Source organism: Streptomyces sp. SM10 (assembly GCF_002910915.1).
Lineage (GTDB): Bacteria > Actinomycetota > Actinomycetes > Streptomycetales > Streptomycetaceae > Streptomyces.
Genome location: NZ_NEUF01000100.1, coordinates 53305 through 109402 on the forward strand (window position 1 = coordinate 53305; position 56098 = coordinate 109402).

The window sequence follows — 56098 nt, forward strand, 5'->3', positions numbered from 1 at the left end:
CCGACGACCAGGCCATCGGTGTGCTGCGGGCCGCGCGTGAGCTGCGGATCGACGTGCCCGGCGAGCTCGCGGTGGCCGGTTTCGACGACGTCAAGGAAGCGGGGCTGACCGACCCGCCGCTGACGACGGTCTTCTCGGACCGTCCGGCGATGGCCCGGGCGGCCGTGGACCTCGTACTCGACGACTCGCTGCGGGTCTCGGGGTCCCGGCGCGAGCGGCTCAAGCAGTTCCCGTCCGCGCTGGTGGTACGCCGGTCGTGCGGCTGCGGGGAACCGACGGTCACCGCGCGGTAGCGGGGCGCTTCCTTATATCGGGCATACGCGGTTCTGCCGGGCTTCTCAGCGTGCGCTCAGGCTGCTCTCATGTTCGCTGTCCACTCTCGGGGACATGACCGACAGCCACCGCCCGAGCGGCGAGTACCCGATGCCCCCCTCGCACGACAACGGTTCGTACGGCGAATCAGCCTCGTACGGCGAAGGCGCCTACGGCAGCACGCCGCAGGGCGGCTCCCCGTACGGCAGCGCGCCGCAGGGGAGCGCTTCGTACGGTGGTGGCGAGGCGGCCTACCCGCCGCCGCCGGCGTACGAGCCCCAGCAGCCGGCCTCCGGGACGCCTGCCGCCGCGTACGCCTGGCCGGCTCCGGCGCCCGAGCCCCTCCCGTCAGCAGACGCCCCGAAGCCCGAGCGCCGGGTCAAGCGGCCCCTCGCCCTCCTGGTGGCCGTGGCGATCGCCGCCGCGGCGATCGGCGGCGGCACCGCGACCCTCATCGGCGAACTCGCCGGCGGTGACTCCGCCACCTCCGGCTCCGGCGGCTCCGTCAGCGGTACCACCGTCTCGCAGAGCAGCGCCGGCACCGTCTCCGGTGTGGCGGCGGCGGCGTCACCGGCCATCGTCGAGATCGGTGCGACGTCGTCGGCGGGCGACGCCACCGGCTCCGGAGTCGTCATCACGGCGGACGGCGAGATCGTCACCAACAACCACGTCGTCTCCGGCGCCTCCCAGATCAAGGTCACCCTCAGCACCGGCAAGACCTACACCGCCGACGTCGTCGGCACGGACCCCGACAAGGACCTGGCGCTCATCAAGCTCCAGGGTGCGAGCGGCCTGAAGACGGCCTCGCTCGGCGACTCGTCCTCGGTGAAGGTCGGCGAGGAGGTCGTGGCGATCGGCTCTCCCGAGGGCCTCACCGGCACCGTCACCAGCGGCATCATCTCGGCGCTGGACCGCGACGTCACGGTCGCCAAGGAGGACCAGCAGGAACAACAGCAGCAGCAGCAGCGACAGGGCGACCAGAACTGGCCGTTCGAGTTCGGCGGCCGGCAGTTCAACGGCGACACCGGCTCCTCCAAGACGACGTACAAGGCACTGCAGACCGACGCCTCGCTCAACCCCGGCAACTCCGGCGGCGCCCTCATCAACATGAACGGCGAGATCATCGGCATCAACTCCGCGATGTACTCCCCCAGTTCAGCCAGCTCCTCGGGCAGCTCGGAGGCGGCGGGCAGCGTGGGCCTCGGCTTCGCCATCCCGATCGACACCGTCAAGGCCGACCTGGACACCCTGCGCGCCGGCAACGGCTCCTGACGAGGAGGGCCCCATGAACCCTGACACCACCACGGACACCGGCCCCTCCGGACCGGCCCTGCCCCTCGCCCTGGTCACCGAGCCGGCCGCCTCGGCCCCCGCCACGCCCCGTCCGGCCGAGATCCGCAGCGGCGACAGCCGCAAGCGCCGTGGAGCGCGACGCCGTACGGCGGCCGTGCGAGGCTGAGAACCCAGCACGCAGCACCCGGTACGAAGGAAGAGGACGAGAAGCGATGAGCCCCGCCGAAGACGATCCGCAGCGTGTCCTGATCGTCGACGACGAGCCCGCCGTGCGCGAGGCCCTGCAGCGCAGCCTCGCCTTCGAGGGGTACGGGACCGAGGTGGCGGTGGACGGCTACGACGCCCTCGCGAAGACCGAGGCGTACGCCCCCGACCTGATCGTCCTGGACATCCAGATGCCCCGCATGGACGGCCTCACGGCCGCCCGGCGCATCCGGTCCACCGGGGCGACCACGCCGATCCTGATGCTCACCGCCCGCGACACCGTCGGCGACCGGGTCACCGGCCTCGACGCCGGAGCCGACGACTACCTCGTCAAGCCCTTCGAGCTGGACGAGCTCTTCGCCCGTATCCGCGCCCTGCTGCGCCGCAGCTCCTACGCGGTCGCGGCGGGCGCCGACGTCCCCGACGACGACGTGCTGTCCTTCGCCGACCTGCGCATGGACCTCAGCACCCGCGAGGTCACCCGGGGCACCCGCCGGGTGGAGCTCACCCGCACCGAGTTCACCCTCCTGGAGATGTTCCTGGCCCACCCGAGGCAGGTGCTGACCCGGGAGCAGATCCTCAAGGCCGTCTGGGGCTTCGACTTCGAACCCAGCTCCAACTCCCTGGACGTGTACGTGATGTACCTGCGCCGCAAGACCGAGGCGGGCGGCGAGCCGCGCCTCGTCCACACGGTGCGGGGCGTCGGCTACGCCCTGCGCTCCGGCGGCGGTGACGGGTGACCGGCCTCCCCCGCCGACTCCGCGCCCTGCCGCTCCGCTCCCGCCTCGCCCTGCTGGTCGCGACGGCGGTCGCGGTGGCGGTGGCGGCGGTGGCGGCGGCTTGCTGGCTGACCACGAAGGACCGGCTCACCGAGCAACTCGACACGACACTCAGCCAGGTCAAGCCCAACGGAGACACGATCCGGCTGCTCCAGCTGGGCTGCTCCGGCCAGCTGCCGGACGACCTTCGCCTGCTGCCGACGCCGTACACGATCCAACTGGTGTCGGCGACGGGCACGGACCCCTGCACCCAGCCGGAGAAGACGGCCATCCCTGTACAAACTCAGGACCGCGCCGTCGCCGCCGGACTGCGTGAGAGCGCTGTGCACACCACCGAGGCCGAGGACGGTACCGAGATGCGCGTCTACACCTCGGCCGCCCGGACACCTGGAGGACAGGCCGGAGTCGCCGTCTCCGTGGCGATGCCGATGGACCAGGTCACCGATCCGCTCAACGAACTCGCGCTGGTCCTCCTCCTGGTCTCGGGCATCGGCGTCCTCGGCGCGGGTGCGGCGGGTCTGTGGATCGCCCGTACCGGTCTGCGCCCCGTCGACGACCTCGCGCACGCCGTCGCCCACGTGGCCGAGACCGAGGACCTCACCATCCGCATCCCCGCCGAGGGCGAGGACGAGATCGCCCGGCTCTCCCGCTCCTTCAACTCCATGACCAGCTCCCTGGCCATCTCCCGCGACCGTCAGTCGCAGCTCATCGCGGACGCCGGGCACGAACTGCGCACCCCGCTCACCTCGCTCCGCACGAACATCGAACTGCTCGCCCGCAGCGACGACACGGGCCGGGCGATCCCGCCCGACGACCGCAAGGCACTGATGTCGTCGGTCAAGGCGCAGATGACGGAGCTGGCCGCCCTGATCGGCGACCTCCAGGAGCTGTCGCGCCCCGACGCCACCCAGCCGGGCCCCCTCCAGGTGGTCGCGCTGCACGACGTCGCCCGTGCCGCCCTCCAGCGCGCCAGGTTGCGCGGCCCCGAGCTGACCATCAACGCCGAGCTGGCCCCCTGGTACGTACGCGCGGAACCGGCTGCCCTGGAGCGGGCGATCGTCAACGTCCTGGACAACGCCGTGAAGTTCAGCCCGGCCCGCGGGACGATCGACGTCTCCCTGCACCGCGGCGAGCTGACCGTACGGGACCACGGTCCCGGCATCCCCGCCGAGGACCTCCCGCACGTCTTCGACCGCTTCTGGCGCTCCCCCTCGGCCCGCCAGCTCCCCGGCTCGGGCCTCGGCCTCTCCATCGTGGCCCGCACGGTCCAGCAGGCCGGCGGCGACATCGCTCTGACCCCGGCGGACGGCGGCGGCACGGTCGCCTCGATCCGGCTCCCGGGGGCCCCGACACCGCCACCGGGGGTGTGAGCAGGGCCAGAAGCGACGGAGCTCCACAGAAGATGCCTGTCACCGCCGGACACACCAACATCGCGACCGAACTCAAGGGCGGCTTTCTGGGTACCGCTTGGATTCGGGAAGGCTGTGGAAACGCACCCACCGATCGGGGTGAGCGTGCCGCAGCTGAAGATCCCCCGGCGGGGCGGGCCATCGCTGTTCCCACAGCGCCGCCAGCGCATCCAGATCCGGAGCCGGCCGAGAAGACGATTCGCTCATCGGTCCACGGTCGGCCGTCCGTACGACTCCGACAACTGCTTTTACCTCGCACGTCCGACCCGGCAGCCTCCTGAGTGGCGCCCGCTCAGGCCAGGTCGTCGAACTCGCCCTCCTTGGCCCCGCCGAGGAAGGCCCGCAGCTTGGCGCGGGTGGTACGTACGACCACGTCCGGGTGGTCGCTCTCGCGCAGCAGTATCTCGCCTTCGTGTTCGGCGAGTTCGAGGCAGTCCGAACCCTCGGCGTTCGAGGACTTCGAGGACTTGTGCCACTGAATTTCCATGATCCTCATGCCTTCATGCTTGTTGTGCGATCTTCAGGATGAAGTCCCTCGACCCCGCTGGGTCGAGGGACCGCTCCTCGGTCCGGTCCAGAGCGACGCGCCAGTTCGTCAGGCTCGTTTCGGCGTCCAGGAAGGACGAGCCGGTCGCGGTGTCCACCTGCACGGTGTCGAGCTGCGGAACGGCTCCGCACACGTAGTGCGCCGAACTGCTGGCGAACGGGAAGCCGCCGGCAGCAAAGGGAATCACCCTGATGGTGACGTTGCCACGGTCGGATTCGGCCAGGAGGTGGGCAAGTTGGCCTCGCGCGACGTCCACGCTTCCGTAGGTCATCCGCAACGCCGCCTCGTGGATCAGGAACGTGCAGTCGGGCGGGTCCGCCCGGTCGAGGACATCGCGACGTTGCAACCGATGTGACAGGAGACGCCGCTGGCGCGCCGGACTCGGTGGCGGGACGCTTTCGGAGAAGACGCTGCGCGCATAGTCCTCGGTCTGCAACAGCCCCGGCATATACATGACCTGCACGGACCGGATGGCAGCAGCGTGATGCTCCAGCTCGGCGAGATCGAGGGCGTCGTTCGCCAGGTCCCCCCGGTAGTGCTCCCACCATCCGCTCACACGCTCTCCGGCCATTGCGGCGAGCGCGTCGACGTACGCCACGTCGGGGCACTCGTAGTGGTCGGCCCACGCGCGCACCCGCTGAGGACTCACACCGAACCGCCCGGACTCCGTGTTGCTGACGGTGGTGCGGTCCGCCCCCAGCCGCTCGGCAGCCTGGGCGAGCGTCATACCCGCGTGCTCCCTCAGCCTGCGCAGTTCGGAGCCGAGTCGGCGCTGCCGCACCGTGAGCACCTTCCTTGGCGGCACAGGATCTCCCTTCCGTCGAATCCCAGTCTGGCCGTACCTCAACCACTGGGCGCTCGTTACCCAGAACATCGAGGCGTATCACTAGTTATGCGATGCAGGTACCTGAATTAGGGATCTCCCTCGCTTCGCACCGGCCCTCGACGTACGGCCACAGGTGCGCCCCCGTACGGGCGCACCACCACGGTCAACGAGCAACGCGCCCGTTCGGATCGCACCACGTGGGGAGAACGACATGACCAGCGCCAGCACCACCGCACCCTCCGCATCACCGCACTGTCAGGACGGCGAGGACTACCGGCTCTCCCTGCCCAACACCGCGCGTTCCGCCGGGATCGCACGGCACTTCGTCACCTCGCTGCTCACCGGCACCGCGCACAGCGCAATCGTCGACGACGCCCGGCTCTGCGTCACCGAGGTCGTCGCCAACGCCCACCGCCACACCCGTACGTCACTGATCCGCGTCCATGTGGCGGTCGGCCCGGAACAGGTGACCGTCTCCGTCGCCGACGACACCCCCTGGACCGTGCCCGCGCCCGGCGGGCTCCGCACCGGCCCCGCGCAGGAGTGCGGGCGCGGGCTGATCCTCCTCGAAGCGCTCGCCTCGGCGTGGGGGTCGGACGTCTGCGGGTGCTGTACCCCCAGCCACAAGGCCGTGTGGTTCACGCTCGCCGCTGACGCGCGGGGCGCCGCGTAGCGCGCGGCCCGCGCGCCCGTACGGCGGTGCAGGCCTGACCGCCCGCCGTGATCTCCCAGGCAGGCCGGACAGCCGGCCCGCCCCACCCCTACGGACCCTCATGCGCCGCACCACCGGCGCGGCTTCGCGCTGCGCTCCTCCGCCATGCCCTGATCCGGCATGGGCCCCCGTTTCCCGTACCTCGCAGGAGGTCGGCTCGACCTCGGCCCGCCGCGCCCGCCCCCGCACGTGGCTGCGCGCCGTGACCTGGCTGGTGGGGGCGGGCCTTCATCCGCGCGCGGGCGGAACCACACTCGCCGTGGCCCGGGACCTCGCGGCGCGCATGGACCACCGACTGGGATTCGTCCTCTACGACCTCGAAGGCACCGCCTCCCGGTGCGGAGTGTCGACGGCGACGGTGAAGCGCCATGTCCGGGTCCTGCGGGAGCTGGGCGCGCTGGCGTGGCAGCGGCACGGCTCGAAGAGGAACCTCCGGCTCCCGGGGCGCGCGTACACGGCTACCGCGACGATCTACGCGGCGACGATCCCGGCCGCGTACGACGCCGCGATGGGGCACCGGCTCGACGGCACCGGCTACGGCGCACGGCTGCTCGGGGTGACGGACGAGGGCCGGATGCTCGCGGTCCGCGCCTCCCCACACCCTGTGGGCAACCGGCGTCCGGGCGCGGTCCGGCCCGCACCGCGTGCACCCCATTCTCTCGGGTCCCACCACGATGTGCCTCCTGCTGACCTTGACGGTGGGATCAACTACACCCCGCGGGCGAACCGCAGCACCAGGAGGGTCAGGAAGGGCACGGGCCCGTCCCTCCGGAGCCCGTGGCAGGTGGCCCGCGACATCGGGATCGCGCGGCAGGTCCGGCCGCTCGTCAGCTGGACCCAGCGGGAGGGACTGCGCCGACTGGGCTTCGCCCTGCGCCCGTTGATCGACCGGGGCCTGGCGGCCCACGACATCGCCGCCGAACTCGTCGGCATGGCCCTCGACCGGCGTCCCGCACGACCGGCGGCGTACATCACCGCCGCCCTCGCCCGGGACCGGAGGGCACAGGCGGCCCCCCGGCCGGACGAGGAACTCACGGCCGACCCCGCCGCCCACCGGGAGTGGCAGCGGTGGCTGCACAGCCGGCCGGCAGAAACCTCCGGGCGTACGGACGACGACCGCCGCCACGCCCGGCTCTACGCGTGGGACCGGTGGCCCGAGGTGGCCGCCCACTACGGCGACGACCCCGACGACGCCCTGGACCTCTACGGCACCCGACTGTGCGCCTACGCCGTCAAGCAGGCCGCACGCGCCGCCTGACGCCCCCGGGGAGTCCAGGACCGGCGCGCCTCAGCCCGCCGGATTGTGCCGGATCAGCGACTCGACCAGGCCGGAACGGGTCGCCGGATAGTCCAGCGGGACGATGCCGAGGCCGGTCCAGCCGGACGCCTCCGACCCGTCGATGAACGCGTGCACCTGCGGGTTGAGCCGGTCGGAGTTCCAGCGGGGCGGCAGCAGGGCGGCCGTGCTCACGTAGTTCATGAACAGCTTGCCGGGCTGCTGCGCGGCCTTGCGGAACTGCGCTTCGATCTTGGGATACTTGGCGAACGGCTCCGCCATGTAGTCGTCCTGGATGTCGAAGAGCGCGGAGTCGGCGTACCGGACGCCCGGCAGGCCCCCGTTGTCGGCGAGGAGTACGACCCTGCCCCGCGCGCCGCCCAGGTCCGGGAGCGTGGGATCGAGGCGGAGGAGGGAACGCCAGCCCTTGCCGTCGAGGTAGAGGTCGAAGATCCGCCGGAACGCGGCGTCGCTCTCCTCGGAGTACTCCTGCTTGAGCCGCATCAGCACCGTCTCCGAGGGGTGCCGGGCCAGGAAGTCCCGGCAGGCGCCCAGGACATCGTCGAAGTTCAGGTGCTGGTACGAGGCCCCGTGATGGATGGCGTACGCGTCGCCGCTGATCCGGCAGCGGATGTCGAGGAAGCGGATGCCGCTGTCGAGCTGCGCGGCGATCGTGGTGTTCTGGCACTCCGTCCAGGGGCCGCCGAAGCGCGCCCCCGAGTTGTGCGTGCCCGGGATCGTGAGGCGCCGCAGCGGGGTGGCGTCGGCGATGGCGCCCATCCAGTCCTGGGTGCCTGCCGCTCTCGGTGCGGCGGCGCGGGCGGGCGTCGCACCGAGGGCGACTCCGGCGGCGGCGGCGAGTGCGCCGGTGAGGAAGGTGCGGCGTGTGGCGGTGTAGGGACTCATGCGTATGCGTCTCCGTCAGCCGTGGGGGGCGGGCCTGAATTATGACGGGTTCACATCAACGCCGGGAAGGGCGGAAGCCCACCCCAATCTTCCGAAAGTGCGAATTTCGCAAAGTTTGAGTTTTCGATATTGCATGCTAGGTTGATACGGATGGCGACAGAGGTAGGAGGTCATCACATGACTACGGCCACAGCCACACTGCGCACAAACGGGCAGGTCACACTGCCCAAGGCCATCCGGGCCGCCCTCGGGGTGGACCAGGGTGACGAGCTCGAGTTCGAGATCACCGGCGCCGGCGAAGTCACGGTGCACGGGCTTACCAAGATCCGCTCCGACCAGGCCTGGTTCTGGACACCGGAGTGGCAGGAGGGCGAGCGCAGGGCGAGCGAGGACATCGCCGCCGGGCGCACCGCCGTCCACGAGGACGCGGACGGCATGTTCGCGCACCTCGACGAAGACTGACCCCTGACACCGGGAGGCCCGATTGCCGACTTTTGAGACGACTGCCCACTTCAAGCGCGACTTCAAGGCTTTGAAGCCCGAAGAACGCAAGCGCTTCGAAGACGTCATCCGAAAGAAGTTCGTACCGGATGTGGAGCGAGGGCAGTTCCGACCCGGGCTCCGGGTCAAGCCGGTTCAGGGCATCCCCACGGCCCAGGGCGCACGCCCCGTCATGGAGATGACCTGGGCGCCCGACGGGCGCGCCACCTGGCAGTACGGAGACGAGGTCCGTGCCGGGGAGACGCACATCCTGTGGCGCCGGGTGGGGGGACACGAGATCTTCGTCCCCGGACCGGCCTGAACAAGCCGGCGGCCCGCCATTTCCCGTGGCGGGCCGCCGGTGTTGCGCGTCCTGTCCGAGCAGAGGGGCGTCCCCCTGCCGTCAGCTGTTACTGCACGACCGTTACTGCACGACCGTGATCCGGTCTGTGGCCGGCGGCGCCAGCGGCGCGGAGGCCGTGGAGTGCGCCGCGAGGTAGGCGTTGAACAGGTCCAGGTCGGACGCGCCGACCAGCTTGTTCGTGCCCTGGCCGAGGGCCGGGAAGCCGTCGCCGCCGCCCGCGAGGAACTCGTTCATCGCGACGCGGTACGTCTTCGCCGGGTCGATCGCCTCGCCGTTGAGCAGGATCGAGGAGGTGACCACACGGTCGGCGCCCGTCTTCGTCATGTCCAGCGTGTAGGTGAGGCCCTCCGAGACCTGGAGGATCTTCGGGGACGCCTCGTTGGAGCCGCTGACCTGCTGCTGGAGCGCGGCGACCAGCTGGGCGCCGGTCAGGTCGACGACGTTCATCATGTTGGTGAACGGCTGGACCGTGAAGGCCTCGCCGTACGTCACCACCCCGTCGCCCTCACTGCCGGAGGCCGCGTACACGAGGTCGGAGCGGATGCCGCCCGGGTTCATGAACGCGACGACCGCGCCGCCCTTGTCCGCGGGGGCCAGGCCCTCCAGCTGGGCGTCGGCGATCAGGTTGCCCAGCGGCTTCTCGGGTGCCGTGGAGCCGCGGCCGTTGATGTCGGCGGAGATGAAGCCCTGCGGCCGGTTCGAGATCGGCGCGGCGAGCGTGTTCCAGCGGTCGATCAGCTTCGTCATGTCGGTGGCCTTGGCCTGGTCACGGCTGACGATGTGGTTCGCCGACTCCACCGACGTACGCACGATGTCCTTGGTGCGGCGGTCGTAGGTGAGGGTCGTGTCCGTGTAGAGCTTGCCGAACGAGGACGCCGAGGTGACCATGCGCGGCTTGCCGGACGGGTCCGGGATCGTGCAGACGTACGCCTGGTGGGTGTGGCCCGTGACCAGGGCGTCGACCTTCGGCGTGATGCCCTTGGCGATGTCGGTGATCGGCCCGGAGATGCCGTCACCGGCGCCCGGGCTGTCGCAGTCGTAGTTGTACGAGGAGGACGCCGGGGCGCCGCCCTCGTGGATCAGCGCGACGATGGACTTGACGCCCTGGCGGTCCAGCTCCTTGGCGTACTTGTTGACCGTCTCGATCTCGTCGTGGAACTTCAGCCCCTTGACGCCGTTGGCCGTGACGATGTTCGGCGTGCCCTCCAGGGTCACCCCGATGAAGCCGATCTTGACGCCGTTCTTCTTCCACACCGTGTACGGCTTGAGGATCGGCTTGCCGGTCTTCTCGCTCGTCACGTTGGCAGCGAGGTAGGGAAAGTCCGCGCCCTTGAACTTCTTGCCCTTCTCGTAGCAGCCCTCGACCGGGTGGCAGCCACCGTTCTGCAGACGGGCCAGCTCCGTGGCGCCCTCGTCGAACTCGTGGTTGCCCACGGCCGTCACGTCGAGGTCGAGCCCGTTGAGCGCCTCGATGGTGGGCTCGTCGTGGAAGAGCCCCGACAGCAGCGGGCTCGCGCCCACCATGTCGCCGCCGGCGGCCGTGACGGAGTACGGGTTCCCCTTGCGCGCGGTGCGCAGCGAAGTCGCCAGGTACTCGACGCCACCGGCCGGGACCGACTTCACCGTGCCGTCGGCCTGCGTCTCGCTGACCGAACCGGCGGAACCGGCCGGCGGCTCCAGGTTGCCGTGCAGGTCGTTGAAGGAGAGCAGCTGCACGTCGACGGTGCGGGACGGGTGGCCGTGCCCGTGGCCGTGGCCGTGCCCCCGGTCATGGGCGTCGGCCGGCATCGCTGCGACGAGCGCGCCTGCGGTGGCCAGCCCGGCAGCGGCGGCGAGCACCCGCCGGGACGCACGGTTCTTCTGCGGAGTCGCTGACATCGGTCCCCTTGTGAGTGTCTGGATCCTGCGTGCGGCAGCCTAGAGTCAACGCGCGTAGCGCGACAGGGTTCCGCGGTTACGAGCTGGTTGCATCCAGGTCCGAAGCACCATGCAGCCGACAAAGCCCCCATCCCTCCCCATGCGGGCATCTGACGTCATGTCACTGTCAGCTCCGCACCACGGGAGCGCCACAGGTGATCCACTCCACGCACGAAGCACACCCGCCCGAGGGCCCGCCCGGTGGGGTGTTCACGCGAACGCCGGGCCCCGCCGCCGTACGCTCGTACCCATGACGACTGACGCACCCCTCCCCTCCCCCGGGCGCGAGATCGAGACCCTCGACGCGCTCACCCCCGAGCAGGCCGACGCGGTCCTCACCCTCCTCGCCGAGGCCGCCGGGACCGACGGCCGCCAGGCCGTCTCCGAGCAGGGGCGGCTGCAGTTGAGGGGCGGACACCGTGAGGGCGTCCGGCACTTCCTTCTCGTCGTCGACGGCGTGCTGGCCGGATACGCGCAGCTGGAGGACGCCGACCCCGTCGAGGCCCCCGCCGCCGAGCTGGTCGTGGCCCCCGCCCACCGGGGCCGCGGGCACGGCCGGGCCCTCGGCGCCGCGCTCCTCGCCGCGACCGGCAAGCGGCTGCGGGTCTGGGCGCACGGCGGCAAGTCGGCCGCCCGGCACCTGGCACAGGTCCTCGGCCTCTCCCTCTTCCGCGAACTGCGTCAGCTGAGGCGCCCGTTGGACTCCCTCGACATCCCCGAGCCGGCCCTCCCGCCGGGCGTCACCGTCCGCACCTTCGTGCCGGGCCAGGACGACGCGGCCTGGCTCGCCGTGAACAGCGCCGCGTTCGCCCACCACCCCGAGCAGGGCTCACTCACCCAGCGGGACCTGGACGACCGCAAGGCCGAGCCGTGGTTCGACCCGAAGGGCTTCTTCCTGGCCGAGCGCGACGGCGGGATCATCGGCTTCCACTGGACGAAGGTGCACGCCGAGGAGCGGCTCGGCGAGGTCTACGTAGTCGGCATCCTGCCCGACGCCCAGGGCGGCGGCCTCGGCAAGGCGCTCACCGCGATCGGGCTGCGCCACCTGGCCTCCCTGGGGCTGCCCACGGCGATGCTCTACGTGGACGCCGACAACCCCGCGGCCCTGTCGGTGTACGAGCGGATGGGCTTCGCCACCCACGAGGTGGACCTGATGTACCGCACGGAGTCCTGACCAGTCACCAAAGGTGCTTGGGGCGGCGTCACTTGACGCCGCCCCCGCTTTACGTCACCCTTTCACTACTCAATTAGTGAAAGGGTGGTGAACCATGGCAGAGCCTGCAGCGGTCGAGTTCCGCATCGACCGGCGCAGCGGCGTCGCCACCTACCTCCAGATCGTGCAGCAGACCAAGCAGGCGCTCCGCCTGGGTGTGCTGGAGCCGGGCGACCGGTTGCCCACGGCCCGCGAGGTCGTCGAGGCCACCGCGATCAATCCGAACACCGTGCTCAAGGCGTACCGCGAGCTGGAGCGCGAAGGGCTCGTCGAGGCCCGCCGCGGCCTCGGCACCTTCGTCCGCCGCACCCTCGGCAGCGCGGCGGTCACCACCGACCCACCGCTGCGCGCCGAACTGACCGAATGGACCCGCAGGGCACGCGCCGCCGGACTCGACCGGGACGACATGAGCGCGCTCTTCAACGACGTACTGGACAGCACATCCAAGGGGGAACCGCACTCATGACAGGTGCCGCGATCGAGGCGTACGGCCTTGGTCTGACCTACGGACGACGACGGCGACGGACCGCTCTGCGCGACTGCTCCTTCCGGCTGCCCGCCGGGCGGATCTGCGCCCTCGTCGGGCCCAACGGCGCGGGGAAGTCCACCCTGCTCTCGCTGGCGGCGGGGCTGCTCCGCCCCACGGAGGGGACGGTGCGGGTGCTCGGCACCACGCCGGCCGGGGCTCGCACCCGCATCGCGTACGTATCGCAGGACAAGCCGCTGTACCAGCAGCTGACCGTGGCGGACACCCTGTGGGCCGGCGCCCAGCTGAATCCGGCGGCCTGGGACAGCGACACCGCCGAGCGGATCGCCGATCCGCTCCCCTCGGAGGCCAGGGTCAAGTCCCTCTCCGGTGGCCAGCGCACCCGCCTCGCCCTGGCGCTCGCGCTGGGCAAGCGGCCCGAACTGATGCTGCTGGACGAGCCGATGTCCGACCTCGACCCGCTCGCCCGCCATCAGTTGATGGGTGTCCTGATGGCCGAGGCGGTGGAACACGGGACCACGATCGTCATGTCCTCGCACATCCTCACCGAGCTGGAGGGCGCCTGCGACTACCTCCTCCTCGTGGACGGCGGCCGGATACGGCTGGGCGGCGAGAGCGACGACATCGTCTCCGCGCATGCCCTGCTCACCGGCCAGGCGGGGGACCTCGCCCCGCACACGGTGGTCGAGTCGCGCACGACGGGACGTCAGCTGACGGCACTCGTCCGCCCCGAGGGGCCGGTGGACCGCACCGCCTGGGACGTCACGGAACCTTCGCTGGAGGAACTGCTGCTCGCCCACCTCCGCTGCCCGGACGCCCCGCCGCTGCTGACCCCCAGTGCCGATGCCCGTGAGGAGGTGACGGCGGCATGAGCACCACCCTCACAACGGCCCCGCTGCGCGCACCGGTCCGTGTCCTCGTACGCCAGCACCGGTGGGCGATGTGGATCGTGGGCGGAGCCGCCGTCGCCGTTGCCCTCGGTGTGATCGCCGTCGCGATGCGGTCGTCCCAGGTCACCGATGCATTCCAGGCGACCGGATGCCGGTTCTACGCTGAGGGCGAGACCCAGGCCTGCATGCAGACGAGCCGCAACTACGCGGACAGCATGAACCTGTACTCAGGCCTGTTCAACAACGTCGCCCTCGGCCTCACCGTGCTACCCGTCCTCCTCGGCGCCTTCGTCGCAGGCCCGCTGGTCGCCAGGGAACTGGAGAGCGGCACCTTCAGGATGGCCTGGACCCAGTCCGTGGCGCCCAGCCGCTGGCTCATCGCCAGGCTCGCCGTACCCACCATCGGGCTGATGGCCGCATCAGCCGTCCTGGCGCTCCTCCACTGGGCGCGCACCAGGGAGGCAACGGATCCGTACCCGGTCCAATGGTTCGAAGTCCAGGTCTTCCCCACCATGGGCGTGATCCTGCCCGCGTACATTCTGTTCGCCGTGTGCACCGGGGCGCTCATCGGCCTGCTGATTCGCCGGGCCTTCATCGCCCTGACCGTGTCCGCGCTCACTACCGGTACGGTGACCATCGCCTTCGGCGCCTACCTGCGCGCCTACCTCTGGCCCCGCACCACGGTGGACGGCCAGGGGCCTGGGGAGGAGAACGCCTGGATGGTGGAGAGCGGATACCTCACCAGCGGCGGCGAGAGGGTGTCGCCACCCGATTCCTGCTTCCCCACCGCCCCCGGTGAAAGCTGGACGCAGTGCCTCACCGACCACGACATCACCGGCAGCTATGTCGACTACCACCCCGCCTCCCACTTCTGGCCCCTCCAGCTCGTCGAGACCGGCATCCTGCTCGCCCTCGCGGCCCTGGCCCTCGCGCTCGCCTTCCGCGTCCTGCGCCGGCTCCACGGCTGACCGAGGCGCCCCTGTCCGGGCCCCGGGGGGAGTCCGGGCAGGGGGTTCACCTACGGTGACGACGGGACAGCACCGCAGTCACACCGCTTCCTGTACGTCATGTCATCGTTACCGGCCATTCAGACGGCCTTGCGACCCTCACGGGATGCAGCCAGCTGTGCCCACCCCCCGCAACGGGAGCGGCCCCGGTCCGGGGACCACTCCTGCTTCCTCCGCGATCTTTCTCGGCTCCGACGCGCCCGTGGAGCCGAACGCGCGGAAGAATAGGCCCATGAGCCAGCAGCCCAGCTCCGAGGTCCCGGTCCAGCCCGCCCAGCCGTCGGTCGGCTCCCTCGCCGCGCACCGGCCGCACGCCGTCGCGGGCTCGATGCCCGCAGGTCTGTCCACCGCCGCCGACCTGAACCCCGACCTGGACAACGATCCGGACGCCTACGAGCCCGAGGCGGAGGGCGACGAACTGCCGCAGGGCCGGTTCCTGGACCGGGAGCGCAGTTGGCTCGCGTTCAACGAACGCGTTCTGGAGCTCGCCGAGGATCCGGCCACGCCGCTACTCGAACGGGCTAACTTCCTCGCCATCTTCGCCTCGAACCTGGACGAGTTCTTCATGGTCCGGGTCGCCGGCCTCAAGCGCCGTATCGCGACCGGTGTCGCCACCCGGTCCGCGTCCGGGCTCCAGCCCCGCGAAGTGCTCGACCTGATCTGGACCCGCTCCCGCGAGCTCATGGCACGGCACGCCGCCTGCTACCAGCAGGACATCGCGCCCGCCCTGTCCGACGAGGGCATCCAGCTCGTCCGCTGGCCGGAGCTGACCGAGAAGGAGCAGGCCCGCCTCTTCACCTTCTTCCGGCAGCGGGTCTTCCCCGTGCTGACCCCGCTGGCCGTCGACCCCGCGCACCCGTTCCCGTACATCTCCGGGCTGTCGCTGAACCTCGCGGTCGTCGTGCGCAACCCCGTCAGCGGCCACCGGCACTTCGCCCGGGTCAAGGTGCCGCCGCTGCTCACCCGCTTCCTGGAGGCGTCCCCGCAGCGCTACGTCCCGATAGAGGACATCATCGCGGCGCACCTGGAGGAGCTCTTCCCGGGCATGGAGGTCCTCGCCCACCACATGTTCCGGGTCACCAGGAACGAGGACCTCGAAGTCGAGGAGGACGACGCCGAGAACCTCCTCCAGGCCCTGGAGAAGGAGCTCATGCGGCGCCGCTTCGGGCCGCCGGTCCGCCTGGAGGTCGAGGAGTCCATCGACCCGTACGTCCTGGACCTGCTCGTGCGCGAGCTGAAGATCTCCGAGACCGAGCTCTACCCGCTGCCGGGCCCGCTCGACCTCACCGGGCTGTTCGGCATCGCCTCGCTGGACCGGCCCGAGCTGAAGTACCCCAAGTTCATCGCCGGCACCCACCGCGACCTCGCCGAGGTCGAATCCGCCTCCGCACCGGACATCTTCGCCGCCCTGCGCGAGCGGGACGTCCTGCTCCACCACCCGTACGACTCCTTCTCCACCTCCGTCCAGGCCTTCCTGGAGCAGGCGGCGGGGGACCCGGACGTCCTCGCGATCAAGCAGACCCTCTACCGCACCTCCGGGGACTCTCCGATAGTCGACGCCCTCATCGACGCCGCCGAGTCCGGCAAGCAGGTCCTCGTCCTCGTCGAGATCAAGGCACGCTTCGACGAGCAGGCCAACATCAAGTGGGCCCGCAAGCTGGAGGAGTCCGGCTGCCACGTCGTCTACGGCCTCGTCGGCCTCAAGACCCACTGCAAGCTGTCGCTGGTCGTGCGGCAGGAGGGCGACACCCTGCGCCGCTACTCCCACGTCGGCACCGGCAACTACCACCCGAAGACGGCCCGGCTCTACGAGGACCTCGGCCTGCTGACCGCCGACCCGCAGGTCGGCGCCGACCTCTCCGACCTCTTCAACCGGCTCTCCGGCTACTCCCGTCGCGAGACCTACCGCAGGCTGCTGGTCGCCCCGAAATCCCTGCGCGACGGGCTGATCGCCCGGATCAACAAGGAGATCACCCACCAGCGCGCGGGCCGCCCCGCCTACGTACGCATCAAGGTCAACTCGATGGTCGACGAAGCGGTCATCGACGCCTGCTACCGGGCCGGGCAGGCCGGTGTGCCCGTCGACATCTGGGTACGCGGCATCTGCGCGATCCGCCCCGGCGTCAGCGGGCTCTCCGAGAACATCCGGGTCCGCTCGATACTGGGCCGCTTCCTCGAACACTCCCGGCTCTTCGCCTTCGGCAACGGCGGTGAGCCCGAAGTGTGGTTCGGCAGCGCCGACATGATGCACCGCAACCTCGACCGACGGATCGAAGCACTGGTCCGCGTCACCGACCCCGCGCATCGCGCCGCCCTCAGCAGGCTCCTGGAAACAGGAATGTCCGACACCACCACCTCCTGGCACCTGGGCCCCGACGGAAACTGGACCCGGCACTCCACGGACGCGGACGGACAGCCGCTGCGGCACGTACAAGAGATGCTCATTGACGCCCGGAGGCGCCGGCGTGCGACGCCCTGACCACCAGACGACGGCCCTCTCCGCCTCCGCGGAAGAGGTCCTCGCGCCCTACCTGCGCGACCAGGCCGCCGGCTTCCTGCGGGGCCTGCGGATGCACCGCGAGCACAGCGCCCCCGCGGACACCGGCACGCAGAGCGCCGACGAGGCCGCCCGCGCGCTCCGCCACGCGGCGCGCCGGATCAGCGGCACGCTGCACACCTTCCGCGGAGCGCTCGAACCCGCCTGGGCCGACCAGCTCCGCGGGGAACTGGCCTGGCTCTCCGGCACCCTGGCCCGCGAGCACGCGTACGCCACCCGGCTCGGCCGGCTCCTGGAAGCGCTGCACCAGCTCTCCGGTGCCTCCCTCCCGGCGGCCCGGCCCGCTCCGGGGAGCACCCCCTCCGGGAGCGACAAGGAGCGGGCGGCGCTCGGCGTCGGCGCCGCCCGGGCCGGAGCGCTCCTGGAGCGCCGGCTGACCCTCGCCCGCACCCGCGCCCACTCGGCGGCGCTCCAGGCGCTGGGCTCCTCCCGCTTCCACGCCGTCGCCGACGCCATCGCCCTGCTCGCCTCGGAGGTGCCGCTGGCGCCCTCGGCCGCCGAACCGGCGGAACGGGTCCTGCACGCTCCGGCGGAGCTGGCCGAGCAGTGCCTGCTGGACGCGGTGGCCGCCCTCCCGCCCGACGAGGCGGCGGAGCCGTACAACGAGGCCCACGACGCCCTCTGGCACCAGGCCCGCCTCCTGCTCCGGCTGCACCGGTACGCCCGCGAGATGCTGCGGGGCGCCCCCGATCCGGCCCTGGCCGGTCCGGGCCACGCGCTGGACCTGCACCGGGACGCGGCCGAGGCCGCCGCCGCGGCGGCGGCTGCCGCCCGCACCCCGCGCATCGCCCCGGCGACGGCGTACGCCCTCGGTGTCCTCCACGCCGACCAGCGCCACGAGGTGGAGGCGGCCCGCAGCGTGTTCCGGGAGACCTGGCCGTACGCGGCGGCCGTGAGCGCGCCATGAGCGATCTCGTCCTGGCGGCCGGCTGCGTGCTGTGGCGCCGGGCCCAGGTCGGCGGCGGCCTGGAGATCTGCCTGGTCCACAGACCCCGCTACGACGACTGGTCCTTCCCCAAGGGCAAGCTCAAGCGCGGCGAGAGCGCGAGGGAGGCCGCTCTGCGCGAGGTCCTGGAGGAGACCGGCCACCACTGCCTGCCGGGCACCTCCCTGCCGACGGCCCTGTACACCGCGAACGGGCGCCCCAAAGAGGTCAGCTACTGGGCGGCTGAGGCCACCGGCGGCGCCTTCGAGCCCAACGACGAGGTCGACCGGCTGGCCTGGCTCTCCCCCGAGGCCGCCCGGTCCCGCCTGAGCCGCCCGGGCGACCGTGTGCAGCTTGACGCCTTCCTGCAGACGGCCCCGCAGGCCTGACACCCGGACGCCCCGGCAGGACGGGCATTCGTCCGGGCGGGTCAGGCGCGTGGCCGAAAAGTGCCCCGGGTGTGCCCCGGCGCGCACCCCGCCGGGCCTGCGGAACCAGCCCGCCCGACACGGTTCACCTGCCGTTCACTCTCCCCCGTAGGCCGCGTCACCTGTTCTGCCTAATTTCGGACGTACCAGGTGCACGGCGCCACGCCGCCGCACCACCGCCCATCGCACGCCGCCTCGTCCCCACCAGCCGCGGCGGCTTCTGGAAGGAACTCCCCGAAAGTGAAGCTTCAGCGCAAGAACCGGCTTCGTGCCACCGCGCTCGGTGCCCTCGCCGTCTCCAGCGCCCTGGTCCTCACGGCGTGCGGTTCGGACGACAACACCGGCGCCGACGCGGACGGCGGCAAGACCACCACCGCGGCTTCGGACGTCAAGTGCGACGACGCCAAGGGCCAGCTGCGCGCTTCCGGGTCCAGCGCCCAGAAGAACGCGATGGACCTCTGGGTCAAGAACTACATGGCCGCCTGCTCCGGCGTGGAGATCAACTACAGCTCCTCCTCCTCCGGTGAGGGCATCGTCGCCTTCAACCAGGGCACCGTCGGCTTCGCCGGCTCGGACTCCGCGCTCAAGCCCGAAGAGGTCACCGAGTCGAAGAAGATCTGCAAGACCGGCCAGGGCATCAACCTCCCCATGGTCGGCGGCCCCATCGCGATCGGCTTCCACCTGGAAGGCGTCGACAGCCTGACGCTGGACGCCCCCACGCTCGCCAAGATCTTCGACAGCAAGATCAAGAAGTGGAACGACCCGGCGATCGCCAAGCTGAACGACGGCGTCGAGCTGCCGGACAAGGCCATCCAGGCCTTCCACCGCTCCGAGGACTCCGGCACCACGCAGAACCTCGGCAAGTACCTGGGCGCCGCGGCCCCGAGCGACTGGAAGTACGAGGCCGAGAAGAAGTGGCCGGCCTCCGGTGGCCAGGCCGCGTCCGGCTCCTCCGGCGTCGCCTCCCAGGTGAAGGCCGTCGACGGCTCCATCGGCTACTTCGAGCTCTCCTACGCCAAGTCACAGGAGATCACCACCGTCGACATCAACACCGGCGGTTCGGCCCCCGTCAAGGCCACCTCCGAGGACGCCTCCAAGGCCATCGCCGCCGCCAAGATCAAGGGCACCGGCAAGGACCTGGCGCTCGACCTCGACTACACGACCAAGGCCGAGGGCGCCTACCCGATCGTCCTGGTGACCTACGAGGTCGTCTGTGACACCGGCAACAAGGCCGACACCCTCGGCACCGTCAAGTCCTTCCTGACCTACACCTCCTCCGAGGAGGGCCAGAAGGTCCTGACCGACGCCGGCTACGCCCCGATCCCCGAGGCGATCAACGCCAAGGTCCGCGAGACCGTCGCCGGTCTCTCGTAACCACACCGCACGACCCGTACGCGCACAGGCGGGCCGGTCCGGCGCACCCCTCCGGACCGGCCCCCACCGCCCCACCCCATCCGGTGCACCGCCGCCAGGGGAGCCACTCGCTCCCCCACACAGACCGGAAAGACCATGGCTTCCACCACACCGCTCGACACCCCACCGGCTCCGCCGGTCACACGCGGCCGCCCCAAGTCCACCGGGCGTGCCGGCGACAAGATCTTCCTGGCCCTCTCCCGGGGCTCCGGCATCCTGCTGCTCGTGATCATGGCGTCGATCGCCCTGTTCCTCAGCTACCGCGCCGTCATCGCCATCTCGAAGGACGAGGGCAACTTCCTCACCACCTTCGACTGGAACCCGGCCGGTGACCCGCCGGTCTTCGGCATCGCGGTCCTGCTCTTCGGCACGGTCGTCAGCTCGATCATCGCGATGGCCATCGCGGTTCCGATCGCTGTCGGCATCGCCCTCTTCATCTCGCACTACGCGCCGCGCAAGCTGGCCGCCCCCATCGCCTACGTGGTCGACCTGCTCGCGGCGGTGCCCAGCATCGTCTACGGCATCTGGGGCGCCCTCGTCCTCGTCCCCTACCTCGAGGGCCTGAACTCCTGGCTCGACCAGTTCTTCGGCTGGACGTACATCTTCGAGAAGACCGAGGTCGGCGTCGCCCGCTCGCTCTTCACCGTCGGCATCCTGCTCGCGATCATGATCCTTCCGATCGTGACCAGCGTCAGCCGCGAGGTCTTCCTCCAGGTCCCGAAGATGAACGAGGAAGCCGCGCTCGCCCTCGGAGCCACCCGCTGGGAGGTCATCCGCCTCTCGGTGCTGCCCTTCGGCCGCTCCGGGATCATCTCGGCGTCGATGCTGGGCCTCGGCCGGGCGCTCGGCGAGACGATGGCCGTCGCCACGGTCCTGTCCCCGAGCTTCCTCATCTCGCTGCACGTGCTCAATCCGGGCGGCGGGACCTTCGCCCAGAACATCGCGGCCAAGTTCGGCGAGGCCGACGAATTCGGGCGCGACGCCCTGATCGCCTCCGGCCTCGTCCTCTTCGTCCTCACCCTGCTGGTCAACGGCGCGGCCCGGCTCATCATCGCCCGCCGCAAGGAGTACTCGGGGGCCAACGCATGAGCCACGCCACCACCACCGACGTCCAGGACAAGCGTCCCCGGACCTCGCCGGACCCCTCCGGGACCGGCCTCAGCAGCCGCAGCCTCCCGCGCTGGGCGCCGCTCGGCTTCGCCGCGGTGTCGATCGCGCTCGGTGTGGGCGTCTCCCTGGCCGCCGGCTGGCAGAGCCGCGTCCAGTGGGGCCTGATCTCCGCCCTGCTCTTCCTCGCCCTCTCGTACGTCGCGACGACCGTGGTCGAGAACCAGCGCCAGGCCAGGGACCGCCTCGCCACCAGCATCGTCTGGGTGTGCTTCCTGGTCGCGATCGTCCCGCTCGCCTCGCTCCTGTGGACCACGATCGCCCGCGGCTCCGAGCGCCTCGACGGCTACTTCCTCACCCACTCGATGGCCGGGGTCCTCGGCTCGGAGGACACCGGCGGTGTCTACCACGCGCTGATCGGCACCCTGGAGCAGGTCGGGATCGCCACGGTGATCTCCGCCCCGATCGGGCTGCTGACCGCGGTCTACCTCGTCGAGTACGGCAAGGGCGCGCTGGCCCGGTCCGTCACCTTCTTCGTCGACGTGATGACGGGCATCCCGTCCATCGTGGCCGGTCTCTTCATCCTGTCGATCATGCTGATCGCCAGCATCGAGCCGTCCGGCCTGATGGGCGCGCTGGCCCTGACGATCCTGATGATCCCCGTCGTGGTGCGCTCCACCGAGGAGATGCTCAAGCTCGTCCCCAACGAGCTCCGCGAGGCCTCCCTCGCCCTGGGCATCCCCAAGTGGCGCACCATCCTGAAGGTGGTCCTGCCCACCGCGATCGGCGGCATCACCACGGGCGTCATGCTCGCCATCGCCCGTATCGCGGGTGAGACGGCCCCGATCATCCTGCTGGTCTTCGGCAGCCAGCTGATCAACACGAACCCCTTCGAAGGCGCCCAGTCGTCGCTGCCGTTCTACATCTACGAGCAGTACAAGATCGGCGAGGCCGCGTCCTACGACCGCGCCTGGGCCGCTGCACTGGTGCTGATCGCCTTCGTCATGATCCTCAATCTGGTGGCCCGCGGCATCGCCCGCTGGAAGGCCCCGAAGACCGGCCGCTGAGGCCACGCAGAAAGCAGCTGATCTCCCATGGCCAAGCGCATCGACATCGGCGGACTCACCGCCTACTACAGCTCCCACAAGGCCATCGAGGACATCTCGATGACCGTGGAACCCCGCTCCGTGACGGCCTTCATCGGCCCGTCCGGCTGCGGCAAGTCCACCTTCCTGCGCACTCTGAACCGCATGCACGAGGTCACCCCCGGTGGCCGCGTCGAGGGCAAGGTGCTGCTGGACGACGAGAACCTCTACGGCGCGGGCGTCGACCCCGTCGCCGTGCGCCGCACGGTCGGCATGGTCTTCCAGCGCCCGAACCCCTTCCCGACGATGTCGATCTTCGACAACGTCGCGGCGGGCCTGCGGCTGAACGGCTCGTACCGCAAGAGCGAGCTGTCGGACATCGTCGAGAAGTCCCTCAAGGGCGCCAACCTCTGGAACGAGGTCAAGGACCGCCTGAACAAGCCGGGCTCCGGCCTCTCCGGCGGTCAGCAGCAGCGTCTGTGCATCGCCCGTGCCATCGCGGTCGAGCCGCAGGTGCTGCTGATGGACGAGCCGTGCTCGGCGCTCGACCCGATCTCGACCCTCGCCATCGAGGACCTGATCGGCGAGCTGAAGGAGCGCTTCACGATCGTCATCGTGACGCACAACATGCAGCAGGCGGCCCGCGTCTCGGACCGTACGGCGTTCTTCAACCTCTCGGCGGTGGGCAAGCCCGGCCGCCTCATCGAGATAGACGAGACGGAGCGGATCTTCTCCAACCCGTCGGTGCAGGCGACCGAGGACTACATCTCGGGCCGCTTCGGATAACCCAGGACGGCCTTGGGGTGCTGCATGGCGGTGCCACCGCAAGGCGAAGGGTCCGCCCCCGCTCTCCGGTGGAGAGCGGGGGCGGACCCATGCGGGGGAGGGCAGGGCCTACCCGAAGAGCAGTACGACGATGCCGTAGCTCAGCGCGGCGACCAGCGCCGCGGCCGGCATCGTGATGAACCACCCCATGATGATGTTCTTGGCGACGCCCCACCGCACGGCGTTCACCCGCTTCGTCGCGCCGACACCCATGATCGCGGAGGTGATCACGTGAGTCGTGGAGATCGGTGCGTGGAAGAGGAACGCAGAGCCGAACATGATCGACGCGCCGGTGGTCTCGGCCGCGAAGCCCTGCGGCGGGTCCAGCTCGATGATCTTCCGGCCGAGGGTGCGCATGATGCGCCATCCGCCCGCGTACGTACCGAGGGACAGCATCGCCGCACAGGCGATCTTCACCCACACCGGAATCTCGTCGTTCGGACCCTCGACATCGGCGATGACCAGGGCCAGCACCACGATGCCCATCGTCTTCTGCGCGTCCTGGAGGCCGTGGCCCAGCGCCATGCCGGCCGCCGAGACGGTCTGGGCTATCCGGAAGCCGCGCTTGGCCTTGTGCGGGTTGGACTTACGGAACATCCACAGGATGCCGACCATCACCAGATAGCCGACCACCAGTCCGACGACCGGGGAGACGAACATCGGGATGACGATCTTCTCCAGCACCCCGGACCAGATCACATCGGTCCCCCCGGCGAGCGCCGCCCCGACCATGCCGCCGAACAGCGCGTGCGAGGACGAGGAGGGCAGACCGAAGTACCAGGTGATCAGGTTCCAGATGATCGCGCCGACCAGCGCCGCGAAGAGGATGCCCATCCCCTTCTGTCCCTGGGGCGTGGCGATGATGCCTTCGCTGACGGTCTTGGCGACCCCCTGGCCCAGGAAGGCGCCGGCGAGGTTCATCACGGCGGCCATCGCCAGAGCCGCACGCGGGGTCAGCGCCCGGGTGGAGACCGAGGTGGCGATGGCGTTCGCCGAGTCGTGGAAGCCGTTCGTATACGTGAAGCCGAGCGCGACACCGATGGTCACGATCAGCGCAAAGGTGTCCACGAGGTTCAGGACTCCTTGACCGCGATGGTCTCCACCGTGTTGGCGACGTGCTCGAACGCGTCAGCCGCCTCTTCCAGCACGTCCACGATCTGCTTGAGCTTCAGCACCTCCATGGCGTCGTACTTGCCGTTGAAGAGCTGGGCCAGCAGCTTGCGGTGGATCTGGTCGGCCTGGTTCTCCAGGCGGTTGACCTCGATCCAGTACTCGGTGAGGTTGTCCATCGTCCGCAGACTCGGCATGGCCTCGGCGGTCAGTTCCGCCGCCCTGGCCAGGACCTCGATCTGCTGCTCGACACCCTTCGGGAGCTCCTCGACCTGGTACAGCACGACCAGGTCGACGGCCTCCTCCATGAAGTCCATGATGTCGTCGAGCGACGACGCGAGGTTGTAGATGTCCTCGCGGTCGAACGGCGTGATGAAGGAGGAGTTCAGCTGGTGGAAGATCGCGTGGGTGGCATCGTCCCCCGCGTGCTCCGCTGCCCGCATACGCTCCGCGATCTCGACTCGGGAGGCAGAATCCGCCCCGAGCAGTTCCATCAGGAGCTTCGAGCCCGTGACAATGTTGTCCGCGGATGCGGAGAACATGTCGTAGAAGCTCGTCTCCCTGGGGGTCAGACGAAAGCGCACGTGGGGTCCTCGGGGTGCTTTGGATTCGGTCAGGCTGATGCTAGGCGCATCATCCGGCCACGGCTAACCGGCGTTCTTCAGTGTCGCGCATCGGGCACAGTGATCAGCACGGCCCCCCGGTCACGTTTCGGCTGGATTCGTTACGATATACCCGGCAGGGGTATACAGACGGCACAGAACGGCACGCTCCCCGCAGGCCACGAGGACAACGGAGGACCGCATGACCACCACCGAGGCCACCGACGCAGCCGGTGAGGACGCGGTCGTCACCGACCACGACCGCGGAATCCACGGGTATCACCATCAGAAGGAGGAGCACCTCAAGCGCCTGCGCCGCATCGAGGGCCAGATCCGCGGCCTCCAGCGGATGGTGGACGAGGACGTCTACTGCATCGACATACTCACCCAGGTATCGGCCTCCACCAAGGCCCTGCAGTCCTTCGCGCTCCAGCTGCTGGAGGAACACCTCCGCCACTGTGTGGCGGATGCCGCACTCAAGGGCGGCGAGGAGATCGACGCGAAGGTCGAGGAGGCCACCAAGGCGATCGCCCGCCTGCTGCGTACCTGACGGCGGCCCGGAAGGGAGCGGTCATCCCCGGTGGCGGGCCTGCCGGGGGATCGTCGGCGCCGACTCGGCACCGCCCGCCCCGACGTTGAGCACCTCGTCGATGCGGTCGGGGCTCAGCCGCTCCTCGAGCGTGTCCGCCGCCGCGATCATGAGCTCCCCGCACAGTTCGATCTCGGCGAGAGCCACACGGTCCTGAGCGTGCGGAGCGCTGAGCGTCACCACCTGCGTCACCTCTCTCTGCCGTCGCCGACTCCCTGGCGCACCGACTCCCTAGCGTAGGGAGCGCGGCACGCACCGCGCATGGCACGGACGGACCATTTCGGCCCCCTCCCTACGGCGCTTCCGGGCCACTACGGCCCTGCCGGACCCTCCCGGTGTAGATGTCCGCGTCGGGCGGCATCTCCACGGAGACCGGCGCCCCGAAGTCGTGGAGGAGCAGGGTCGACACCACCGCCACCGCGGGACCCTCGGTCGCGAAGGTGAAGCGGTGGCGGACCTTCCGCAGCAGGCCCTCGTCGTCCAGGTAGGCGTCGAAGTGCACCGCGTCCGTGCGGAACCCTTTCGCCGCGGCGGTCAGCGCACCCCGCGAGGCCGAAGAGGCCGCCCGCGCCGCCCGCCCGAGGTCCGCGGTCCCCCGGTAGTGCCGGACCGGAACCCCGGCCAGCTCCGTCCGCCCGACGTACGTCACCGTGCCCGCGCCGCGCAGGAGCTCGGCGGCGGCCGTCGGATCCGTCACACCGCCGGTGACGAGATTGCCGTCCTCCAGGGCCGTCGTGTCGATCCGCACCCACTTGTCGTCGGGCACACCGGCGCCGCGGTTCTTCATGTACAGCGCCCCGGGGGCCAGCAGCTCCGTGATCGGCCGGTGCCCGTCGGCACCGGCGGCGTCCTTCGGCAGGAGCACCTTGATCCGGCCCAGCTGCCTGCGGAAGTCGTACGCCCCCTGGCCCCTGATCGTCACCCGGGTCCCGCCCGCCGCGGTCTCCATCGACGTATGCGTCTCGGCGCTGCCCGCGCCCACCAGCTCCTCGGCAGCCCTCCGGACCACGGCGGCCGGATCGCCCGCCGGCCCGTCCTGGGCGACCGCGCGCCGGCCCGCTCCGTCGCTCCCGCCGGCGCCCGCGCCGGAGCACCCGCTGCCCACAGCCATCACGCCGGCGACGGCCAGGGCGCACACAGCCAGTGCCCCGCCTCCGGACCTCTGCTGCTGCACCACCATCGCCTGCCAACCCCCAACGACGTACATCTGGCCGAGTTCCCGCCCGCCCCGCCTAACGACGGCCGGGGCGCCCCGTCACGCCGCCGGGCCCCTTCAGGAAGCCGATCGGCCCACTCCCCGGCGCCCCACGGCCTCCCCAGTACCGTGGACGTGTGCCTCAGGACCCCTCGGACTCGCCCGTCCACAGCGCCTCCCCGGCCCACAGCACCACCACCGTCGAACGCGGTTCGTTCTGCATCGCCCGCTGCAGCTGCGGCTGGTCGGGCGCGGCCCGGCGCTCCCGTGACCGGGCGCGCACGGACGCGGCGGACCACCTCACGCCCCCGGGTGCTGCCCGCTAGAGCATCGCCCGCAGCCGCGTCAGGACCGACTCGACGCCCGGCCCCGCCTCCGGGAGGACCTCCCGGAGAAACGTCAGGTCCTCGATCGTCTCCCCGACCGGTCCCGCCCCGGGGCCGAGCTCGGCGAACGCCCGGCACCGTGCGACGGGCAGGGCGTCGTCAGACCGGCCGTCGTCAGGCAGAAGACAGGAGAGGACGAGCAGGCCCTGGTACGCGTCCACGGTGCCGCCGCCCTCCCCGGCAGCGGTGAAGAGGCGCCGGGCGCACGCGAAGCGCGCCTCCGCCCCCTGGCCGTCGCCCGACACCCTCAGCGCGAGGCCGTACAGCATCTGGTTCCAGCCGTCCTCCGGATCGACCTCGACGGCCCGTACGCAGTCGGCGCGCGCCTCCTCGTACCTGCCCATGCGCAGATACGTCCGGGCCCGGGCGCACAGGGTCCAGTCGGAGAAGGGATCGATCCCCACGGCGTGGGTCAGATCGGCGAGGGCCTCCTCATACCGCCCGAGCGCCTCGTACAACTCACCACGACTGCCGGCCGCGAGGACGTATCGGGGGCTGATGTCGAGAGCACGCGTGTAGTCGGCGAGTGCGTCCTGCCGGCGCCCCACGGCCTCGTACACCTGAGCCCGCTTGGCGTAGGCCCAGGCGTACTGCGGGTCGATGTCGAGGGCGCGGGCGAAATCGGCGAGAGCCTCCTCGTACCGCCCCAACCGCTCGAACAACTCCGCCCGACTCCCGAAGGCCCACGCGTACAACGGCTCGGCCTCGACGGCACGCGCGTAGTCCGCCAGAGCCTCCTCGTACCGCCCGGCCCCCTCGAACAACTCCGCCCGGCTCCCGAAGGCCCACGCGTACAACGGCTCGATCTCCAGGGCGCGGGCGTAGTCGGCAAGGGCGTCGTCCTGACGCCCCATCGCCTCGTGCACCCGCGCCCGGCTCGCGTACGCCCACGCGTACTGCGGATCGAGCTCGACCGCACGGGCGAAGTCGGCAAGGGCCTCCTCGTAGCGGCCCGACCGTTCGAAGAGCTGCGCCCTGCTCCCTACGGCCCACTCGTAGAGCGGATTGATCCCGATGGCCCGGTCGTAGTCGGCCAGGGCCTCCCCGTCCAGGTCCATCGCCTCGTACACCCGCGCCCGGCTCGCGTACGCCCACGCGTACTGCGGATCGAGCTCGACCGCACGGGCGAAGTCGGCAAGGGCCTCCTCGTGGCGGCCCAGATTGCGGTGGGCGTCACCGCGGCTGCCCAGCGCGATGGCGTAGCGCGGGTCGATCTCCACCGCACGGGTGCAGGAGGCCACCGCCTCCTCATGACGGCCCAGCACCCGGTAGGTCTCCCCGAGTCCCGCATGGGGGCGTGCCTCGTCGGGTGTGAGGGCCACGGCCGCCACGCAGTCCGTTCTCGCCGAACACGATGTCGTGCAGCCACACGTCGAGCACCGGCCCGGTCCGCTCGTACACGTCGAAGAACAGCACCACCCGCTCGCAACGCTCCGCGACGTCGGCCAGGTCCTCCAGGAAGACCGGGGCGAGGACCGCCACCGGATTCATCACCAGCCGCACATCGTCGTGGCTGCGCAGCCGCATGGTGAGGGCGGCCCGCACCCGGTCCGCACCCAGCGCCACCTGCTGCGGATCGACGGCGCCGACGAACGCCCCGATCCCGGGCACCATGCCCAGCCCGACCAGCCCCACCTGCGCCGCGACCGTGCTCGACGGCGAGGCGGCGACCGCGGCGTCGCCATCCGGGCCCCCCAGGGGATCGGGCTGCGGTGCGGGGAGCGCGCTCCCGGCCTGGTGGCGGTGCTGCCGGTAGGTGGCCAGCTGCCTGTCGAACCGCTTCAGCGGATGTCCCTGCCGGCCCAGCCGCGCGCTGACCGCCTCCATGGCCTCCACCGCGTCGTGCACCTCGTCGCCCACGAACGCCGTCACGACGGAGGGCTGCGCCAGCGCGGCGGTCTCCCACTGACGGACCAGGGTCGACTTGCCCACGCCTGCGTTGCCGCGCACATGGAACAGGAAGGGGAAGTCGGCCCCCTCGGGGTCCCTGGCGAAGGTCTCCCGGAAGGCCGCCAGCTCACCGCGGCGGCCCACGAACCCGGTCCGCTCGCCCCGCCGGTTCACTTCCTGCCGTGACGGCCGCCGACCGGCCACACGCACCACCCCCGATCGATCCCCGGACATGATGCCCCGCCACTGCCGGAGCGTCACCGGACCGATCGAAGTCAGCCATTCTCACGGAACCCGGCCGGAACACACGTGAGGGGTGTCCCGGCCGGGACACCCCTCAGGTCGTCTCACGCAGTGGACCGCTCCGGCTATGCGGCAAGGTCCTTCTCGCCCGGCGCACCGCCGCGACCGGACTCCCGGCTCGGCTCGGGGATCCCGCGCGACCCACCCTGTCCGCCGGCCGCCGCGGAGGCGCCGCCCGAACGGACGAGCCGTCCGACGACCCCGGCGCGGGCCACGGCCCCCACCAGAGGCGTCAGCAGCATCATCGCCAGCGGGGCGAGCAGCAGGGCGACAGCCGTACCGAGGGCGAAGCCGCCGATCACGTCGGTCGGATAGTGCACGCCCATGTAGACGCGGCAGAAGCCCTCCAGGAGCGCCAGCACGATCGCGACCAGGCCGAACTTCCTGTTGGCCACGAAGAGGCCCACGGCGATCGCCATCGCCATCGTGGCGTGGTCGCTCACGAAGGAGAAGTCCGTCTTGCCCTGCACCAGGACTTCGAGTCCCTTGTGGTCGAAGAACGGACGCGGCCTCTCGACGAAGCCCCGGATCGGGATGTTGATGAGCAGGGCGATCCCGGCGGCGAGAGGCGCCCACACGAGCCCGGCAACCGCCGTCACCGAGTCCTCGGTCGTCCCGCGTCGGCGCACGCTCCACCAGCACCACAGGACCGCCAGGACCATGGCGAACATGATCCCGAATTCACCGACGAACTCCATGACCCGGTCGAACCAGGTCGGAGCGGCCTTCGCCAGCCCATTGATGTCGTAGAGCAGGCTGACGTCGGGGTTCGACCCATCGAGTGCGAGTCCAGCCATCTGCTGCGGCCCCTTGCCTTGTCTGCTGCTGCGGCGCACAACGGCGTGCGTCGCCTTGGTCTGACCCCCGTGGTCGGTGCGGATTCAGTGCCGCGTCACGCCATGATGCCGTCACGCCCGACTGGTCTGGGCAGTCACGCATGGTCACGTGCGCATGCTGTCCCAGTCCAGGGAACGGCCCGTCAGCTCTCCGCGTTCCGCTCTCCACCGAATGATCACCATGACGTTATCGAAGAGTGACTCATCGTCGCAGCTCAGGGCCCGGGCTTCACGGAGAGTTCCGGCCACGGCCGACTGACTGTCAGCTTTCCGGGAGCGCGGTGGGCAACGCCGCGGCCCCGTCCTTCGTGACCCTTGTCGCACCGAAGTAGTCCGGGGTGTCGATCTTGTCGAAGCGGATCACCGCGCCGGTGAACGGCGCGTTGATCATGTACCCGCCACCGACGTAGAGCCCCACGTGCCGGATGGCCCGCGAGTTGTTCAGATCGTCCGAGAAGAACACCAGGTCGCCGGGGAGAAGCTCGTCCCGGGAGGGGTGCGCCCCGGCGTTGTACTGGTCATTGGCCACACGGGGCAGTTCGATGTCGACGGTCCGGTACGCGGCCTGCGTCAGCCCCGAACAGTCGAACCGGCCCCCTTGGTCGGCGGTCCCGTTGCCACCCCAGAGATACGGGGTGCCGAGCTTCTTCTGCGCGAAGTAGATCGCCCCGGCCGCCTGCTGCGAGGGCTTCACCCGGCCCACCGGTTCGGCGAAGCTCTTCTCCAGGGAACGGATGATCTTCACGTAGTTCTGCGTCTCGCTGATCCCCGGCACGCCACCCGACTGGATCACCCGGTAGGCGCCCGCGTTGTACGCGGCGAGCATGTTGTCGGTCGGGTCGCCCGGCACCTTCCTGACGTACCCGGCGAGCTCGCAGTCGTAGGACGCGGCGGACGGAATCGCGTCGGCCGGATCCCACACGTCCCGGTCGCCGTCCTTGTCACCGTCGATGCCGTGCGAGGCCCAGGTCCCCGGGATGAACTGCGCGATGCCCTGTGCGGCGGCATGGCTCTGGGCGCGCGGGTTCCAGCCGCTCTCCTGGTACAACTGCGCTGCCAGAAGGGCGGGGTTGATGGCCGGACAGAGATTGCCCCACTTCTCCACGATCGGCTGATACCGCGCCGGAACCGCCCCCTTGGCCAGCCCCACGGCCCCGCTCGCCCCGGAGATCCCGGCAGCGGCGGAGTACGTACCGACGACGAGCAGGGCGATGAAGCACAGGCCCAGCCCGATCCCACCGCCGACGAACACCCAGTATTTCCGCACACCCCAACCATCCCCCATTCGGACGGGGTTCACGACGCGATTCGCTGGTGTGTACGGGTGGATGGAGGCATGAGGGGGCGTCAGGGGCGGCTACGGGGGGTCAGGGGGCGCCGGCGGACCAGAAGGACGAGCGGATGTTGGGGCGGGGGATGTTCTCCATGCCCTCGTAGGTGGGGGCGGTCGCCGGGGTGGTGGACTCGGCCACCTCGGACTCTTCTACGCAGGGGGTGTCGACCTCGAAGAACACCTGCCCCTCGCCTCCGACGATCAGGCTGACGCCGAACCCGTCCTTGGTCTGGGCGAAGATCGCCGGGACGTCGGGATCGTTGTTGATGGATTTCATCTGGTACCCGCTGGTGCGCCAGTAGCGATCCACTACACCGAGGAAGCTGCCCCTGCGTTCGGCGGAGACGATGGTCATCACTGCGCGCCTTCTGGTTACGTCGCAGCTTCCGACACTGGTCGTGTCGTGCGTCCACTTCACCTCTGGATCGACATGCCCCAGAAGGCCGTCCAGAATATCATCTGCCCGCTCCGCAGCTTGCTGCATATTCATATCTGGCCTTTCAGCCCCACCAAGTGAGGAAATATTGCGCGCGCAGCCCGCGAGCGACGCGAAAAAGATCACAACGGCGACCGAAGTAGACATTTTGCGCACTATCGATACTCCTGCGTATTGATCTTCTCTGAACGCCCTGCTGCAATCAGGGAGATGTTGTGAGTCGATGCCGCATCTCGCTTCGGATCGAAATACTGAGAATGTGCAGCGATGGACGGCCCGATGCCACCCACGGCCCCAGGCCCATCATCAACACGGAAGCGTCTGGCGCCGAATGCCTCGCTCGCCGGGTCCTTCCCGAACCAGAGGTCGTCGTCGCCTTGGTCCGCAAGGTCTCCCGCAACGTAGACCAACGGGCTGGACACGGCGGCCACCACCGCACCAACCGCCACCTGCTGCTTCGATGGCAACTTCGTCACCACATCATTTTCTGCGGCCCCCACGAATACGTGTTCCCGGCCTACTCCTAGGTCTTCAGCACGATCGACACCCACTCCGGGGCTCCCGACCAGAACGATGTCGTCAACCCCGGGAATCCCATCGCCTTGCTGAGTTGCCGCACCTACAGTTCGCGACCCGTACGAGTGCCCGATAGCCGTAAGATGGGGATCTTGGTTCTCATTCGTTGCGACCAGGCCAGCGGTAAATTCGTTGAAGTGCTTCCCACCTTCGGTCGCTCTGCCATCGCCAGCCACAGCCAAACTACTGAAGCCGTCAATACCTTGCGGCGCGTCGTACCCAAGCCAGGCGATTGAAGCACTGGAGGGATCGTGAAAGCGAGTCCCCTTCGCAGTATCCAAGGCTCGCTTCAAGTCGTTCTTCGCGAAGTCCTCATCCAGCGAAGTGTTCAATCCCGGCACGTACGCCGCAACATTCTTCGCCGTATCCGGGTTCCCGTAAGAGACGATCGCTCGCCCGTTCCCCTCGTCGCTGATGCCCAGGAGGAACATCGGCGGCTCCCCCGGCTTGGCCGCCGCCCCCAACTGCCGCTCGATCTCGCGCAGCCCCGCCAGCTGCGTCACCGACTTGTCGTCGTCCCGGCCCTCCAGCTTGCCGATCAGCAGCGACAGGTTGTCGCGATTCGCCGCGTCGCGGACCAGGGCAGGGATTCCGTCCAGGTTCCCGATCTGGTCCGGGTAGACCGCGAGGTACTCCTCGCGCTGTTCCTGGGTCAGCCCCGCCCACCAGTCGCGCCGTGCCGCCGGGGACGCGTCGCGCGGGATGGCGTCCCTGAGGTACGCGCCCGCCGCGTCCCGGACCTCTGCCGCGTCACCGGCCGCGTCCTTCCACGTGGAGGCCGGGACCTTCAGCCCCTCCTCCGCCTTCAGGCGGCGGAGGATCCCCGCGTACCGCCAGTCGATCTCGGCCGCCGTGCGCACCGCCCCGGTCACCCGGTCGGCGATGTCCTGGGCCTTGGCCACGTTGGGGTTCGGAGCGACCAGACCTGACGGAGGCACCAGCCCCTGGAGCCCGCTCGACGCCGCCGTGCCGCCCCGCAGCGGGGCGCCGTCGACCAGGCCCTCGCCCCCTGACGGGTAGGTCACCGACCCGTCCGCGTGGACGGTGTACTTCAGCGCGGCAGCATCGTCCAGCGCCTCCTTCAGCGCCCGCTGCTGGGTCTTCATCTCGTGGGCCAGGGAGTTCAGCGTCGTACGGAGAAGCCCGCACTCGGTGTACACGTACTGGAAGTTCCGCCCCAGCTGCCGCAGCCGTGCGACGGCCGCCTGCGCCGCCTCCCCCTCCTGCGTGTCGCGAAGCCCGGTGAGGAGCTGCTGCTCGATGCGGTCCCGGGCCGCGTCGGCCCGGTTGCTCGACGTGCCCCACCCGTCGGCCGCGCCCTCCAACTCGGCGCATTCCAGGTCCCGTAACTGCGCCCACGTCAGCGTCGACCTCACCGCCCCTCACCGGCGCGGGGGACGGGAACCGCAGCCAGGGACGACCTGACGGCCTCGTCGGTGGCGCCCTGTGTCCGCGCGACGGCCCGCAGACTCGCCGCCAGGCTTCCGCACTCGCTCTGCGCGGCCTGGAACCGCCGCTCCCAGGACTCCCGTACGGCCTTCAGCTCGGCAAGGGCGGTGAGCCGGCCCGCCCCCGCCATGAGCCCCGCGTGCGCGAGGGACAGCTCGCTCCGCACCGGCCCCAGGTGGGTCACCAGCTCCTCCGCACCCCCGGCGGCCCGCAGCCACGGCCCGTCGCTGTGCTTCAGCTGCGGTCCCTGAACGCCCCCGCCCGTCGGCCCCGCCGGATCACTCGGCTCGCGCATGACGGCCACACCACTCACCCCGTTCCTCGACCACGGAGCGGCACTGTGTCAAAGGCGGCCGAGCCGACACGCCGGAGCGGACCGGCCTGACGAGCCGGATCCCGGCCCCCGCAAGGGAGGGCGGGCGCCGACATCACCCGAACGCGCGACGCCCGGACCGCACGCCTCGTCTCCCCTCCCCGGTGATCACAGGGCCCCACCCGGAACCACATGTGCGCGATGCACCGTCCACCAGGGCACCAGGACACCCGCAGGAGGCCCGACCGGGCACTCCCCGACCGACCCAAGGGAGACGGCCACTCATGACCGCGGCCAGCACCCGGTTTCTCTACGTAGCCCGGCACGGCGAGGCGAGCCCCGACGAGACCGAGTTGACCGAGCGGGGCCGACAACAGGCTGCCCTGCTCGGCGAGCGGCTCCGCGGAGTTCCGCTCTCCACCGTCCACCACGGGCCCCTCCCCCGGGCCTCGCAGACCGCCCGGCTGGTCCATGAGCAGCTCGGCCGGGACGTTCCCCTGGCCGTCTCGGAGCCGGCCGGCGACCACGTCCCGTACGTCCCGCGCCGGGAGGAACTCCCGGCGGAGTCGGCGGACCGGTTCCTCGCGTTCGTGGAGCAGTTCCCGGAGGCCGAACGCAGCCAGGGACCCGAGCTGGCGGCCGCCGCGCTGGCACGGTTCACCGGGCCCGTGGAGGGTGACGAGCCGCACCACGAACTGCTCGTCACACACGCCTTCCTGGCCGCCTGGCTGGTACGGGACGCCCTCGACGCCCCGGCTTGGCGCTGGTTGGGCCTCAACCACTCCAACGCGGCCCTGACCGTCATCCGTTACTCCCCCGGCAGGCCCGCCGCCCTGCTCATGGTGAACGACATGGGCCACCTCCCTGAGGATCTCCGCTGGACCGGCTTCCCCCCGGAGCTCCGGGTCTGAACCGGGCGGCCGGTCGTCCCTCGTGCGGATGCTTGTCCCTCGTGCGGATGGTTTACGTGGCGACGCCCACGCGGTCCCCCGTGGCGCGGCCCGCACTTCGTGATCATGCGGGGCGTGATCTCCGTATACCGCGACACAGCGCGCGTCCACCGGCTGTTGATGGCCGCAGGACTCGCCGCGGCGGCCCTCGCCGCCTCCCTTCCCGCCGGGCCGAACGCCCGGGCCGCCACCCCCGCAGCCGTACCGCCGCCCCGGCCGGCCACGGCCGCCGAGACCCGCACCACCGCCTGGCTGGACACCCACACGGAGGAGGCAAGCCGGTTCTTCCGGGACCTCCCCAAGGGCGGTGACCTGCACAATCACCTCTCCGGTGCGGTACGGACCGAGTACCTCGTGCAGCTCGCGGCGGACGACGGCCTCTGCATCGACGCCACGATGACCGCCGTCGCCCCACCCTGCGGTGCCGACACACGGCCGGCCGCCGAAGCCCTCACGGACGCAGACTTCCGGCAGGAGGTCATCCGGGCCTGGTCCATGCAGGACTTCCCGCAGGGCGAGTCGGGACACGACCACTTCTTCGCCACGTTCGGAAAGTTCGGCGCCGCTACGTCGCACCGCGGGAAGATGCTGGCCGACGTGGCGGGCACCGCCGCGGCACAGAACCAGACCTACCTGGAAACCATGGTCAGCCCCGCGTCCGCGGGTGCCAAGCAGCTCGCGGCGGACGTCGGCTGGGAAGCGGACCTGGCGGCCCTGCACCGCAAGCTGCTCTCCGGCGGCCGCCTGGACCAGCTGGTGACGGCTGCGAAGCAGGAGGCCGACACCGCCGACGCGGAGTTCCGCCGCACCGCCCGCTGCGCGACCACGGCCCCCGATCCGGCGTGCCGGATCACGGTGCGCTGGGTCTCCCAGGTGTCACGCAACAGCGCCCCGGAGCGCGTCTTCACCCAGATCGCCCTGGGCCTCCGACTCGCCGAACGCGACCCGCGGTTCGTCGCCGTGAACCTGGTGCAGCCCGAGGACGGCGAGATCTCCCTGCGCGACTACCGCCTGCACATGCGCATGCTGAACCACCTGCACGGCGTCTACCCCCGCGCCCACATCACCCTGCACGCGGGCGAGCTCGTCCCCGGCCTGGTGAAGCCCGAGGACCTCACCTTCCACATCGACGACGCCGTACGCACCGGCCGGGCCGAACGCATCGGTCACGGCGTCGACCTCGTACAGGAGGAGGACTGGCGGCGCCTCGCCCGTGACATGGCGCGCCGCCAGATCGCCGTCGAGGTCCCCCTCACCAGCAACGCGCAGATCCTCCAGGTCGAGGGCGACGAGCATCCGTTCCCGGTGTACCGGAAGTACGGCGTACCCGTGGTGCTCTCCACCGACGACCCCGGGGTCTCGCGCGGCGACATCGGCCAGGAGTACCAGCGGGCGGCCCGCACCTACGGGCTCGGCTACCCGGAGCTGAAGGACCTGGCCCGGGCGTCCCTGGAGTACGCCTTCCTGCCGGGCCGCAGCCTGTGGCGTGCCGACCCCGTGCGCCAGGGCTTCCGCCCGGTCCAGGAGTGCCGGGCACCCCGGTCGGACCGCTGTGCCCGCTTCCTGGCGGACAGCCCGAAGGCCCGGCTGGAATGGGACCAGGAGCAGTCCTTCCGCACCTTCGAGGCCCGCTACACCGCCTGACCCGTCCTCCGGGGTGGCGCGGGACGACCGGCCGCGTCGCCTCGGGGCGCCGTGCGCAGGGCCGAGTGCCGGAAGGGAACGCGGACCGCCCGTCACGACGGACCGTCCCACGGACGGTCCTGAATCCCTGCACACTCCACCCAGAGGACTTTGCCGCCCTGCCCCGGCAGACCGCCCCTGATGGGATACGCGCCCCAGCTCTCCGCGCACTCCCGTACGAGCTGCAGCCCACGCCCCCGCTCGGCCAGCGCGCCCGGCTCGCTCACGGCCCCGCCGCCGAACGGGTCAGGAATCTCCGGGTTGCTGTCCCACACGCCGACCCGCACCCGGTACCGCCCGGCCCCGCGCAGACGCAGGGAGTACGGCCCCGAGGAGTGCCGGTACGCGTTGGTGACCAGCTCGCTCGCAAGCAGCTCGGCGGTCTCGACGAGGTCCCGCATGCCGTGCACCAGCAGCACGGTCCGCAGCGTGGCCCGCGCGATCCCGGGACCACGGGGATCCTGCGGAAGTTGGAGGGTGTACGCCCAGGGCGGCGTTACGGTGGCCAGAGCCATGGAAGTCTCCGTTCACGGAGGAGTGTTGGGATGTACGTCTCGCATGGCCCGGTGACGTGGCCGCTCCGTCGAGCGGGGTACTTCCGGGCCGGGTGGCCTGGCTCAGACACTAGACTCACGCAAGTATTACTTGCACCAATTGCCCGCAATCTTTAACCCGAACCACTCGTGCGAGTGACACACCGGAACGCAGTTGACCCCAGGGGGAGTTCAGTTGGCAGGCAGGGCGGCACCCACTGCACGTCGTACGCGGCTGGGCGCGGAACTGCGCAAGCTGCGCGAGCGCGCCGGGCTGACCACGACGCAGGCGGCAGACCTCCTCGGTACGAGTGCTGGGCAGCTCAGCAACATAGAGGTGGCACGGTTCGGCGTCAGTGCCGATCGCGTCCGGGTCGCGGCTCACACGTACTCCTGCACGGATCAGGCCCTCATCGAGGCCTTGGTCGACATGACAGGAGACCGCAAGCGCGGTTGGTGGGAGGAGTACAGGGAGATCCTGCCGCCGAAGCTCCTCGATCTCGCAGAGATCGAGCACCACGGCACCGGCCTGCGGGCAGCGCACAGCATGCACATCCCGGGCCTTCTCCAGACTGTCGACCACGCGCGGGCGATCTATCGGCAGGCCGTGCCCGAGATCTCGCCGCCGGACATCGAGCACCGCGTCTCGTACCGCGTGAAGCGACAAGCCGTCCTGTACCGGGAGGACGCCGTTCCGTACCGCGCCTTCATTCACGAAGCCGCCCTGCGGATGCGATTCGGTGGACCAGCTGTCGCCCACGCACAGCTCCGCCATCTGCTCGAAGCAGGCGAGCGCTCCCACGTCTCCATCCGAGTGATCCCGTTCTCCGCTACGGACTACCCAGGTTCCGGCCAGTCCCTGTACTACGTCGTGGGTCCGGTCCCTTCTCTCGACACCGCCCAGCTCGATCAGTCGCACGGGCCGGTGTTCATCGACTCCGAGGCGCAACTCGCCCAGTACCGCATGCTGCTCGGACGCCTCGACGCTGTCGCACTGCCGACGGAGCAATCGCGAGACCTCATCCACGCCATCGCACAGGAACTGTGAGGGAACGAAGATGACCGCGCCCGACTGGCAGAGGTCCTCCTACTGCGCGCAAGGGGAAGCCTGCATACACATCGCCGCCGACCAGGGATCGGTGGCCCTCACCGAGAGCGGTGACCCCAGCGGCGCGATACTCCGGACCAGCCCGGCCGCCCTGGCCGCCCTCATCCGCACCGTCAAGGAGACTCCGGGACGTGGCTGACATCCCCGCCGGCCTCGTCTGGACCCGCGCCGCCCCCGAGGACGTGGAGGGGCCCGGGCCCTGGATCGAGATCGCGTTCGGCCCGGACGACCTCGTGTACCTGCGCGAGACCGGCGCCCCCGCGACGGTGGTGACCACCACCACCGAGAAGTGGGAGGCGTTCGCCCAAGGGGTCGCGGCCGGCGAGTTCGACCACTTCGCCGGCGCGCACGCCGTCTGAGGCGCGTCACAGCAGTACTCGTGCACGGGCAGCGGACGTGTCCGCCGGTCTCACGCGCATCGAGGTCGGCCTGGGTCGCGGCCGGCAAGAGTGCCTTATACGTCACCGACGGCGGCGACCTCTCCGGGAGCGTGCACGTCGCCGGCGGTATCGCTCTGCGCCGGGCCGCCGTCTGCCGTCATGCCGTCATGCCGTCGACCGTGATCGAGGCCACTGGCAGTGCACCCGCCGTTGACACCGGCGAGACGGGGTTGGTTGGCTGGAGCCGAGGGGAACAAGCGCTTACAGGCCGGACTTTGGAGCGTGCTGGTGGAGCTCTCGCGTCGTTCCGCACTGTCCGTGATCCCTGCCGCCACGCTCTGGGCGCTGTCCCGGTCCCTGCGGGCCGGTGCGGTGCCCCGGCCCGCTCCGGCCGCCGCACCGGGCACCCCGACGTCTGCGGACGAGGAGGCGGCCACTCTCCTCGGCAACACCGTCGCGGTCTTCGCCGGCACCCCCGGATCGAACGCCCGCCCCGAGGTCGCACCGAAACTCGCCGCGCTGCGGGAGACGGCAGCGGCCCGACTCACCGCGATGGACGGCGCCGGGCGGGACGAAGTCTTCGCGGGCCTCCCTCTCGGCACCAGCGATGCCCACCTGAGCACGACGTACCAGTACCTCTACGAGACGGCCCTCGCCGCCTCTCTCCCCGGCCCGACCGGGGTCCCCGGCCCGGGCGACGACGCCACGGCGGTCCGGCGCCGGGTTCTCGACGCCCTCGTCCGGCTCCACGACGGCTGGTTCGGCGACCAGTCGAAGGGCTACTACGGCAACTGGTTCCACTGGGAGATCGGGATCCCGGCCTACGTGACCAAGACCCTGGTCCTCCTGAGGGACGAGGCCGCGCTCCACCGCCCGGACCTCACCGCGACCTACGTCGCCTCCATGGACGCGTACCTCCGCAACGGCAAGGACGGCGACGTCGATCTCGACTCCCGCTTCCACACCGGCGCCAACCTCGCCGACATCACGACCAACCGGATCCTCCAGGGCGCCCTGCTGGGCGACGACACCCGCATCACGAAGGCCCTGGCCGACCAGTTGACCGTCTTCGCGACCATCGACCCCTACCGGCTGCTCCACGGGGTGACCGACGGCTTCTACGCCGACGGTTCGTTCGTCCAGCACGGCTCCGTCGCCTACACGGGTTCGTACGGCAAGGGCCTGCTGACCCGCGTCGTCCAGACCATCAAGATCCTCGACGGCACCGACTACGTACCCGACGGCAGCCTGGTCGGCGTCGTACAGGGCTGGGTCGCCGACGGGTTCGCCCCGCTCGTCTTCGAGGGCTGGATGATGGAGGTCGTCAAGGGCCGCGCCGTCTCACGGACGGGCACGGGGTACGCCGACGCCGCCGCCGTCGTGGAGGCCGTCGTCGACCTCTCCGCGTACACGGACCGCAGCGGCACCGAGGCCCTGGAGAGCTACGTCAGACACGTCCGGCAGACGTCGAAGGCGGCCCTCGACCCGACGTCCTTCGTGTCCCCCGTGAGCATCGCCCGCCACGCCGACATCCTGAACTCCCCGGGGCCCGCCGAGGACCTCGCCGCCCCCGCCTCCCACGGCGCGTTCAACGCGATGGACCGGACCGTCCACCGCCGACCCGGATACGCCTTCGCCCTCGCCCGCAGCTCCTCGCGCGTCAGCATGTACGAGTACATGAGCGGCGAGAACCTGATGCCGTGGTTCCAGGGCACGGGCGCGCACTACCTCTACCTCTCGGGCGAGGACCAGCGACAGGCCTTCGGCATCGACTACTTCACCGCTGTCGAGCCCCACCGCCTCGCGGGCGTCACCGCTCCTGTGGAGGCACGGCACAGCATCCCCGAGCTCTACGGCACCGCCTGGTACGACAACCCCGAGCGCGGCTTCACCTCGTCCTCCGAGTCGCAGAACACGTACGTCTACTTCCCGCGCGCCACCCACCCGTACTCCGGAGGCGTACGCCTCGGTGCCTACGGTGCGGCCGGTCTCGTCCAGTCCGACGACGCGGCGTACGCCGCCCTGCAGGAGGGCTCACTGCCCGGCGACTTCGTCGCCTACCGGGCCGCGCGCGCCACCAGGTCGTGGTTCATGTTCGACGACGAGATCCTGGTGCTCTCCGCGGGCGTGACCGGCCTGGCGGGCCGCGCGGTGACCACGACGGTCGACAGCCGCATCGCGGCCCCCGCCTCGCCTGTCTCCGTCACGGGCGGGCTGCGCGACGGGTCGCCCTGGAAGAGGACCGGGGCCGCTCCTCCGGCCTGGCTGCGGTACGCCGACGACAGCAGGAGGACCGCGGTCGGGTACGTCTTCCTGTCCGGCCCGGCCCCGGTCGTCGCCCTCGACACGGTCACCCGCAGCCGGCGCCTCGTACGTCTCGCCAACGCGGACACGGCGGTGACCAAACAGGTCTTCACCGTGTCCTACGAGCAGGCCGCCGGAGAGCGGCCCGCCGCCATGGCACACGTCCTCGTCCCGAACGCCTCGGCAGAACAGCCGGCGTCCTACGCCGACGGCCGCCTCTCCGTGCTGTCCAACACGGTCCGGCTGCAGGCGGCGGCACACAGGGACCTGGGCATCACCACCGCGAACGCCTTCACCCCGGGGACCCACCGGGCGGGCCGGCTCTCGGTCGACGGGCCTGCCTCGGTCATGGTGCGCCGGAGCGCGGGCGGCACGTACACCCTCGCGGTCTCCGACCCGACGACGACACGGCACACGGTGTCGGTCACCCTCCACGGACACCCCCTGCGTACGGTCTCCCGCGATCCCGGCGTCCGTGTCCGCCCCGTCCCGGGTGGCACCCGCGTCGACGTCACGACCCACCAGGCCTACGGCCTCAGCCTCACGGCGACGCTGCGCGAGAGCCCCTGAGAACCCACCCGGGCAGGGAACGCGGGCGAGCAGAGGCCTCACCGTCGGACCTGACCTGACCGGCGGACAGCCCGCCCCCGGCGGCCGCACCTTCGCGACAGGGGCGCGCGCTTCGTGCGGCCCTCCCGCCCCAGGAGTCGGGCCCGTCCGGCGAACCGAGGACGTGGCCTCCGAGACGCCGGCACGCTGACACCGTCAGCGCGTGGCGTCACGCTTCCTGACGTCACGCGGGTGAGTATGTGCGGACCCAGCCCTCTTCCCGCACCGAGGCGATGCGATGTCCGACCGCGCCGACCATGCCCGCCGAAGGGGCACCGCGCCGAGGCCGGCCTCGCGGTACCGACCCCGGGAGCAGTCGCTGTTCAGCGTCGTCTACGGCCTGGTGCTGGCCAGCGCCCTCGTGGCAGCACTGGACCCGGCGGGCGAGGAGGCCGATCCCGGCCCGGACGCGCTGTGGGTGGTGCTCACCGCGCTGGCGGCGGGCGCCGCCCATGGGTACGCGCACGTCATCGCCCAGCGCGCGTCCGCCGACGGGACGGCCGCCCCGGGCAGGCTGCGACTGGTGCTCGCCGAGTGGCCCCTGCTCGCCGCCGTACTGCCCACCGTGGGCATGCTGCTTGCCGCGGCCGCCGGGTGGTGGGCAGAGTCCACGGCCGTGGACACAGCCCTGCTGGTCAACACCGTCGCCCTGTTCGGCTGGGGCGCCTGGGCCGCCCGCACCGCCGGGCACGGCTGGCCGTCCGCATGCCGGGCGGGAGGCATGGACATGCTGATCGGCCTGCTGATCGTCGCCGCGGACGCCCTGATCAAGTAGCCGGCCCGCCAGGCGGAAGGACGTCGAACGTCCGGGGACACGATCCAGGACGATCACGGTGGAACAATCCGACGATGACCTCATCATCGGACACGATCAACGCATCAGCTGCCGGCACCTGGACACTCGGTGATCTGACGGTCAACCGGATCGGCTTCGGCGCGATGCGCCTGACGCAGGACGGCGCGGCGTTCGCACAGGGCCCCTCCAGCGATCGCACCCGGGTCCTGGACCTCCTGCGCCTCGCCCTCGATCTCGGCGTGAACCACATCGACACCGCCGCGTTCTACTTCTCGCCGCTGCGGTCCGCCAACGAACTCATCAACAGCGCACTCGCCCCCTACGCGGACGACCTGGTCATCACCACGAAGGTCGGGCCCGGTCGCGACCCGTCCGGCGCATGGACCTGGGCCACCCCGGAGCAGCTGCGCGGACAGGTCGAGGAGAATCTGCGCCAGCTCGGCCGCGACCACCTGGACGTGGTGAACCTGCGCATCGCGCGCTCCCGTACGTCCGAGTCCGTCGCCGACCACTTCGGCGCCCTGGCCGAACTCCGCGAGGCAGGCCTCATCCGCCACCTGGGCCTGTCCAACACCTCCCCGGAGCAGCTCGCCGAGGCCCGGAGCATCGCACCCGTCGTCTGCGTGCAGAACATGTACAGCATCGACTCGCCCGCCGAACACCACGCCTTCCTCCGCACCTGCGGCGAACAGGGCATCGCCTTCGTGCCCTTCTTCGCCATCGCCGGCGCGGGGCAGGAAGGCGGCGCGACCACCGCCGACAGCGAGTCCCTGCTCAGCGTGGCGCGCACCCACGGGGTGACACCGGCTCAGGTCCGCCTGGCCTGGACACTCCACCAGGGACCGCACGTCCTGGCCATCCCGGGCACCGGGAACCCGGACCACCTCGTCGAGAACGTGGCCACGGGCACCCTGCGGCTGAGCGCCGACGACCTGGCCCTCCTCGCACCGTGACCCCTCCCCCTCGACACCCGCGCACCCGCGCACCCGATCGACCACAGATGGAAGGACGAGCGGTCGTTCGCCGAGAGGACCGGGCACCGTCACCCCTGGGGCGACTTCGAGCCACCCTCCGGCTGAACCATTCCGCCCTGGCACCCGAAACCACTGCGCACCGGGCAACGCCCCGCAAGGCCGCAACGCCTTCCCCGCCCAGCACCTGACGGCCCGTCCACCGGAAGCCACCGGCGCACGGACGGCTCTCGAACAGCGCGTACGAATCCCCCGTCCTCCGCGAACGCACCGACCGCATCCGGAACCATGGCCACCGTCGTTGCTAGCCGTCACACCGCGTGATACACAGAGTAACCGCGCATATGCGGGCGGAACCCCACACGAGTCGCAGGTCAGAGCGGCCCCTCCGGTCAAACGTGCGAGATCCGGGTAAAGAGACCCGGGAAGGCGTCGTGCGATGCCGGTTTCATCAGCGAAGATAGAGACCGACCCGTGTCGCACGGCACGGGATGCGAACTACCCAACAGGGGCGGTGACTTACATGATCCTGGCAGCTGAAAAGGGCGACATCACCACCATCATCGGCGGAATCGCCCCGAACTGGGGGCCGTTCGGGACTCTGGGCAACGAGGCGCGCATCATGATCGAAGTGGTGATGGCGGTGGCCATCCTGCTCTGCCTCGGCATCGCGATCTGGGGTGCGGCCAAACAGCGCATCGGCGCGACGGCGCTGCGCGACACGTTCAGCGCGGAACAGGGCAAGGGCCTCATCGTGGCGGGGCTGACCGGCGTCTTCATCATCGGATCGCTGGGCACGCTGTTCACCATCGTGTACGGGATGGCTGTCTGACCTTCTGTCAGTCCTGTACCTGCCCGCGGGCCTGTCCCCCTTCACCCACCATCCGTCCGTCGTGCCCACCGGCAGAGGTTGCGTCCCCTGATGTCCAGTCACCACACCGCACTCACGCGGACCCCGGTACCGCTACCGTCGTACTACGCGGAACTTCACACGGCTGAGGGGACGGACGCGGCATGAGCCAGGGCGATGAGCGCGGCTACGGCGGCCATGAGCCGGGCGGTCGCACGGACGATGCGTACAGCACCCTCGGCGGGACACGCCAGACGCGCACACGCCTTCCCGGCGGCGACGAGGGCGACGGCTACGGCCGTCGGCCCGCCCGGAACTCCCGCTCCCTGGTCATGGTGGTGGGCGTGGTGGTCCTCCTGATCGCGGCGATCGCGTTCGCGAACCAGGGCGGGGGCAGCACCTCGGGCGACGGCGGTGAGCCGAAGTCGGACGCGGCGGGGGCGGGCCCCACGGCCGCCACGGGCACGAAGCCGGTCCAGGGCAAGAACGGCACGATCGCCTCGGGCTTCGCGCACGACGAGCAGGGGGCGCAGAGCGCGGCGGCGAACTACGCGGTGGCGCTGGGGTCCGCGGAGATGTTCGACAAGACGAAGCGTGACGGCATCCTTGACGCGGTCATCGCGCCAGCGTCCATCGACAAGTTCCGGACGACGCTCGACAAGGCGTACTCGACGGAGTTCTTCAGGAACGTCGGCCTCAACGACGACGGAACCACCCCCGCCGACTTCGCTTTCATCTCGCGCACCACACCCATCGGGACCAAGGTGACGAAGTCGTCCACCGACAGCGTGACCGTCGATGTCTGGTGCTCCGGACTGATCGGCTTGGCCGGCGAAGGGTCTACGAAGCCCGTCACGGACGGCTGGTTCACCATCACCATGGAACTCCAGTGGGTCAACGGCGATTGGAAGGCCATCACTCACTCGCAGAAGGATGGCCCTGCCCCCGTGGGCGGCGACAACAGAGCATCCAGCGCCGACGAGATCGCCGGCGCGGTCAATGGGTTCGGAGGCTTCACCTATGCCCGGTAAGCCCTGGCCCCGTCTGCGCTCCGGCGTTGCGCTCCTGGCCGCGCTGCAGACCTCGCTCATCGTGTTTGCCACGAAGGCCGCAGCCGACCCAACGCCCACGCCGAGCCCGAGCAGCAGCAACAACCGCTGTGACCTGATCTACGGTGCTGCCCGTGACTACTGCGAGGACGGCGAAGCCGGCGCGGCCGACCGCAGCACACCCCCCGTCACCGACGACGCCCTCGACCCCCTCTCCTCCCTGGCCCGCGGCTGCGCCGACGCCGCCGTCTACCTCGTGCGCGAGCTCAGCAAGGCAGTCGACAGCACCGCGACCGTCGACTTCACCAACTCGACCTTCCGCCTGCAGTACGCCGTCGTCTTCGCCGCCTCCACCATCCTCACCCTGGTCCTGTGGCTCTTCGCCGTGGCCAAGCGCGCCATCAGGGGCGTGCCGTTCACGACCGCCATCTCCGAGGCCGTCGGCTTCCTCTGGCTCACGGTCCTGGCCTCGGCCTTCACGCCGCTCATCCTGTACGTGGTGGTCTCGGCCACCGACGGTGTCACCGAGGTCATCTCAGCCGCCACGGGCGGACAGAACGATGTCTTCTTCGGGTCCTTCGCCGAGGCGCTCAAGAAGGGCGACGACATCGGCGGCGGGCCGGTCATGCTGATCGTCGTCTCGCTCGTGTCGATCCTCGCCGCCGGCATCCTGTGGCTGGAGCTCGTGATCCGGGCCGCCCTGCTCTACGTGGGCGCCCTTCTCGGCGTCGTCGTGTACTCCGGGCTGGTCGACAAGAACATGTGGGGCCACGTCCGTCGCTGGGCGGGGATCATGATCGCCGTGATCATGGTGAAGCCCGTCATCGTCATCGTGCTCGGTCTGGCCGGGGCGCTCTCGGCGGACGACGGCCCGAACGCCTTCTCCGCCGTGGTCTCCGGTCTCTCCATCATCCTGCTGGCCATCTTCGCCTCCGCCATGATCTACCGTTTCGTCCCCGGCTTCGGTGACGAGATCCAGGGCGCCCGGACCAACCGCAAGCAGGCGACCGACGGCTCCCAGGCCGCCGCCATGATCAGCTCGCCCGCCGCTCTCGTCTCCCAGGGCATCAAGACGCACAGCGGCCGCGGCGGCGGCGGTGAGGGCGGTGGCGGGGGCGGCGGAGCCCGCCCGGCCAACCCGGTCAGCGGCGGTGTCGCCGCACACAGCTCCCGCAACCCGGGCGGCGGTGGCGGCACCGCCGCGCCCTCGCCCCGCAGCGGGTCCGGACCCACCTCCGGCACCCCCCACGGCAGCCGCTCCCCGCGCGGAGGCGGTTCAGGCAGCACAGGCAGCACGAACACAGGAGGTGGAGGGCGTTGACGATCCAGTCCCACACGATCGCGCCCCGCCGCACGTATCTCATCGGCCGGGCCCGGCCGAACGCGATCGTCGGCAAGAACCGTGAGACGGGTGAGATCGCGCTGATCATCGCCGGGGCGTTCCTCGGCATGATGAGCGGCCTCCTCGTCCCGGCCCTCTCCCTGCGGATCGTGTCCCTCGTGGGCTTCCCCATGCTGGCCCTGGCCGTCGTGTACGTCCCCTACAAGGGCCGCACCTTCTACAAGTGGTTCGAGATCAACCGCAGCTTCAAGCGCACCCTGCGCCGCGGCACGGCCTACCGCTCCTCCGCCATGGAGGCCGGAGTCGGCGCCGACGGGCGCGAGGTGGAGATCGGGCCGCCGCCCGGCATCGGCCGGATCAGCTGGCTCGCCGCGCCGTTCGGCCCCGACGAGATCGCCGTGCTGCTGCACGCCGACCGGCGTACGGTCACCGCCGCCATCGAGATCGAGGGCCCCGGCGTCGGCCTGCGCGACAGCGAGGACCAGGAGGCCCTGGTCGACCGCTTCGGCACCCTGCTCAAGCACGTGGCCAACGGCGACGGCTTCGTGACGCGCCTCCAGATGCTGGCCCGTACGCTGCCCGCCGACCCCGACGCACACGCCAAGGACGTCGCCCAGCGCGGCGACAGGTCCGCGCCCGGCTGGCTCCAGGACTCCTACGACCAGCTCCAGTCCATGGTCTCCACCTCCAGCGAGCAGCACCGCGCCTATCTCGTCGCCTGCATGCACTACAGCCGCGACCTGGCCGCCGAGGCCAACGCCATGGCCCGTGCCGTCCGCCCCCAGGGAGGACGCAAGGTCGACCGCGACTCCGGTCTCGCCGTCGTCATGGCGCGCGAGCTGACGGACATCTGCGCCCGGCTCGCGGAGGCCGACATCCGAGTCCGCCAGCCGCTCGGCCAGAGCCGGCTGGCCTCGCTCGTGCACTCGATGTACGACCCCGACCACCCCATCGACCACATCCAGGCGATGACGAAGCGCAACGCCTGGCCGGCCGAGCTGGACGCGGTCGAACCGACGTTCCTGCAGGCCAAGACCCGTGAGTCGACGACCCGCGCCCCCTGGTGCCACTCCACGGCCTGGGTGAAGGAGTGGCCGATGACCCCGGTCGGCGTCAACTTCCTGGCCCCGCTCCTCGTCCACACGCCCGACGTGATCCGCACGGTCGCGGTCTGCATGGACCTCGAACCCACCGAGCTCGCCATCGAGCGGATGCTGACGGAGAAGACCAACGACGACGCCGAGGCCAGCCGTCAGGCCAAGATGAACCGCACGGTCGACCCGCGCGACATCGCCGCCCACGGCCGGCTCGACCAGCGGGGTGAAGATCTCGCGAGCGGCGCGGCCGGGGTGAATCTGGTGGGGTACATCACCGTGTCGTCCCGGTCCCCCGAGGCCCTCGCCCGCGACAAGCGGACCATCCGCGCCTCGGCCGGAAAGTCGTATCTGAAGCTGGAGTGGTGCGACCGCGAGCACCACCGTGCCTTCGTGAACACCCTGCCGTTCGCCACCGGCATCCGACGCTAACGAAAGGGCAGTCACGCCATGCGAGATCCGCTGTCCGCGATGTCGGATGCCTTCACCACCTTCCTCTTCGGGAAGGTGGAGACGACCCGGCTGCCGGTGCGCACGTCGACGGGCCAGGCCCAGGCCGTCTACCTGCCGACCGCCGCGCCCGGCCTCGGCGACTCGGGCGTGATCATCGGGCGTGAGGTGTACTCGGGCAAGGGCTACATCTACGACCCGTTCCAGCTGTACGGGCAGCAGCTCCCCGCCCCGCACTGGCTGGTTCTCGGCGAGTCCGGCAACGGCAAGTCGGCGCTGGAGAAGACCTATGTGCTGCGCCAGCTCCGCTTCCGTGACCGCCAGGTCGTCGTCCTGGACGCCCAGGGCGAGGACGGCGTGGGCGAGTGGAATCTCATCGCCGAGGAGCTGGGGATCACCCCCATCCGGCTGGACCCGACGGCCGCGCTGAACGACGGGATCCGGCTCAATCCGCTCGACCCGTCGATCACCACGACGGGGCAACTCGCCCTGCTCCGCACGATCATCGAGGTCGCCATGGGTCATGGCCTCGACGAGCGGTCCGGCTTCGCGCTGAAGGTCGCGCACGCCTACGTCAGCAACACCCTGACCAGCCGGCAGCCGGTCCTGATGGACATCGTGGAGCAGCTGCGCCACCCGAAGCCCGAGTCCGCCGAAGCGATGAACGTGGACATAGACGATGTCCGTGCCTGGGGCCTGGACGTCGCCCTGGTCCTGGACCGGCTCGTCGACGGTGACCTGCGCGGCATGTTCGACGGCCCGACCACGATCGGCATCGACCTCGACGCCCCGCTGATCGTCTTCGACCTCTCGCACATCGACCGCAACTCCATCGCGATGCCCATCCTCATGGCGATCGTCGGCGTGTGGCTGGAACACACCTGGATCAGGCCCGACAGGAAGAAGCGCATCTTCCTCGTGGAGGAGGCCTGGCACATCATCAACTCCCCGTTCGTCGCCCAGCTCTTCCAGCGGCTGCTGAAGTTCGGGCGGCGCCTCGGGCTGTCCTTCGTGGCGGTCGTCCACCACCTCAGCGACGTCGTCGACGGGGCCGCGGCGAAGGAAGCGGCGGCCATCCTGAAGATGGCCTCCACCCGCACGATCTACGCCCAGAAGGCGGACGAGGCCAGAGCGACGGGCAAGGTCATCGGCCTGCCCAGGTGGGCGGTCGAGATCATCCCGACGCTGACCCCGGGCATCGCCGTCTGGGACGTCAACGGCAATGTGCAGGTCGTCAAACACCTGATCACCGAGGCGGAACGCCCCCTGGTCTTCACCGACCGTGCGATGACCGAGGGTTCCGCGGCCGATCTGCTCCCCGAGGACATCCGCGCCGCGGAGCTGGAGGCGGAGCAGCGGGCGGCACGGATCGAGCACCAAGCACGGCTGAACGATCCGTCCGAGTCAACGGTGGCCTGACATGGCACGCCAGGCACCATCGGGTACGGGGCGCGGCGGCGAGGGGCAGGGCGGCATCCCCGACGGCCTGCTGATCGGTCTCCTGGCCTTCCTCTTCGCGCTGATGGTGCTTGCCTGGACGGCCACCGGACTGGCCGGGCTGTTCGCCCACGGTGGCTGGCCCGACGGCGTCACGTTCATGCGGACACCACTGGCCCTGCGCGCCCTGGCGGGCGAGCCGACGGACCTGGCGGGCGCCTGGCCCGACACCCCGCCCTCGGCGCTCTCCGGGTACGGGCTGTTCTGGGGCCTGCTCATCGGCGAGGTGATGGTGCTGCTGGTCCTTTCGGTGTTCGCGGTGGGCGTGGTGACGCGCTGGCGCCTCCTGCGGAAGCAGCGGCACGCTGCCACGGCCCCGTACGAATCCGGGCAGGACGTCGTAGGCGCCCGGCCCACCGCCCAGGAGCCCGGCACAGGAGCCCGGCCCGCCGAGGCGCCCATGTCTCCCGCAGAGGCGTCCCCGGCCCCCGCCCCGACGGCCTTCGAGGCCGCCCCGACCCCCGCGTACGCCCCCGGGCAGCCCCTCGCCGCGTACGTGGCACGCGACCCCTCCCCGTTGGTGCCCACGCCCCGGACCCCGCACCTCCTCTACGGCGCCTCCGCCACCCGGCGCCCCGCAGTCGTCCAGGCCATCCGGGACGCCGAAGGCCCCGCCCTCGTCGTCACGTCGGACCCCACGGTCTGGGCCGAGACGAAGGACGCCCGCGGCAAGCTCGGCCCCGTCCCCGTCTACGACCCGGGTCACCTCTGCGACACCCCTGACCGTCTCCACTGGTCGCCCACCGCCGGCTGCGAGGACTCCGCCACGGCGGCCGCACGGGCCGCCGCGCTCCTCACCCCGGTCCGCCCCACGGCCAGGATCGACGCGGCCGTCGCCGACACCGCGCAGACCCTGCTCCAGTGCTGGCTGCACGCCGCCGCCGTGGACGGCCGCCCCTTCCGGCAGGTCCACCGCTGGGCCTCCGGCGCCGGCGGCCACGAACCGGTGCGCCTGCTCCGCACGCACCCCAGGGCCGCCTCGGGGCTCGCCGGTCTCCTGGAGTCGGCACTCACCGCGTACCCCGAACGCCGGGAGGTGGCCCAGGAACTGACCGTACGGGCCTTCGCGGCCCTCTCCTCGGTCCACATCCGTGAGGCGTGCACACCGAACCGAGCCGATGCGCTCGTACTGGATTCTTTTGCACGCGAAGGGGGAACGCTCTATCTGGTCGGTGAACCCATCGAGGATCCCCGGCACCATCCCGGTGCGATGCCCCTGCTCACCGCACTCGCCTCGCACGTGGTCGAGCACGGCCGCCGCATGGCCGCACGGTCAACCGACGGTCGGCTCGACCCACCAATGACGCTCGTCCTCGACGACGTCGCCGCCGTGGCTCCGCTCCCCCAGCTCCCGGAGCTGCTGTCGACCGGCCAGGACCAGGGGATGCCTGCTCTGGTCCTGCTCCGCTCCGAGGAACAGGCCCGCGCCCGCTGGCGGGACCCCCTCCCCTCGCCCGGACCTCACTGACCCGCGCGGCCGCACGCTCACCCCCGGCCGCGGACCGGCCGCAGGATCTCGAACTCCAGCTCCAACGACGTCGGATCGCCCTTCATCGGCAGCGTCGCACCGGTCGGGGCGAAGCCGATCCGGCGGTAGGAGGCAGCCGCACGCGCGTTGGACTCGTGGACGTAGAGCCGCACCCGCTCCAGGGGCGGCCCCGCCAGCGACCAGGACCAGTCGATCGCCTCGCGGAACAGGGCGTCCACCACGCCCCGCCCCCGGTGCTCGGGCCGCACGAACACCCCCACCAGATGGGCCTGATCGACCTCGGCCGCCTCCCCGAAGCCGGGCTCGGCCGCCGGCCGCTCGACGAGCACCGACACCGTCCCCGCCCAGCGGCCGTCAGGCGCCTCGGCGACGAACTGCCTGACGTGCACGCCCGAGGCGGCGCCCGCCGTCCGCTCCTGCCAGAACGCGTCGGGCCTGGCCCGCGCATGCTCGTACGTCTCGAGGAACGCGATCGAGGCCACGGGGTCCTTCAACGACGCCAGCCTGATCTCCCTGGCCCGCTCCCACTCACCGGCCCGCACCGCACGCACGACATAGTCCATCCGCCGATCCTGCCGTGCGGCCCATGCCCCGGCAAACGGAATACGCCGGGCCGTCAGCCGTCCAGTGACATAACGTTCTTGGCATGCGCCGCGGAGGCCTCCGCGGCAGGCCCACCGGGACTCCCGGTGGCCAACGACTGGTTCAGAGCGACGAAGGGGCGCATCCGCTCCTCGTAGCGGGCGAAGGCGGCCGTGTGGTCACCGGGAGAGGCGCCCCGCATAGCCCTCCCCGCTCCCGTCATACCCCGGTACTACAGCATCCCAGGTCTCCAGCCCCCGGTCGGACGACGGCCGGGCGCCGTCTCCGTAGCGTCGACGCCATGATCAGGGCACACGAACTCACCAAACGCTACGGGGACTCCACCGTCGTCCACGGACTCGACTTCACCGTCCGGCCGGGCGCCGTCACCGGCTTCCTCGGCCCCAACGGCGCCGGGAAATCGACCACCATGCGCATGCTGCTCGGCCTGGACGCCCCCAGCAGCGGCCGGTCCACCATCGGGGGCCGCGACTACACCACCCACCCCGCACCGCTCACCGAGGTCGGGGCCCTCCTCGAAGCCCGCTCCGTCCATCCCGGACGCACCGCCTTCCACCACCTCATGGCGCTCGCCCACACCCACGGCATCCCCCGCAGCCGCGTCGAACACGTCCTGGACCTGGCCGGTCTCACCGGAGCCGCCCACAGACGGATCAAGGGCTTCTCCCTCGGCATGGGGCAACGGCTCGGCATCGCCGCCGCACTCCTCGGCGACCCGGCCGCCCTCGTCCTGGACGAACCCGCCAACGGGCTGGACCCCGAAGGCGTCCTCTGGATCCGCAACCTGCTCACCTCCCTCGCCGCGGAGGGCCGGACCGTCCTCGTCTCCTCCCACCTCATGAGCGAGATGGCGCTCACCGCCGACCGCCTCGTGATCATCGGCCGCGGCCGGCTCCTCGCCGACACCACCGTCACCGAGCTGACCCGCGCCGCCGGCGGCGCCTCCGTCAAGGTCGTCACCCCACAGGCCGACACCCTGCGCACCCTGCTGACCGGCCCCGGCGTACGGATCACCACCGCCGCCGCCGGCGAACTGACCGTCCACGGCACCGACGCCGCACACATCGGTCGCACCGCCGCCGAACACGCCGTCCCGCTCCACGAACTCACCCCGGGGGCCGTCTCCCTGGAACAGGCCTTCATGGACCTCACCCAGGAGTCCGTCGAGTACCGGACCACCACACCCACCGGAGCCCCCGCATGACCACCGCCACCGCACACGCCCCGTACCGCGTCACACCGCGCCGCGTCCTGCGCTCCGAGTGGCACAAGCTCTGGTCCCTGCGCTCCACCTGGATCACGCTCCTGTCCGCATCGGCCGTCGTCCTCGGAGTGGGCCTCCTCATGGGCGCCACCTACACCTCGGACGGCGGGGACTCCGACATCGACACCGTCGTCCTCGTCCTCTACGGCACCCTGCTCGGCCAGCTGTGCGTCACGGTCCTCGGCATCCTCGTCACGGCCGGCGAGTACTCCACCGGAATGATCCGGGCCTCACTCACCGTCGTACCGCGCAGACTTCCCGTCCTGTGGGCCAAAGCAGCCGTGTTCGCCGTCGTGGCCTTCACCTGGATGCTCACCACCGCACTGATCACCTTCGTGGCCGCGCAACTGCTCCTGCGGGACACCGACCAGGCCGCCGGACTGACCGACCCGGGCGTCCTCGGCGCCATCACCGGCAACGCGGCCGGCATCACCCTGCTCAGCCTCGTCGCCCTCGGACTCGGCGCCGCCCTCCGCTCCGTGCCCGGCAGCATCGGGGCCCACCTCGGCTGTGTCCTGATTCTCCCCGAGGTGCTGGGCATGCTTCCGTACGATGCCGTGGACAGCGCCCTGAAGTACTTCCCCACCCAGGCGGCGGGAGCGCTCGGCACGGCGACCCCCATCCCGGGCACCGCGGCCACCGGCCCCGCCCTGCTCGCCCTGTGCCTGTGGGCCGCGGCCTCCCTGGGGACGGCGGCAGTGCTCCTGCGCCGACGTGACGCGTGACCGGACGGTGAGGCACAGCTCGTGACGGACCACCGGACAGCCGCCCCGGCAGCGGCCGACGCGAACCGGCAGCCCGGGCACCCGGCCACGGACACCGCCCGCCTGACCCTCTACGTCCAGGTCCTCATCCAGCGGTTGCGCGCCCTCGACCGCCGCCGTCCGCTGCCCTGGGACCTCACGGTCACGGGCTTCTGGGTCATCTTCGCGGTGCTCGACTACACCACCGGCGGGTGGCGCACCGTCGCCCGCGACGTCGAGGCCCCGGAACCCCTGGTCCTGCTGATGAGCCTGTGCTTCTCCGTACCCCTGCTGTGGCGCCGGAGCCACCCGCTCACGGTCCTCGTCCTCATGGCACCCGTCTCCCTGGTCAACATCTGGACGGGCGCCGTCGTCCAGGCCGCCTTCCTCCAGCTGATCCCCGCCTACACGATCGGGCTCCGGCTGCCGCTCAAGACCCTGGCCCGGTCAGGGCTGCTGATGTGCCTCCCCGTGGCGGTGGGCGCCATCCGGATACCCGGCACCGCGGACCGCCAACTCGTCTCCTACCTCTGGGGCTTCGCCTTCGTCGCGCTGCTCGCCATCGCGGTGCGCACCCGGCGGGAGTACACCGAGGCCCTCGTCGAACGCGCTCACCGGCTCGAACGCGAACGGGACCAGCAGGCCCGACTCGCCGGAGCCGCCGAACGCGCCCGCATCGCACGGGAGATGCACGACATCATCGGTCACAACCTGTCCGTCATCACCGGCCTGGCCGACGGCGGAGCGTACGCGGCGGCCAAGAACCCCGAACGCGCCGGCCAGGCACTCGAGGCCATCGGCACCACCAGCCGGCAGGCTCTGGCAGAACTCCGCCGCGTGCTCGGAGTCCTGCGGGACCCGGACCCCGGCGCCGAACGCTCACCCCAGCCCTCCCTCGCGGACCTGGACGCCCTGTTGGACGGCGTACGGGAGGCAGGACTCCCCGTCCGTCTGACCGTCCGGGGCGAGCCACCGCCCGAGACCGCCTCACCGGGCCGCCAGCTCGCCGTCTACCGCGTGGTCCAGGAATCCCTCACCAACACCCTCAAGCACGCGGGCCCCGAGGCCACGGCCGAGGTCGTCCTCACCTACACGCCCACCGGGCTCGACGTCCGCACCACCGACACGGGACGCCGCCAGGCAGCTCCCCCGGACGCAAGGACGGGCCCCCACACCGGCCGGGGCATCGGCGGAATGCGGGAGCGCGCCTCGCTCCACAACGGCACACTCGAAGCGGGCCGGCTCCCCGCCGGCGGCTGGCAGACACGCCTTCGCCTTCCCCTGGAGGACGCACCCCCGTGACGACGGTACTCATCGCCGATGACCAGGCCATGCAGCGCTTCGGCTTCCGCATGCTGCTGGAGAGTCAGGACGACATGACGGTCGTCGGTGAAGCGGCCAACGGCACGGAAGCCGTGGGCCTGGCGGCCCGCCACCACCCGGACGTCGCCCTGATGGACATCCGGATGCCCGGCCTCGACGGCATCGAGGCGACGCGGCGCATCATCGCGTCGGGGTCCCCCACCCGCGTCCTCATCGTGACGACGTTCGACCTGGACGCGTACGCCTACGACGGCCTGCGGGCCGGCGCGAGCGGCTTCCTCGTCAAGGACGCCCTGCCGGAGGAACTCCTCTCCGGCATCCGGGCCGTCGCGAGCGGCGACGCGGTCGTCGCCCCGAGCCTCACCCGCCGCCTCCTCGACGCCTACGCGCACCACCTGCCGGCCGTGCCCGGCGGCCTCCCAGGCACAGGAGACCCGCGCATCGCCTCACTGACGGAGCGGGAGAGGGAAATCCTCACGGTCATCGGCCAGGGCTGGACGAACAACGAGATCGCCACCCGCCTCCACCTCGCCGAGTCCACGGTGAAGACCCACGTCACCCGCATCCTCGCCAAGACCGGATCCCGGGACCGCGTCCAGGCCGTCATCCTGGCCTACGACTGCCGCCTGGTGAACGCCCGCTAGCTGTACGCCCACCGAATTCTGAGCCGGCCGGGGAGTTCGCCGTACTCGCACCACCGCCACGCAGTAGGGTGAATCGGTGGCCTCCCTGCCGGACAACCCGTCACCGCTGATCCGCGACGGCGACCGCGACACGGCCGTGCACCGTCTGCAGGACGCTTACGCCGTAGGACTCATCTCCCACGAGGAGTTGGACGAGCGCCTCCACCGCGTGCTGACCGCCAACGTCCAGGACGAGCTCACGTCGGCCCTGGCCTCACTGCCTGGTGAGCACCCGGGCACCACGTCGACGATCGCCGCCGCCGGTCGGATCCGGCGCCGCGGCGTGTGGCGGGTACCACGGTTCCTCAAGGTCCACTCGGCGTTCGGCAAGGTGCACCTGGATCTCTCCCGAGCGGACTTCGAGCACCCGACCGTCGACATCGAATTGCAGCTCGGC

The 56098-nt window shown here is 70.7% G+C and carries 58 protein-coding genes and 1 pseudogene (2 of these 59 running past the window's edge); 42 read left to right on the top strand and 17 right to left on the bottom strand.

Annotated features, from left to right (window positions below):
• The 5 genes from B9S57_RS14995 to B9S57_RS15010 form a co-directional block, all read left to right on the top strand.
• Window positions 1–293, top strand: the final stretch of a protein-coding gene (locus B9S57_RS14995; protein WP_103516066.1) for a LacI family DNA-binding transcriptional regulator. The gene continues 751 nt to the left of window position 1, outside the view; the window shows 293 of its 1044 coding nt (coding positions 752–1044); its start codon lies beyond the left edge, outside the window; its stop codon occupies window positions 291–293.
• A gap of 94 nt (window positions 294–387) precedes the next feature.
• Window positions 388–1584, top strand: coding sequence for a S1C family serine protease (locus B9S57_RS15000; RefSeq protein ID WP_103516067.1), 1197 nt, complete (start codon window positions 388–390; stop codon window positions 1582–1584).
• A gap of 13 nt (window positions 1585–1597) precedes the next feature.
• The gene (locus B9S57_RS34475) at window positions 1598–1771 is read left to right on the top strand and encodes a hypothetical protein (protein ID WP_181011347.1); all 174 of its coding nucleotides are present in this window, start codon (window positions 1598–1600) and stop codon (window positions 1769–1771) included.
• A gap of 46 nt (window positions 1772–1817) precedes the next feature.
• Window positions 1818–2549 carry a response regulator transcription factor gene (locus tag B9S57_RS15005; RefSeq protein ID WP_103516068.1) on the top strand — a complete coding sequence of 244 codons (732 nt, stop codon included), beginning with the start codon at window positions 1818–1820 and terminating at the stop codon, window positions 2547–2549.
• On the top strand, window positions 2546–3958 hold the full coding sequence (locus tag B9S57_RS15010; protein ID WP_103516069.1) for a cell wall metabolism sensor histidine kinase WalK: 1413 nt from the start codon (window positions 2546–2548) through the stop codon (window positions 3956–3958). The genes B9S57_RS15005 and B9S57_RS15010 overlap by 4 nt, the downstream gene beginning before the upstream one ends.
• A gap of 331 nt (window positions 3959–4289) precedes the next feature.
• Here B9S57_RS15010 and B9S57_RS15015 read toward each other — a convergent pair whose 3' ends face one another.
• Window positions 4290–4484 carry a DUF397 domain-containing protein gene (locus tag B9S57_RS15015; RefSeq protein ID WP_103516125.1) on the bottom strand — a complete coding sequence of 65 codons (195 nt, stop codon included), beginning with the start codon at window positions 4482–4484 and terminating at the stop codon, window positions 4290–4292.
• 13 nt (window positions 4485–4497) lie between these two features.
• On the bottom strand, window positions 4498–5349 hold the full coding sequence (locus tag B9S57_RS15020) for a helix-turn-helix transcriptional regulator (protein ID WP_103516070.1): 852 nt from the start codon (window positions 5347–5349) through the stop codon (window positions 4498–4500).
• A 232-nt stretch (window positions 5350–5581) separates the two neighbouring features.
• Between B9S57_RS15020 and B9S57_RS15025 the strand changes: the two genes are divergently transcribed.
• Both B9S57_RS15025 and B9S57_RS15030 read left to right on the top strand, forming a co-directional pair.
• Window positions 5582–6043 (top strand): ATP-binding protein, encoded by a 462-nt coding sequence (locus tag B9S57_RS15025; protein WP_103516071.1) that lies wholly within the window; start codon window positions 5582–5584, stop codon window positions 6041–6043.
• 241 nt (window positions 6044–6284) lie between these two features.
• Complete coding sequence (locus B9S57_RS15030) at window positions 6285–7340, top strand: cell wall protein (protein WP_146057758.1); 1056 nt, start codon at window positions 6285–6287, stop codon at window positions 7338–7340.
• Window positions 7341–7370: 30 nt separating this feature from the next.
• Here B9S57_RS15030 and B9S57_RS15035 read toward each other — a convergent pair whose 3' ends face one another.
• Window positions 7371–8264 carry a phosphatidylinositol-specific phospholipase C gene (locus B9S57_RS15035; protein WP_103516073.1) on the bottom strand — a complete coding sequence of 298 codons (894 nt, stop codon included), beginning with the start codon at window positions 8262–8264 and terminating at the stop codon, window positions 7371–7373.
• 177 nt (window positions 8265–8441) lie between these two features.
• On the opposite strand from B9S57_RS15035, the gene B9S57_RS15040 reads away from it, so the two are divergent.
• Complete coding sequence (locus tag B9S57_RS15040) at window positions 8442–8726, top strand: AbrB/MazE/SpoVT family DNA-binding domain-containing protein (protein ID WP_103516074.1); 285 nt, start codon at window positions 8442–8444, stop codon at window positions 8724–8726.
• 22 nt (window positions 8727–8748) lie between these two features.
• Complete coding sequence (locus B9S57_RS15045) at window positions 8749–9066, top strand: hypothetical protein (protein ID WP_181011348.1); 318 nt, start codon at window positions 8749–8751, stop codon at window positions 9064–9066.
• Between the two features lie 102 nt (window positions 9067–9168).
• On the opposite strand, the gene B9S57_RS15050 is transcribed toward B9S57_RS15045, so the two are convergent.
• Complete coding sequence (locus B9S57_RS15050) at window positions 9169–10986, bottom strand: bifunctional UDP-sugar hydrolase/5'-nucleotidase (protein WP_103516076.1); 1818 nt, start codon at window positions 10984–10986, stop codon at window positions 9169–9171.
• 289 nt (window positions 10987–11275) lie between these two features.
• On the opposite strand from B9S57_RS15050, the gene mshD reads away from it, so the two are divergent.
• The 11 genes from mshD (at window position 11276) to pstB (ending at window position 22923) form a co-directional block, all read left to right on the top strand.
• Complete coding sequence (gene mshD / locus B9S57_RS15055) at window positions 11276–12199, top strand: mycothiol synthase (RefSeq protein WP_103516077.1); 924 nt, start codon at window positions 11276–11278, stop codon at window positions 12197–12199.
• A gap of 94 nt (window positions 12200–12293) precedes the next feature.
• Window positions 12294–12704 (top strand): GntR family transcriptional regulator, encoded by a 411-nt coding sequence (locus B9S57_RS15060; RefSeq protein WP_103516078.1) that lies wholly within the window; start codon window positions 12294–12296, stop codon window positions 12702–12704.
• Entirely contained in the window at window positions 12701–13597 is an 897-nt protein-coding gene (locus tag B9S57_RS15065) for an ABC transporter ATP-binding protein (protein ID WP_103516079.1), read from the top strand. Before B9S57_RS15060 ends, B9S57_RS15065 begins: the two co-directional genes overlap by 4 nt.
• The gene (locus B9S57_RS15070; RefSeq protein ID WP_103516080.1) at window positions 13594–14583 is read left to right on the top strand and encodes a hypothetical protein; all 990 of its coding nucleotides are present in this window, start codon (window positions 13594–13596) and stop codon (window positions 14581–14583) included. The genes B9S57_RS15065 and B9S57_RS15070 overlap by 4 nt, the downstream gene beginning before the upstream one ends.
• A gap of 271 nt (window positions 14584–14854) precedes the next feature.
• Window positions 14855–17101, top strand: a complete 2247-nt coding sequence (locus B9S57_RS15075) for an RNA degradosome polyphosphate kinase (protein ID WP_103516081.1) — start codon at window positions 14855–14857, stop codon at window positions 17099–17101.
• Window positions 17088–18086, top strand: coding sequence for a CHAD domain-containing protein (locus tag B9S57_RS15080; RefSeq protein WP_103516126.1), 999 nt, complete (start codon window positions 17088–17090; stop codon window positions 18084–18086). Before B9S57_RS15075 ends, B9S57_RS15080 begins: the two co-directional genes overlap by 14 nt.
• Entirely contained in the window at window positions 18083–18493 is a 411-nt protein-coding gene (locus B9S57_RS15085) for an NUDIX hydrolase (protein WP_103516082.1), read from the top strand. Before B9S57_RS15080 ends, B9S57_RS15085 begins: the two co-directional genes overlap by 4 nt.
• Window positions 18494–18772: 279 nt before the next feature.
• Window positions 18773–19906 carry a phosphate ABC transporter substrate-binding protein PstS gene (pstS, locus tag B9S57_RS15090; protein ID WP_103516083.1) on the top strand — a complete coding sequence of 378 codons (1134 nt, stop codon included), beginning with the start codon at window positions 18773–18775 and terminating at the stop codon, window positions 19904–19906.
• A gap of 135 nt (window positions 19907–20041) precedes the next feature.
• On the top strand, window positions 20042–21034 hold the full coding sequence (gene pstC, locus B9S57_RS15095) for a phosphate ABC transporter permease subunit PstC (protein ID WP_103516084.1): 993 nt from the start codon (window positions 20042–20044) through the stop codon (window positions 21032–21034).
• Window positions 21031–22119, top strand: coding sequence for a phosphate ABC transporter permease PstA (pstA, locus tag B9S57_RS15100; protein ID WP_103516085.1), 1089 nt, complete (start codon window positions 21031–21033; stop codon window positions 22117–22119). Before pstC ends, pstA begins: the two co-directional genes overlap by 4 nt.
• A 27-nt stretch (window positions 22120–22146) precedes the next feature.
• Entirely contained in the window at window positions 22147–22923 is a 777-nt protein-coding gene (gene pstB / locus B9S57_RS15105; RefSeq protein ID WP_103516086.1) for a phosphate ABC transporter ATP-binding protein PstB, read from the top strand.
• A 108-nt stretch (window positions 22924–23031) separates the two neighbouring features.
• Here the strand turns inward: pstB and B9S57_RS15110 are convergent, their stop codons facing one another.
• Entirely contained in the window at window positions 23032–24030 is a 999-nt protein-coding gene (locus tag B9S57_RS15110; protein ID WP_103516087.1) for an inorganic phosphate transporter, read from the bottom strand.
• A gap of 5 nt (window positions 24031–24035) precedes the next feature.
• Window positions 24036–24656, bottom strand: a complete 621-nt coding sequence (locus tag B9S57_RS15115) for a DUF47 domain-containing protein (RefSeq protein WP_103516088.1) — start codon at window positions 24654–24656, stop codon at window positions 24036–24038.
• Between the two features lie 220 nt (window positions 24657–24876).
• Between B9S57_RS15115 and B9S57_RS15120 the strand changes: the two genes are divergently transcribed.
• Window positions 24877–25224: a metal-sensitive transcriptional regulator gene (locus B9S57_RS15120; RefSeq protein ID WP_103516089.1), complete on the top strand. Its 348-nt coding sequence runs from the start codon at window positions 24877–24879 to the stop codon at window positions 25222–25224.
• A gap of 21 nt (window positions 25225–25245) precedes the next feature.
• Here B9S57_RS15120 and B9S57_RS15125 read toward each other — a convergent pair whose 3' ends face one another.
• Together B9S57_RS15125 and B9S57_RS15130 are read right to left on the bottom strand one after the other, a co-directional pair.
• Window positions 25246–25455 (bottom strand): hypothetical protein, encoded by a 210-nt coding sequence (locus B9S57_RS15125; protein ID WP_181011349.1) that lies wholly within the window; start codon window positions 25453–25455, stop codon window positions 25246–25248.
• Between the two features lie 100 nt (window positions 25456–25555).
• Window positions 25556–26443 carry a hypothetical protein gene (locus B9S57_RS15130; protein ID WP_181011352.1) on the bottom strand — a complete coding sequence of 296 codons (888 nt, stop codon included), beginning with the start codon at window positions 26441–26443 and terminating at the stop codon, window positions 25556–25558.
• Between the two features lie 152 nt (window positions 26444–26595).
• On the opposite strand from B9S57_RS15130, the gene B9S57_RS15135 reads away from it, so the two are divergent.
• Entirely contained in the window at window positions 26596–26784 is a 189-nt protein-coding gene (locus B9S57_RS15135; protein ID WP_103516091.1) for a hypothetical protein, read from the top strand.
• Here B9S57_RS15135 and B9S57_RS15140 read toward each other — a convergent pair.
• From B9S57_RS15140 to B9S57_RS15165, 7 genes are all read right to left on the bottom strand, one after another.
• A complete protein-coding gene (locus B9S57_RS15140) occupies window positions 26781–28166 on the bottom strand; it encodes a tetratricopeptide repeat protein (RefSeq protein ID WP_258036393.1) in 1386 nt (461 codons plus the stop codon). The two genes, B9S57_RS15135 and B9S57_RS15140, sit on opposite strands and share 4 nt — an antisense overlap.
• Window positions 28093–28878 carry an ATP-binding protein gene (locus B9S57_RS35460; protein ID WP_258036394.1) on the bottom strand — a complete coding sequence of 262 codons (786 nt, stop codon included), beginning with the start codon at window positions 28876–28878 and terminating at the stop codon, window positions 28093–28095. The genes B9S57_RS15140 and B9S57_RS35460 overlap by 74 nt, the downstream gene beginning before the upstream one ends.
• Window positions 28879–29102: 224 nt before the next feature.
• Entirely contained in the window at window positions 29103–29834 is a 732-nt protein-coding gene (locus B9S57_RS15145) for a phosphatase PAP2 family protein (protein ID WP_103516092.1), read from the bottom strand.
• Between the two features lie 301 nt (window positions 29835–30135).
• The gene (locus tag B9S57_RS15150; RefSeq protein ID WP_103516093.1) at window positions 30136–31125 is read right to left on the bottom strand and encodes a bifunctional lytic transglycosylase/C40 family peptidase; all 990 of its coding nucleotides are present in this window, start codon (window positions 31123–31125) and stop codon (window positions 30136–30138) included.
• A 115-nt stretch (window positions 31126–31240) separates the two neighbouring features.
• Entirely contained in the window at window positions 31241–31561 is a 321-nt protein-coding gene (locus B9S57_RS15155; RefSeq protein WP_258036395.1) for a hypothetical protein, read from the bottom strand.
• A gap of 236 nt (window positions 31562–31797) precedes the next feature.
• Entirely contained in the window at window positions 31798–33594 is a 1797-nt protein-coding gene (locus B9S57_RS15160) for an alpha/beta hydrolase (RefSeq protein ID WP_103516095.1), read from the bottom strand.
• Window positions 33591–33962: a hypothetical protein gene (locus tag B9S57_RS15165; RefSeq protein ID WP_103516128.1), complete on the bottom strand. Its 372-nt coding sequence runs from the start codon at window positions 33960–33962 to the stop codon at window positions 33591–33593. Before B9S57_RS15165 ends, B9S57_RS15160 begins: the two co-directional genes overlap by 4 nt.
• A 302-nt stretch (window positions 33963–34264) precedes the next feature.
• Here B9S57_RS15165 and B9S57_RS15170 point away from each other — a divergent pair, with 302 nt between their 5' ends.
• Together B9S57_RS15170 and B9S57_RS15175 are read left to right on the top strand one after the other, a co-directional pair.
• Entirely contained in the window at window positions 34265–34891 is a 627-nt protein-coding gene (locus tag B9S57_RS15170; protein WP_103516096.1) for a histidine phosphatase family protein, read from the top strand.
• A gap of 105 nt (window positions 34892–34996) precedes the next feature.
• The gene (locus tag B9S57_RS15175; RefSeq protein ID WP_181011350.1) at window positions 34997–36574 is read left to right on the top strand and encodes an adenosine deaminase; all 1578 of its coding nucleotides are present in this window, start codon (window positions 34997–34999) and stop codon (window positions 36572–36574) included.
• A gap of 92 nt (window positions 36575–36666) precedes the next feature.
• Here the strand turns inward: B9S57_RS15175 and B9S57_RS15180 are convergent, their stop codons facing one another.
• Window positions 36667–37128 (bottom strand): ATP-binding protein, encoded by a 462-nt coding sequence (locus B9S57_RS15180; protein ID WP_103516097.1) that lies wholly within the window; start codon window positions 37126–37128, stop codon window positions 36667–36669.
• A gap of 214 nt (window positions 37129–37342) precedes the next feature.
• Between B9S57_RS15180 and B9S57_RS15185 the strand changes: the two genes are divergently transcribed.
• The 13 genes and pseudogenes from B9S57_RS15185 to B9S57_RS15240 all read left to right on the top strand — a co-directional run bounded on the left by B9S57_RS15185 (window position 37343) and on the right by B9S57_RS15240 (window position 51064).
• Complete coding sequence (locus B9S57_RS15185) at window positions 37343–38194, top strand: Scr1 family TA system antitoxin-like transcriptional regulator (RefSeq protein WP_103516098.1); 852 nt, start codon at window positions 37343–37345, stop codon at window positions 38192–38194.
• A 10-nt stretch (window positions 38195–38204) separates the two neighbouring features.
• Window positions 38205–38393 (top strand): DUF397 domain-containing protein, encoded by a 189-nt coding sequence (locus B9S57_RS15190; protein WP_103516099.1) that lies wholly within the window; start codon window positions 38205–38207, stop codon window positions 38391–38393.
• Window positions 38386–38613, top strand: coding sequence for a DUF397 domain-containing protein (locus B9S57_RS15195; protein ID WP_103516100.1), 228 nt, complete (start codon window positions 38386–38388; stop codon window positions 38611–38613). The genes B9S57_RS15190 and B9S57_RS15195 overlap by 8 nt, the downstream gene beginning before the upstream one ends.
• A 65-nt stretch (window positions 38614–38678) precedes the next feature.
• Window positions 38679–38789: pseudogene (locus tag B9S57_RS35465) on the top strand (phosphatase); the annotation flags it as partial.
• A 133-nt stretch (window positions 38790–38922) separates the two neighbouring features.
• Window positions 38923–41508: a polysaccharide lyase family 8 super-sandwich domain-containing protein gene (locus tag B9S57_RS15200; protein WP_103516130.1), complete on the top strand. Its 2586-nt coding sequence runs from the start codon at window positions 38923–38925 to the stop codon at window positions 41506–41508.
• A 277-nt stretch (window positions 41509–41785) separates the two neighbouring features.
• On the top strand, window positions 41786–42322 hold the full coding sequence (locus B9S57_RS15205; RefSeq protein ID WP_103516101.1) for a hypothetical protein: 537 nt from the start codon (window positions 41786–41788) through the stop codon (window positions 42320–42322).
• 74 nt (window positions 42323–42396) lie between these two features.
• Window positions 42397–43296, top strand: a complete 900-nt coding sequence (locus B9S57_RS15210) for an oxidoreductase (RefSeq protein WP_103516102.1) — start codon at window positions 42397–42399, stop codon at window positions 43294–43296.
• 541 nt (window positions 43297–43837) lie between these two features.
• Window positions 43838–44146: a hypothetical protein gene (locus tag B9S57_RS15215; protein ID WP_014047394.1), complete on the top strand. Its 309-nt coding sequence runs from the start codon at window positions 43838–43840 to the stop codon at window positions 44144–44146.
• Between the two features lie 182 nt (window positions 44147–44328).
• A complete protein-coding gene (locus B9S57_RS15220; RefSeq protein WP_103516103.1) occupies window positions 44329–45195 on the top strand; it encodes a hypothetical protein in 867 nt (288 codons plus the stop codon).
• Complete coding sequence (locus tag B9S57_RS15225) at window positions 45185–46534, top strand: hypothetical protein (protein WP_103516104.1); 1350 nt, start codon at window positions 45185–45187, stop codon at window positions 46532–46534. Before B9S57_RS15220 ends, B9S57_RS15225 begins: the two co-directional genes overlap by 11 nt.
• Entirely contained in the window at window positions 46531–48081 is a 1551-nt protein-coding gene (locus B9S57_RS15230; protein ID WP_103516105.1) for an SCO6880 family protein, read from the top strand. The genes B9S57_RS15225 and B9S57_RS15230 overlap by 4 nt, the downstream gene beginning before the upstream one ends.
• A gap of 39 nt (window positions 48082–48120) precedes the next feature.
• Window positions 48121–49518, top strand: coding sequence for an ATP-binding protein (locus tag B9S57_RS15235; protein WP_258036396.1), 1398 nt, complete (start codon window positions 48121–48123; stop codon window positions 49516–49518).
• 1 nt (window position 49519) lies between these two features.
• Window positions 49520–51064, top strand: coding sequence for a type IV secretory system conjugative DNA transfer family protein (locus tag B9S57_RS15240; RefSeq protein WP_103516107.1), 1545 nt, complete (start codon window positions 49520–49522; stop codon window positions 51062–51064).
• 17 nt (window positions 51065–51081) lie between these two features.
• On the opposite strand, the gene B9S57_RS15245 is transcribed toward B9S57_RS15240, so the two are convergent.
• A complete protein-coding gene (locus B9S57_RS15245; RefSeq protein ID WP_103516108.1) occupies window positions 51082–51648 on the bottom strand; it encodes a GNAT family N-acetyltransferase in 567 nt (188 codons plus the stop codon).
• Between the two features lie 320 nt (window positions 51649–51968).
• On the opposite strand from B9S57_RS15245, the gene B9S57_RS15250 reads away from it, so the two are divergent.
• The 5 genes from B9S57_RS15250 to B9S57_RS15270 all read left to right on the top strand — a co-directional run.
• Window positions 51969–52892, top strand: coding sequence for an ATP-binding cassette domain-containing protein (locus B9S57_RS15250; RefSeq protein WP_103516109.1), 924 nt, complete (start codon window positions 51969–51971; stop codon window positions 52890–52892).
• On the top strand, window positions 52889–53677 hold the full coding sequence (locus tag B9S57_RS15255) for an ABC transporter permease subunit (protein WP_103516110.1): 789 nt from the start codon (window positions 52889–52891) through the stop codon (window positions 53675–53677). The genes B9S57_RS15250 and B9S57_RS15255 overlap by 4 nt, the downstream gene beginning before the upstream one ends.
• A 21-nt stretch (window positions 53678–53698) precedes the next feature.
• Entirely contained in the window at window positions 53699–54997 is a 1299-nt protein-coding gene (locus tag B9S57_RS15260; RefSeq protein WP_103516111.1) for a sensor histidine kinase, read from the top strand.
• Window positions 54994–55662 (top strand): response regulator transcription factor, encoded by a 669-nt coding sequence (locus tag B9S57_RS15265; RefSeq protein ID WP_103516112.1) that lies wholly within the window; start codon window positions 54994–54996, stop codon window positions 55660–55662. Before B9S57_RS15260 ends, B9S57_RS15265 begins: the two co-directional genes overlap by 4 nt.
• 76 nt (window positions 55663–55738) lie before the next feature.
• A protein-coding gene (locus B9S57_RS15270; RefSeq protein WP_103516113.1) for a DUF1707 domain-containing protein crosses the window boundary here: on the top strand, window positions 55739–56098 show its 5' portion. It continues 180 nt past the right edge of the window; the window shows 360 of its 540 coding nt (coding positions 1–360); it begins with the start codon at window positions 55739–55741; its stop codon lies off the right edge, out of view.

What these genes read in the sequence shown, in the direction of transcription:
- B9S57_RS15000 (WP_103516067.1), top strand. Translation starts at nt 388, where the DNA reads ATGACCGACAGCCACCGCCCGAGCGGCGAGTACCCGATGCCCCCCTCG.
- B9S57_RS34475 (WP_181011347.1), top strand. Translation starts at nt 1,598, where the DNA reads ATGAACCCTGACACCACCACGGACACCGGCCCCTCCGGACCGGCCCTG.
- B9S57_RS15005 (WP_103516068.1), top strand. Translation starts at nt 1,818, where the DNA reads ATGAGCCCCGCCGAAGACGATCCGCAGCGTGTCCTGATCGTCGACGAC.
- B9S57_RS15015 (WP_103516125.1), bottom strand. Translation starts at nt 4,484, where the DNA reads ATGGAAATTCAGTGGCACAAGTCCTCGAAGTCCTCGAACGCCGAGGGT.
- B9S57_RS15025 (WP_103516071.1), top strand. Translation starts at nt 5,582, where the DNA reads ATGACCAGCGCCAGCACCACCGCACCCTCCGCATCACCGCACTGTCAG.
- B9S57_RS15035 (WP_103516073.1), bottom strand. Translation starts at nt 8,264, where the DNA reads ATGAGTCCCTACACCGCCACACGCCGCACCTTCCTCACCGGCGCACTC.
- B9S57_RS15040 (WP_103516074.1), top strand. Translation starts at nt 8,442, where the DNA reads ATGACTACGGCCACAGCCACACTGCGCACAAACGGGCAGGTCACACTG.
- B9S57_RS15050 (WP_103516076.1), bottom strand. Translation starts at nt 10,986, where the DNA reads ATGTCAGCGACTCCGCAGAAGAACCGTGCGTCCCGGCGGGTGCTCGCC.
- mshD (WP_103516077.1), top strand. Translation starts at nt 11,276, where the DNA reads ATGACGACTGACGCACCCCTCCCCTCCCCCGGGCGCGAGATCGAGACC.
- B9S57_RS15060 (WP_103516078.1), top strand. Translation starts at nt 12,294, where the DNA reads ATGGCAGAGCCTGCAGCGGTCGAGTTCCGCATCGACCGGCGCAGCGGC.
- B9S57_RS15065 (WP_103516079.1), top strand. Translation starts at nt 12,701, where the DNA reads ATGACAGGTGCCGCGATCGAGGCGTACGGCCTTGGTCTGACCTACGGA.
- B9S57_RS15070 (WP_103516080.1), top strand. Translation starts at nt 13,594, where the DNA reads ATGAGCACCACCCTCACAACGGCCCCGCTGCGCGCACCGGTCCGTGTC.
- B9S57_RS15075 (WP_103516081.1), top strand. Translation starts at nt 14,855, where the DNA reads ATGAGCCAGCAGCCCAGCTCCGAGGTCCCGGTCCAGCCCGCCCAGCCG.
- B9S57_RS15085 (WP_103516082.1), top strand. Translation starts at nt 18,083, where the DNA reads ATGAGCGATCTCGTCCTGGCGGCCGGCTGCGTGCTGTGGCGCCGGGCC.
- pstC (WP_103516084.1), top strand. Translation starts at nt 20,042, where the DNA reads ATGGCTTCCACCACACCGCTCGACACCCCACCGGCTCCGCCGGTCACA.
- pstA (WP_103516085.1), top strand. Translation starts at nt 21,031, where the DNA reads ATGAGCCACGCCACCACCACCGACGTCCAGGACAAGCGTCCCCGGACC.
- pstB (WP_103516086.1), top strand. Translation starts at nt 22,147, where the DNA reads ATGGCCAAGCGCATCGACATCGGCGGACTCACCGCCTACTACAGCTCC.
- B9S57_RS15120 (WP_103516089.1), top strand. Translation starts at nt 24,877, where the DNA reads ATGACCACCACCGAGGCCACCGACGCAGCCGGTGAGGACGCGGTCGTC.
- B9S57_RS15130 (WP_181011352.1), bottom strand. Translation starts at nt 26,443, where the DNA reads ATGGTGGTGCAGCAGCAGAGGTCCGGAGGCGGGGCACTGGCTGTGTGC.
- B9S57_RS15145 (WP_103516092.1), bottom strand. Translation starts at nt 29,834, where the DNA reads ATGGCTGGACTCGCACTCGATGGGTCGAACCCCGACGTCAGCCTGCTC.
- B9S57_RS15155 (WP_258036395.1), bottom strand. Translation starts at nt 31,561, where the DNA reads ATGACCATCGTCTCCGCCGAACGCAGGGGCAGCTTCCTCGGTGTAGTG.
- B9S57_RS15165 (WP_103516128.1), bottom strand. Translation starts at nt 33,962, where the DNA reads ATGCGCGAGCCGAGTGATCCGGCGGGGCCGACGGGCGGGGGCGTTCAG.
- B9S57_RS15170 (WP_103516096.1), top strand. Translation starts at nt 34,265, where the DNA reads ATGACCGCGGCCAGCACCCGGTTTCTCTACGTAGCCCGGCACGGCGAG.
- B9S57_RS15175 (WP_181011350.1), top strand. Translation starts at nt 34,997, where the DNA reads ATGCGGGGCGTGATCTCCGTATACCGCGACACAGCGCGCGTCCACCGG.
- B9S57_RS15180 (WP_103516097.1), bottom strand. Translation starts at nt 37,128, where the DNA reads ATGGCTCTGGCCACCGTAACGCCGCCCTGGGCGTACACCCTCCAACTT.
- B9S57_RS15190 (WP_103516099.1), top strand. Translation starts at nt 38,205, where the DNA reads ATGACCGCGCCCGACTGGCAGAGGTCCTCCTACTGCGCGCAAGGGGAA.
- B9S57_RS15205 (WP_103516101.1), top strand. Translation starts at nt 41,786, where the DNA reads ATGTCCGACCGCGCCGACCATGCCCGCCGAAGGGGCACCGCGCCGAGG.
- B9S57_RS15210 (WP_103516102.1), top strand. Translation starts at nt 42,397, where the DNA reads ATGACCTCATCATCGGACACGATCAACGCATCAGCTGCCGGCACCTGG.
- B9S57_RS15215 (WP_014047394.1), top strand. Translation starts at nt 43,838, where the DNA reads ATGATCCTGGCAGCTGAAAAGGGCGACATCACCACCATCATCGGCGGA.
- B9S57_RS15220 (WP_103516103.1), top strand. Translation starts at nt 44,329, where the DNA reads ATGAGCCAGGGCGATGAGCGCGGCTACGGCGGCCATGAGCCGGGCGGT.
- B9S57_RS15225 (WP_103516104.1), top strand. Translation starts at nt 45,185, where the DNA reads ATGCCCGGTAAGCCCTGGCCCCGTCTGCGCTCCGGCGTTGCGCTCCTG.
- B9S57_RS15235 (WP_258036396.1), top strand. Translation starts at nt 48,121, where the DNA reads ATGTCGGATGCCTTCACCACCTTCCTCTTCGGGAAGGTGGAGACGACC.
- B9S57_RS15240 (WP_103516107.1), top strand. Translation starts at nt 49,520, where the DNA reads ATGGCACGCCAGGCACCATCGGGTACGGGGCGCGGCGGCGAGGGGCAG.
- B9S57_RS15245 (WP_103516108.1), bottom strand. Translation starts at nt 51,648, where the DNA reads ATGGACTATGTCGTGCGTGCGGTGCGGGCCGGTGAGTGGGAGCGGGCC.
- B9S57_RS15250 (WP_103516109.1), top strand. Translation starts at nt 51,969, where the DNA reads ATGATCAGGGCACACGAACTCACCAAACGCTACGGGGACTCCACCGTC.
- B9S57_RS15255 (WP_103516110.1), top strand. Translation starts at nt 52,889, where the DNA reads ATGACCACCGCCACCGCACACGCCCCGTACCGCGTCACACCGCGCCGC.